Source organism: Tepidimonas sp., from assembly GCF_036825565.1.
Taxonomy (GTDB): domain Bacteria; phylum Pseudomonadota; class Gammaproteobacteria; order Burkholderiales; family Burkholderiaceae_C; genus Tepidimonas.
Genome location: NZ_DAISXZ010000004.1, coordinates 1 through 56159, shown reverse-complemented (window position 1 = coordinate 56159; position 56159 = coordinate 1). Strand labels below are relative to the sequence as shown.

Sequence of the window (56159 nt, the reverse complement as noted above, 5' to 3'; positions counted from 1 at the left end):
TGCGGCCAAGAGCGGCGTCAAGGCGGTGCACATCATCGACGGGCGCGTGCCGCACGCCATCTTGCTGGAGGTGCTGGGCGACCAGCCGTTCGGCACGATGATCCGTTCGCACTGACGCGGTCCGCGCTGGCGCCGCGAGGGCACTTGCACCATCCACCGGGTCGGCCTGCGAGTCGGTTTGGTACAGGGTTTTCCCTAGGGTTTGGGCATTGACAGCCCTCCGTTCGCCTCTAGAATAGAACGATCGTTCGTTTTATTTTGGAGGCTTGCATGACCGACATCGACGCCGCCCACCCGGCGGCTCGTGCCCGTGGTCGCAGCGCCGGCCGCGCGCCGCACAAGGGGCAGCAGACCAAGGCCGCCATCATCGATGCGGCGCTCGGGCTGGCCTCGCACGTCGGGCTGGAGGGTCTGAGCATCGGCGCCATCGCCGAGCTGATGGGCATGAGCAAGTCCGGCGTCTTCGCGCACTTCGGTTCGCGCGAGGAGCTGCAGATTGCCGTGGTGCGCGAGTACCACGCCCGTTTCGAGCGCGATGTCTTCCAACCGGCACTGGCCGCCCCGCGCGGGCTGCCGCGGCTGCGCGCGCTGTTCGACCATTGGATGCGCCAGACGTCGCTGGAGATCGACTCCGGCTGCATCTACATCAGCGGCGCGGTGGAGTTCGACGACCGCCCCGGCCCCGTGCGCGATGCGCTGGTGGACACGGTCAACACCTGGCAGTCCGCTGTGCGGCGTGCCATTCGCATCGCCATCGACGAAGGCCACCTGCGCGCCGATGCCGACCCCGCGCAGATCGCCTTCGAAATCCACGGCCTGATCCTCGCGCTGCATTACGAGGCGCGCTTTCTGCGCAGCCCGGCCGGGCTGCACCACGCCCGCACCGGTTTCGACAACATTCTGGCGCGCTACCAGCCCTGAGCGCCAGCCCCTTCAACCCCTCACCGTTCACCCGCGTCCAAGGAGACCACCATGCCCCAGTACACCCCGCCCCTGCGCGACATGCAGTTCATACTGCACGAAGTTTTTCATGTCGTCGACGAGCTCAAGGTCTGCCCGCCGCATGCCGAGGTGGATGCCGACACCATCAACGCCGTGCTGGAGGAGGGGGGGAAATTTGCCGCCGAGGTAACTTTCCCGCTCAACATCAGCGGTGACGCCGAGGGCTGCCGTCTCGACAAGACCACCCACACCGTCACCACGCCGCAGGGCTTCAAGGCCGCGTACGAGCAGTACGTGGCTGGCGGCTGGCCTGCCCTGTCGTGTGACCCGGCCTACGACGGCCAGGGGCTGCCCTTCGTGGTCAACCAGTGCTTCTACGAGATGCTCAACAGCGCCAACCAGGCGTGGACCATGTACCCCGGGTTGAGCCACGGTGCGTACGAATGCCTGCACGCCCACGGCACCGAGGCGCAGAAGGCGCTGTTCCTGCCCAAGCTGACCAGTGGCGAGTGGACCGGCACCATGTGCCTGACCGAGCCGCACTGCGGAACCGACCTGGGTCTGCTGCGCACCAAGGCCGAACCGCAGCCCGACGGCACGTACAAACTTACCGGGCAGAAGATCTTCATCTCCGCCGGCGAGCACGACCTGGCCGCCAACATCGTGCATCTGGTGCTGGCACGGCTGCCCGACGCCCCGGCGGGCAGCAAGGGGATCAGCCTGTTCCTGGTGCCCAAGTTCCTGGTCAACCCCGATGGCAGCCTGGGCGAGCGCAACGCCATCTACTGCGGCGGCCTGGAGCACAAGATGGGCATCCACGGCAACGCCACCTGCCAGATGATCCTGGACGGCGCGGTCGGCACGCTGGTCGGCCAGCCCAACAAGGGCCTGCAGGCCATGTTCGTGATGATGAACGCGGCCCGCCTGGGCGTGGGTAACCAGTCGGTGGGCCTGACCGAAGTGGCGTTCCAGAATGCGCTGGCTTATGCCAAAGACCGCATCCAGATGCGCAGCCTGTCGGGCCCGAAGGCCAAGGACAAGCCCGCCGACCCCATCATCGTGCACCCGGACGTGCGCAAGATGCTGCTGACGGCCAAGGCCTACGCCGAGGGCGGGCGGGCTCTGTTGATCTACTGCGCGCTGCTGCTGGACAAGGAACTGCACCACCCCGACGAGAAGGTGCGCAAGGACAGCGCCGACCTGCTGGCCTTGCTGACGCCGATTGCCAAAGCCTTCCTGACCGACAACGGCTTCGAGGCCACCAACCACTGCCTGCAGGTCTTCGGTGGCCACGGCTACATCAAGGAATGGGGCATGGAGCAGTATGTGCGCGATGCCCGCATCAACATGATCTACGAGGGCACCAACACTGTGCAGAGCCTGGACCTGCTGGGCCGCAAGGTGCTGGCCAACAACGGCGCCACGCTCAAGAAGTTCGGCAAGCTGGTCGCCGCGCTGGTAGAGGAAGAAGGCGTCAACGAAAAGATGGCCGAGTTCATCAACCCGCTGGCCAACTTGGGTGAGCAGATGACCAAGTTCACCACCGAGATCGGCTTCAAGGCGCTGCAAAACCCTGACGAGGCGGGCGCCGCCGCCGTGCCCTACCTGCGCGTGGCAGGCCACCTGGTGTTCGGCTACTTCTTTGCGCGCATGGCCTCGGTGGCGCTCAAGGCCATTGCTGCCGGCAGCACCGACCCCTTCTACACCGGCAAGCTGCAGACGGCGCGCTTTTACTTCGCCCGGCTGTTCCCGGAGACCGCGACGCTGATGCGTCTGGCGCGCTCCGGCAGCGCGGCGCTCATGGACACCGACGCGGCACTGGCCTGATCGCCCACGCGCAGAGGAGACGACCCATGCGGTACCGCATCGCTGCCCTGTTGCTGGCCCTGGCCGCCCCGGCCTGGGCCAACCCCACCCCCGTCGGCCGGTGGCACACCATCGACGACGACACCAAAGAAGTCAAAAGCGAGGTCGTCATCACCGAGCAGGACGGCGTGCTGACCGGGCGCGTCGAGAAGCTGTTGCGCAAGGGCGCCGACCCTAACCGCCGCTGCACCGCCTGCACCGACGACCGCAAGGACCAGCCCATCGTCGGGCTGGAGATCATCCGCGGCGTGCGGCAGGTGCCGGGCAAGGCGGTTTGGGAGGGCGGCACCATCCTCGACCCCGAAAACGGCAAGACCTACCACGTGCGCCTGACGCCGGTGGAAGGCGGCGCCAAGCTGGAGGTGCGCGGCTCCATCCTGTTCATCGGCCGCACGCAGACCTGGGTGCGCGCGAACTGACGCGCCCCGCCCATCGCAAGGATTCATCATGTCCCGATTCACCGTCAAACGCGTCGCCGTGCTCGGCGCCGGCGTCATGGGGGCGCAGATCGCTGCGCACCTGATCAACGTTAAAGTGCCGGTGGTGCTCTTCGACCTGCCCAAGGACGGCGCCGACAAGAGCGCCATCGCCCGCCAGGCGATCGCCAACCTGAAAAAAATGAAGCCCAGCCCACTGGGCGTGGCCGACGACGCCGACCTGATCCGGCCGGCCAATTACGACGAGCACCTGGCCCTGTTGGGCGAGTGCGACCTCGTCATCGAGGCCATTGCCGAGCGCATGGACTGGAAGCACCAGCTCTACGCCCGCATCGCGCCGCACCTGGCCACGCACGCCATCCTGGCCACCAACACCTCGGGCTTGCCAATCTGTCAGTTGGCCGAGCCGCTGACGACCGAGCTGCGGCCGCGCTTTTGCGGCATCCACTTCTTCAACCCGCCGCGCTACATGCCGCTGGTGGAGCTGATCGCCGCGCCCGAGACGCGCGCCGACGTGCTCGACGCGCTGGAGGGGTTCGTCACGACGACGCTGGGCAAGAACGTCGTGCGCGCCAAAGACACGCCGAACTTCGTCGCCAACCGCATCGGTATTGCCGGCATGCTCTCGACGATGATCGAGGCCGAACGGCATGGCCTGACGTTCGACGTCGTCGATGACCTGACCGGCAAGCGGCTCGGGCGCGCCTCCAGCGGCACCTGCCGCACCGCCGACGTGGTGGGGCTGGACACGCTGGCGCACGTGATCCGCACGATGCAGACCCAGCTCAGTCCCGAGACCGACCCGTTCTACCCGACGTTCGAGACGCCCAAGGTGCTGCAGGCGCTGCTCGACAAGGGCCACCTCGGGCAAAAGACCAAGGCGGGCTTTTACAAAAAGGTCGGGCGCGACGTGCTGCGCTTCGACCTCGCCACGGGCGACTACGTGCCCGCCGGCAGCAAGGCCGACGAGGTCTATGGCCGCATGTTGAAAAAACCCGCCCCCGAGCGCCTGAAGCTGCTGCGCAACGCCGAGGGGCCGCAAGGGCGCTTTTTGTGGGCGATCCTGCGCAACGGTTTTCACTACGCGGCGCTGCACCTGCAGTCGATCGCCGAGACGGCGCGCGACGTCGACCAGGCGATGCGCTGGGGCTTTGGCATGCAGCAGGGGCCGTTCGAGCTGTGGCAGCAGGCCGGCTGGCTGGAAGTGGCGCGCATGGTGCAGGAGGACATCGACGCCGGTCGCGCGCTGTGCTCGGCGCCGCTGCCCGCCTGGGTGTTCGACGGCCCGGTGGCCGAGCGCGGCGGCGTGCACCAGCCGGAAGGCTCGTGGAACCCGGCCACCGGCCGCTTCGAGCCGCCGCGCACGCTGCCGGTGCATGCGCGCCAGCTCTACCGCGAGCGCGTCGTCGGCGAAGGGGGGGCGGACTGGCGCACCGACGGCGCCACGGTGTATGAAGACGAGGCGATTCGCCTGTGGACCCTGCCGCGCCCCGGCTTGGACGACGTGCTGATCGCCAGCCTCAAGACCAAGATGCACGCCATTAGCCCAGCCGTGGTGGAGGGGCTGGACCGTGCGGTCGAGGAAGCCGAGGCGCGCTTTGCGGGCCTGGTGGTGTGGTCGGGCGATGAGCCGTTTTCGGTCGGCGCCGACCTGCAGGCGACCCTGCCGGCGTTTGCCGCCATGGGTGTGCAGGCCATCGAGTCGGTGGAGGCGGAGATGCAGCGCGTCATGCTGCGGCTGCGCTACGCCCAGGTGCCGACGGTGGCAGCGGTGCGCGGCATGGCGCTGGGCGGTGGCTGCGAGTTGGCGGTGCACTGTGCGCGCCGCGTGGCGCACATGGAAAGCTACATGGGCCTGGTGGAGGTCGGCGTCGGCCTCATCCCCGGCGCCGGCGGGCTGACCTACATCGCCCGCCGCGCCGCGGAAAACGCCCGCGCCAGCACCGGCACCGACCTGCTGCCGTTCCTGACCGAGGGCTTCAAGGCCGCGGCGATGGCCACGGTGGGCACCAGTGCGCTGGAAAGCCGCAAGCTCGGCTACCTGCTGGACAGCGACGTCATCGTGCCGCACCGTGACGAGCTGCTGTTCGTCGCCGTGCGCGAGGCACAGGCCCTGGCCACGGGCGGCTACCGGCCGCCGCTGCAGCGCCGCTTCCCCGTGGCAGGTCGCAGCGGCAAGGCCACCATCCTGGGCTCGCTGGTCAATATGCGCGACGGCGGTTTCATCACCGCGTACGACTTCCACATCGCCAGCCGCATCGCCCATGTGGTCACGGGCGGCGATGTCGAGGCCGGCACGCTGGTGTCCGAGGACTATCTGATGAAGCTGGAGCGCGAGGCCTTCTGCGCCCTCATTGTCCAACCCAAGACGCAGGCCCGCATCATGGCCTTGCTCGACAGCGGCAAGCCCCTGCGCAACTGAACCCGCGGAGACACCCGACATGAAAACCCGACAAGACGCCTACATCGTCGCGGCCACCCGCACACCGATCGGCAAGTCCCACAAGGGTTATTTCCGCCACACCCGGCCGGACGACCTGCTGGCGCACGTGTTGCGCGCCGCCGTGGCACAGGTGCCCTCGCTCGACCCGGCCGCCATCGAAGACGTGATCTGCGGCTGCGCCATCCCCGAGGCGCAGCAGGGATTGAACGTCGCGCGCATCGGCGCGGTGCTGGCCGGTCTGCCCAAGAGCGTGGGCGGCATCACCGTCAACCGTTTCTGCGCCTCCGGTCTGTCGGCGGTGCAGATGGCGGCCGATCGCATCCGCGTCGGCGAGGCGGATGTGATGATCGCCGCCGGGGTGGAGAGCATGAGCATGGTGCCGATGATGGGCAACACGCCCAGCCTTTCGCCGGCGATCTTTGCCAACACCGACGATGTGGACGACTATGGCATCGCCTACGGCATGGGGCTGACCGCCGAGAAGGTGGCGCAGCAGTGGAAGGTGTCGCGCCAGGCGCAGGACGAATTTGCGCTGCAGTCGCACCAGCGCGCCATCCGCGCACAGCAGGCCGGCGAGTTCCGCGACGAAATCACGCCGGTGGAGGTGGAAGAACGCACGCTGGATCTGGACCGGGGCGAAGTCGGCATCCAGCGCCGCACCGTCGATCTGGATGAGGGCCCGCGCGCCGATACCACCCTGGAAGCCCTGGCCAAGCTGCGCCCGGTGTTCGCCACGCCGCGCCGCGCCGACCTCACGCCCACCGGGCTGGGCAGCGTCACGGCGGGCAACAGCTCGCAAACCTCAGACGGCGCTGGCGCCCTGATCCTGGCCAGCGAGGCGGCCATCCAGCGCTTCGGCCTGCAGCCGCTGGCGCGCTTCGTCGCCTACGCCAGCCGCGGCGTGCCGCCGCACATCATGGGCATCGGCCCGGTGGAGGCCATCCCCGCAGCGTTGAAGGCCGCCGACCTCAAGCAAGACGACCTCGACTGGATCGAGCTCAACGAGGCGTTTGCTGCGCAGTCACTGGCGGTGATGAACCAACTCGGGCTCGACCCCGCCAAGGTCAACCCGATGGGCGGCGCCATCGCGCTGGGTCACCCGCTGGGTGCCACCGGCGCTATCCGCTCGGCCACCGTCGTGCACGCGCTGCGCCGCCGCCAGCTGCGCTATGGCATGGTGACGATGTGCGTCGGCATGGGGCAGGGCGCAGCGGGCATTTTCGAGCGGGTATGATGGCGCAGGAGACCACGATGGCCGACATCCTCGAACACACCGAAGGCGGCGTGCTGACGCTGACCCTCAACCGCCCCGCCCGCAAAAACTCGCTGACTAGCGCCATGTATGCCACCCTGGCGGATGCGCTGGCGCGTTCGGCGGCCGATGCGTTGGTGCGCGTCGTCGTCATTCAGGGCAACGAGGCGATGTTTTCGGCGGGCAACGACATCGAGGAGTTCCTCAATGCTCCGCCCGCCGGGACCGACAGCCCGGTATTTCGCTTTCTGCGCGGCATAGCCACGTTCCCCAAACCCCTGGTGGCGGCGGTATGCGGCCCGGCGGTGGGTATCGGCACCACGCTGCTGTTTCACTGTGATCTGGTCTATGCAGGTGACAACGCGGCGTTTTCGATGCCGTTCGTCAACCTCGGGCTATGTGCCGAAGGGGCATCGAGCCTGATCGCGCCGCAAATGTTCGGCTACCACCGCGCCGCCGAGGCCCTGCTGCTGGGTGAGCCGATCTACGCCGACGCCGCGTTGGAGGTGGGGCTGGTCAACAAGATATTGCCGCCCGCCGAGGTCAATGCATACACGCAGCAAGTGGCGCGCAAGCTGGCGGCCAAGCCTCTGACGTCGCTGGTCGAGACCAAGCGCCTGATGAAGGGCGGTCAACAGGACGCCGTGCTGCAGCGCATGGCCGAAGAGGGGGCCGTGTTTGGCCGCATGCTGCGCGAGCCCGCCGCGCGGGAAGCCTTTGCGGCGTTTCTGGAAAAGCGCACACCCGATTTCAGTCGCGTCTGACGGCGGGTCGGGCGACCGCGCCATACTCGCGGACATCGCCCGCTGTCGTTCCTGCCCACTCTGCCTGCCCAGCGTATGACACGCATCGTCCACCCTCCGACGCAACCCGTGGTCTTCGAGGCCGAATTTCTCGAAGGCGTGCGGCAGATCTTCGAGGAGAAGATCGTCTTCAACCAGGTGCTGGGCTTGCGCGTAACCGAAATCGCGCCAGAGCGCGTGCGCGGCCACATCGCCATGCGCCCGCAGCTGGTCGGCCACTTTGCCTACAACCGCATCCACGGTGGCGTCATCAGCGCGGCGCTCGACGCCATGGGCGGGCTGGCGGTGATGGCCGCCATTGGTGCGCGCCATCTCGACGAGCCGCCTCTGCAGCGCCTGCAGCGCTTCGCCAAGCTGGGTACCATCGACTTGCGCATCGACTACCTGCGCCCCGGGATTGGCGAGGCCTTTGATCTGGAAGCCGAAGTGCTGCGCTTGGGCTCGCGCGTGGCCACCACCCGCATGGCGTTTCTTGCCGTCGATGGCAAGCTGCTGGCTTCCGGGGCGGCGGCTTATATCGTTTCGTGAGCAGCGTTTGCTCTACGGCTTACCCATGCCTGAGCTGACAGAAGCGCTGTCATCAGGGTAAAGAAGTGGCTTTCGCGCGCACTCCACAACGGTGAATTGAACAGACTGTTGACAGCAAGCAGTGCGGTCAGTCCTAACAGTAAACTTTTCCACGTGGTCGATTCGCTGCGCCACACTGTCACACAAAGAGCAGCCAGGAGCCCAAGATAAGCGATGACGCCGACCAAACCGTGGTTCACGCCGAAAAAGAGATATTGATTGTGCGGATGCCAATGAAAAATATGGCAGTCCTCTGCACGATCCAGATATTCGCAAATACGCGTATGGTAAGCGCCGGTACCGTGACCGATGAGGGGTGCATCCGCGATCATAGCCAGCGTTGTTCTTTGGTTATATAGCCGGTGTCCAATGGAAGAATAGGGATCGGTGTCGGCCTGACGGGCTTCCCCTATGGCTTGAACGACGCGGTCTCTCATCAAGGAAGATGTTGCCAAAGCCAATCCCAGCGTGAGTGGTGCCAGCGCGACGGCAATGAAAGCAACCTTGCGCCGCGGCATGCTGACGGCGAAAACCAACAGTGCTGTCGCTACGAGGACCAACCCCGTGCGCCCTTGCGAAAGGTGGGTGATACTGACGATGGAAGGCAAGACCAGCGACCAGCACAACCAGCGCCGCCATCCGTACGTCTGCTGACCAGCAATGAGCAGAAGTAGAACGAAAAACGACATCATCACATTCTGCGTGATGTAGTCACCAAAGACATGGTGACTGACACCCCAGCCGGTGTGCTGGGTTTCCGACCACGGAAGGACCCACCACACATTGGCCCATGTCGAACCGAGCACGAAGGTCATCGCCAGCGCAAATCCCCATAAAGCAAGCTTGCGCACGCGTGGTTCGGTCATGAGAATGGGAAGCCAAACCCCGATGGCCCCGACTTTGAGATACTTGTTGAGACTGAGCAGCCAGTCAGACGTGGGTGCATCGGTGTAGGTGATGCCAAGGACAATCACGCCATACAGCGTTAGTGCGGCCCAAAACACGGGATGCTGCCGCAGGTTGCTCCAGCGTTCCCGCCAGCGACCGGCCAGGGGTGCCATCAGCAAGCTCAGTAGCAAGGCGAGATTGGCCAGGCCCAGCGCCACTGGGGTCGCTGTCATCCCAACCGCAAATAACCAGGCAGGCAGCGATTGGATCCGGCCCAGGCACGACGTTGCGGTCGTTTGGGGCGGCATATCGTTAGCGTTTGACATCATTGCTTAGGTGTTCTCGATCGTATTCAAGGGCAACGTAACGGAAAAAGCACTCCAGCGCTACGAAAACACTGAAAAGAAACCCGGGACCCCGGTCAAGCAAGGCCAAACGGAAGATGTAGATACGCGCAAAGATCGCCAAACCCGAACCAAGACCGCGCCAGATACCGCCACGCCGTCCTGCTTCCTTGCGTTTGGCAGCGCCCAGCATGGAATACTGGGTCAGTTTTCGGAGGCTGTCGTGAATGGTTTCACGAGAATAATGAAGAAGCGGTGACTTGAGACGGCGTCGGGGCAGGCGGGGATTGCGCAGGATGGGTCCTTCGTGGACGGCACCCTCAAATGCCACGACTTCGGCTGCTGGAAACAAGCGCGGCAGTGCGCCACGCGCAAGCATGTGGCGCAGCGGAGCTCCAAAAGCAACTTGCTGCCAAACGATTTCTCCGATGGTCTTCGGGTGTTGTTCGATGAAGCGCAGTAACTCTGTTCGCAGCTCAGGGGTTATTTCTTCATCGGCGTCCAAAAAAAAGATGTAGTCGCAGCGACAGTGTTGCAGAAGGCGCGTGCGTTGAACGCCAAAACCCTGCCAATCCGGATAATGAAAAACTTCCGCTCCCAGACTTTCGGCGAGCGCTGTCGTACGGTCGGTGCTTCCGCTGTCAATAACAATAATCTGATCGGCAAACGCAGCGCTTTGAATGCAACTCTTGATGCGCCTTTCCTCATTGAGCGTAAGAATGCCCACGCACAGCGTCGGACATGTTCCCCGAGTTGGCAATGGCATGATTCTCGAAACTCAAGAGGCGTCTGTAACAGGCACGCAAGGTTTCGCTGCACTACCCATGCTTCCATACAATGGCGGCCGTACAACGGCCCAGCCACCGCGCCACGTGTTTAGGGACGGGAAGCAGTAAACGCAAAGGCAACCCCACCAGAGCCGCCAGGAGCACACGGCGTCGCAGCGATTGTGCAGCTTGCAAGCCCGTGTGCTTCTCGAAAAAAAGCAGCTTTGAGCGTGTGTGATGATAACCACGCAACCACTCTGCACGCAGAACGCGGGGGCCTTGAACCGAGCCGCGTGACCGGTGCTTTGCGCGGATTTCAGGATCGATCAAGATCGTCTGACCGGCCTGTCGCACGCGCAGGCACAGATCATCGTCCTCGTAGTACAGAAAAAAACGCTCATCGAATCCACCTATCTGGCGGATCGCTTGGGTTCGCAATAGCATCGCCGCACCACACACAAAACCAACACAGGTCACGGCTTCGGCTCCCGGGCCACGGCTGCGCCAAGACGTCAGCGGCCAGCGATAATTGATTTCGCATTGGCCCTCCGCGTTGATCAGTTGTGGGGCAACAATGGCCGCGTCGGGGAACGTCTGCGCGCGCGCAACCAAGGCACACAGACCCTGAATGTTAAGAGAACAATCGGGATTGAGAAGCAGCGCAAATTTCGTCGCAACTTGCGCGAGCGCCAAATTGTTCGCGGCGCCAAAGCCGAGGTTACGATTCAGTGCAATTAAGGTGGCATGAGGCAAGGCCCGGCGAACCGCTTCAGGCGTCCCATCCGCACTGCCGTTGTCAACTACGATGACGTGCCGGCACGCGCGCAATAGCGGCAGCTGGGCGTCAAGGCAATGGCGGCTGTCGAATGTGACGACGACAACGGTGACGCGCTCCAGAGCCTCAGTCGATACCGTGGGGGGCGTCGGCACCGCAGCCGACGCGGTCGGACATGCGGTCTGCGACTCTTCGTTGTCAGTGGCCCCCACGTACCGCCTCGCCGATCTTGAGCCGGTACACCGTCCCGCAATAGGGGCAGTGCACCTCACCGGTTTTGGCCACGTCCAGAAAGACGCGGGGGTGGCCGTTCCAGAGCTGCATGCCGGCCTTCGGGCTGGGGCAGATCACGCCGCCGTGCGCGTTCAGGTCGCGCGCGGACAATTCGACGGCGGCAGGGGCTGAAGTCGGGCTGCTCATAGAGGGTCACACCAGGGTCAGCCAGTGGGCGTACTTCGGGTTGCGCCCGTTGACGATGTCGAAGAACGCGCTCTGGATGCGCTCGGTGATCGGGCCGCGCTGACCCGCGCCGATCTGGATGCGGTCGAGCTCGCGGATCGGCGTGACCTCGGCGGCGGTGCCGGTGAAGAAGGCCTCGTCGGCGATGTAGACCTCGTCGCGCGTGATGCGCTTCTGCACCACTTCCAGGCCCAGGTCCTTGGCGATGTGCAGCACGGTGTTGCGCGTGATCCCGTTGAGCGCGCCGGCCGACGGGTCCGGCGTGTAAACGACGCCGTTCTTGACGATGAAGAGGTTTTCGCCGGCGCCCTCGGAAACGAAGCCGGCCGGGTCGAGCAGCAGCGCCTCGTCGTAGCCGTCGTCGGTGGCCTCCATGTTGGCCAGGATAGAGTTGGTGTAGTTGGACACCGTCTTGGCCTGCGTCATCGTGATGTTGACGTGGTGGCGCGTGTAGCTGGAGGTTTTGACGCGGATGCCGCGCTTCATGCCCTCTTCGCCGAGGTAGGCACCCCAGGCCCAGGCCGCCACCATCAGGTGCACGCGGTTGCCCTTGGGGCTGACGCCGAGCTTCTCGGACCCAATCCAGGTCAGTGGGCGGATGTAGCCGCTTTCCAGCCCGTTGGCGCGGATGACGGCGCGCTGCGCCTCGTTGACCTCCTCCATGCTGAAGGGGATCTTCATGCGCAGGATCTTGGCGCTGTTGAACAGGCGCTCGGTGTGCTCCTGCAGGCGGAAGATCGCCGGGCCCCGCTCGGTCTTGTAGGCGCGCACGCCCTCGAAGGCGCCGCAGCCGTAGTGCAGTGTGTGCGTCAGCACGTGCACCTTGGCTTCGCGCCAGTCGACGAGTTCGCCGTCCATCCAGATCTTGCCGTCGCGGTCGTGCAGCGGGAGGGGTGTCGCCATCGGGGGTCCTTTGGGTTGGGGGCGCCTGTTTGGGGCCTGTGCCGGAGCGGGCGCGCCGGGGTCGTAGTCACTCTCATTTTACGTGGCTTGCGCCCCGCGGCGTCCCGCGGTGCTGGCCGAACCGCTGAGTTCGGGGGGCGTGTGCGCGCCACACCATGGCGGGGCACGGGGCGATCGTTTGAAAAACGGGCGATTTCCCCCTAAAGTCGGGCTCAAGTTGGTCGATAACACCGATGTGCGCAAGGAGTGTGGCCCTTGCGCACAGACGAGTTGGGAGTTGCGCCATGTTGACCATTTCATCGATTGCCGTGGCACCGGCGCCGCAATCGACGCCGACCGTGCGGGCCCAGCCGGTGACCCCGGCGCGGCCCATCAATGCCGTCGCCCGTGAAAATGCGACTGGCGCCGTCGTGGCGCCGCAGGGCGAGGCTGCGCGTGCGCAGGCGCAGGCGGCGCCGCCGACGCTGTCGCCCGTGACCCCGGCGCAGGAAGGCCAGCGGGCCGACGGCTTTGCCAACGGTGCCGCGCCCGAACGCTCCGGATTGCCGCTGCCGGCGGCGGGCCGCGACGATCCCCGCGCCACCGATGCGCAGGCCATGGCCGACCAGGAGGTGGCCCAGGCCCGGGCGGCCGAGCGGGACAAGCGGGCGCGGGAGGCCGAGAATGCCGACGCGCAGCGCCGTGCCGAGGCGAAGTCGCGCCCAGGGCGACCCGGCGATGCCGCCGGACGTTCGGGCCAGAAGGACTTTCCCGAGGTCAAAAACCCCGCTCAAGAGGCGATGGATGCCCAGATCAAGGATCTGTTGCCCAAAATGTGGAAGGCCAGCCGCGCGGCGGTGGACATGATGATCGGCCAGGAGGCCGTCCAGGCCGCGCAAGAGCGCGCCCAACGTCTGGAGGAGTTGCAGGCCCGGCTCAACACCCGGCCGCTGGCCAACCTACCGCCCAGCGACGCGGCGCAGAACTATGGTGCCTATGGTGTGGCCGCCGACACCGACAACCGACCGGCGCCGGGCGGGCAAATCGACCAACTGGTCTGAGCCCCGCCGGTCGAACGTCGTCTTCAGATGCGGTGCCGCACACCCGATGCGGCCACGCGCTCCATGATGGCCCGGGCGATCTGCTTGAGCGGCAGCACATCGTGTACGGCGCCCGCCTGGATGGCCATTTTGGGCATACCAAAGACGATGCAGCTCGCTTCGTCCTGGGCGATGTTGTAGGCCCCGGCGTCGCGCATTTCTTTCATCGCCCGGGCGCCATCGCCGCCCATGCCGGTCAGCATCACCCCGACGGCATTGGGCCCCAGGACCCGCGCGCAGGAGCGAAACAGCACCTCCACCGACGGTTTGTGGCGGTTGACCGGCGGTGAATCGTCCACCACCGCGATGTAGTTGGCGCCGCTGCGCGCGATAGAGAACTGGCGTCCGCCTGGGGCGATGTAGGCATGACCGGGCAGGATGCGCTCGCCGTCGCGCGCCTCGGCCGCCCGGATGCGGCACAGCGAATCCAGCCGCGCGGCAAAACTGGCGGTAAAGCCCGGCGGCATGTGCTGGGTGATGACCACCGCCGGGGCGTCGGACGGCAGCTCGACCAGAATCTCTTTGATCGCCTCGGTGCCGCCGGTGGACGCGCCGATGCAGATGACCTTCTCGGTCGACAGCCGCAGCAGCCCGGTGCCCGAGGCGACTCCCGTCGGGGTGCTGGAGGCCGTTGCCGCTGGGTTCGATGGAGCGGCAGCCCGGGCGGCGACTGGGGCGGCGGTCAGGCGCCGCACATGCGCCTTGGCAGCGATGCGGATTTTGTCAACGATGTCGTCGGCCAGCTCCTGCAGCCCGGCGCTCACACCGATGCGCGGCTTGGCGACGAAGTCCACCGCGCCCAGCTCCAGGGCCTTGAGCGTCGTCTCTGCGCCCTGTTCGGTCAGTGTCGAAACCATCACCACCGGGGTGGGGCGCAGCCTCATCAGGCGCGAGAGGAACTCCAGCCCGTCCATCTTGGGCATCTCGACGTCCAGCGTGATGACGTCCGGGTTGCGCTCGCGGATGATTTCGCGCGCCTGCTGGCGGCGCGGCGCGCGCGCCGGCGCGAGTTTCGGGCGGCCTGGCAGGCGTGGCGCGCGGCGCATGTGGGCGACGATTTGCACGCGTGGTGGCAGGGCTGGTTCGCGGAGCGCGATGCGACGCCGGCTGGCCCTGACGGCGAGCCGCTCGTGCACGGGGCGGCTGCTGCCGTGCTGTGGCGGGACAACGTGCGCCACCGGCACGACATCGAGCATGCCTACCTGCAGGCGATCGCGCTGGCGCGGCACGAACTGATCATCGCCAACGCTTACTTCATCCCCGGGCGCCGGCTGCGCCACGCACTGGCGCAGGCCGTCGCTCGCGGAGTGCGCGTGCGCCTGCTGGTGCAGGGCAAGTACGAGCGCTTTTTGCAGTACCACGCCCCGCGGCCCGTGCATGCGTGGCTGCTGCGTGCGGGGGTGGAAATCCGCGAGTACGCGCCCAGCGCCTTGCACGCCAAGGTGGCGGTGGCCGACGAGCGCTGGGCCACGGTCGGCTCCACCAATCTCGATCCGATCAGCCTGTTGCTGGCGCGCGAGGCCAATGTCGTCACCACAGACGCGCGCTTCGTGAGCCACTTGCGCGCGCGGCTCGATCACCTGATGCGCACCGCCGGGGTGGCGCTGGACATGGAGGTCCTGCAGCGTCGCCCCTGGCACGAGCGCGCGCGGGATTGGATCGCCTTTGCCGTCATGCGGGCGGTGCTGTTTTTGACCGGGCACCGGTACTGATGGTGGGGTTGTTGGCCCGGTGTTAGCATCCGCGCATGCTCATGAAGGCACCCGAGACCATGACCGACGACACCCGGCCCGACGAGGGCGTGCCCGTCTCCGTGCGGATCCGCGAGCGGATCCAGGCGGCGCGCAAGCGCTTTCACTCCAACGACAACATCGCCGAGTTCATTCGCCCCGGCGAGCTGGAGCAGCTGCTCGACGAGGTGTCGGAGAAGATGCAGGCCGTGCTGGACGCCATGGTCATCGACACCGCCAACGACCACAACACCGAGGACACTGCGCGCCGCGTGGCCAAGATGTACATCAAGGAGGTGTTTGCGGGCCGTTATGTGCCGGCGCCGTCGATCACGGAGTTTCCCAACGCCGAGCACCTCAACGAACTGATGATCGTCGGCCCGATCACGGTGCGCAGCGCCTGCAGCCACCACTTCTGCCCCGTGATCGGCAAGGTGTGGATCGGCGTCATGCCCAACGAGCACACCAACGTCATCGGGCTGAGCAAATACGCCCGCCTGGCCGAGTGGGTGATGGGCCGCCCGCAGATCCAGGAGGAGGCCGTGGTGCAGCTGGCCGATCTGATCCAGGAAAAGACCCAGCCTGACGGACTGGCCATCGTCATGGAAGCCACCCATTACTGCATGGCGTGGCGCGGCGTCAAGGACATGGACAGCCGCATGATCAATTCGGTGATGCGCGGCGTCTTTTTGAAAGACCCGAACCTGCGGCGCGAATTTTTGTCCCTGATTCCGCGGAGTTGAGGTCATGCTGGTGCGTTTGCTCTATGTCAGCCGGGCCGTGGATCCGGACACCTCGCACGCCATCGAGTCGATCCTGGCCTCGGCGCGGCGCCACAATCTGCACAACGGCATCACGGGCATCCTGTGCTATGGGGGCGGCATCTTTTTGCAGGCCATCGAGGGGGGGCGCAGTGCGGTCAACCGTCTGTACAAGCAGATCGTCGACGATCCGCGCCATCAGGATGTCGAGCTGCTGCTCTACGAAGAAATCACCGAGCGCCGCTTTGGCGGCTGGACCATGGGGCAGGTCAATCTCACCAAGCTCAACACGTCCATCGTGTTGAAGTATTCCGAGCGGCCGGAGTTCGACCCCTACACCGTCTCGGGCAAGGTATCGCTGGCGCTGTTGGAAGAACTGATGGCCACGGCCAGCATCATCGGCCGCGTCTGAGTGCCCGAGAGGCCGGCGTTGGCGACCCCGGCAAAGCGCCCGCGGCTGCTTGGGTGCGACTTCACCAGCGCCCCGTCGGCGCGCAAGCCCATCGTGCATGCCGTGGGGCGCGTGGTGGGGCAGGGCGATCGCGGCCGACGCGTGGTGCTGGACGGGCTGGAGCGCTTTGCGTCGCTGTCCGCATGGTCCGCTGCGCTGGAGCGTCCGGGTCCGTGGGTGGGCGGTTTCGATTTGCCGTTTGGGCTGCCGCGGGCCTTGGTGCAGGCCCTGGGCTGGCCGACGTCGTGGCTCGCCTGCATGGCCCACTATGCGGGGCGGTCGCGGTCGCAGATCCGCGAGGCTTTTGCCGCTTATTGTGCGGCGCGGCCGGTGGGGGCCAAGATGGCGCATCGGGCCACCGATGGCCCGGCCGGCTCCAGCCCCAGCATGAAGTGGGTCAACCCGCCGGTGGCTTACATGATGCACGCGGGCGTGCCGCGCTTGCTGGCAGCCGGGGTGGCTTTACCCGGATTGCACGAGCCGCCGGGCGGCGCGGACCGCGTGGCGCTGGAGGCCTATCCCGGTCTGCTGGCCCGCAGCGTGCTGGGCCGACGGTCGTACAAAAGCGATGAGCGGGTCCGGCAGACCCCAGAGCGCCTGATCGCCCGCAAGGACTTGCTCCATGCTTTGGAGGCTGGTACCGCACCGCTGTTGGGCGCAACGGGCCTGCGCCTGCATCTGAGCCCGGCGCAGCACGAGGCGCTGGTGGATGATCCCCGTGGCGATGCCCTGGACGCCGTGCTGTGTTTGGTGCAAGCGGCTTGGGGTTGCCTTCAGCACGAAGCCGGCCACCCTTGCTGGGGTCTGCCACCGTTCGATCCCCTGGAAGGATGGATCGTCACCGCGGGGGTGTCGGCGCCCGTCAGGCCGGCCGATGGCGTGACCCGCACACCGGACAGTCGGGGTGGCGGGCGAGCTGCACCTCGGTAAACGCCAGGCCACGGCCGTCCAGCATCAGCAGTCGACCGATCAGGCGCGAGCCCAATCCCACGATCAGCTTGAGCGCCTCGGCCGCCTGCATCGTCCCGATGATGCCGACCAACGGCGCGAAGACGCCCATGGTCGCACAGCGGGTTTCTTCCAGCCCTTCGGTTTCGGGGAACAGGCAGGCGTAGCAGGGCGAGTGCGGATCGCGTGGGTCGTACACCGACAACTGTCCGTCGAAACGGATGGCCGCCCCCGACACCAGCGGAACCCCGTGCCGCACGCTGGCTCGGTTGATCAGGTGGCGAGTGCGGAAGTTGTCGGTGCAGTCCAGCAGCACGTCGGCGTCGGGCAACACACCGTCGAGCACGGCGTCGTCGGCGCGCTGCAGCAACGGCTGGATACGCACCTCCGGATTGATGGCGCGCATGGCCACCTGCGCCGACAGGGCCTTGGGCAGACCCACACGCGACAGGTCGTGCGCGATCTGGCGCTGCAGGTTGGTGGCGTCCACCGTGTCGTGGTCGATCACGGTGATGCGGCCTACCCCGGCGCTGGCCAGGTACAGCGCCACCGGCGAGCCGAGCCCGCCCGCGCCGACGATCACCGCATGGGCGGCCAGCAGCCGCTCCTGGCCCTCGACGCCGATGTCGTCGAGCAGGATGTGACGCGAATAGCGCAGCAGTTGCTCGTCGGTCATGCGGGCGTCAGTTGTCGGCCTTGGCAGGGCGCTCGGCGGCTGTCTTGCTGGCCACCACCGGCAGGCCCTTGAGGCGGTTGAGCGCCTGCTGGAGCTGGAAGTCCTTGTCCGACCCAAACTCCGGCAGCAGCCGCGCGCCCGGATTCTTGCGCTGTTCTTCTTCCAGACGCTGGCGGGCCTGTTCCCGCTCACGCTCGCGTTGGCGCTCGGCCTCGCGCTCGGCGTCGGTCAGGGGGCGATTCTGTCCGTTGGCCAGGTGTTTTTCCAGATCGGCCTCGCGCGTGCGCAGCGCCGCGAACAGGTTCCCATCGGGCGTTTCGTCCACCCACACGTCGGGCACGATGCCCTTGGCCTGGATGGAGCGGCCGCTGGGCGTGTAGTAGCGCGCGGTGGTGAGCTTGAGCGCCGTGTCGGGGCCGAGCGGGCGCACCGTCTGCACCGAGCCCTTGCCGAAGGTCTGGCTGCCCATGATGACGGCGCGCTTGTGGTCTTGCAGGGCACCGGCGACGATCTCGCTGGCGGAGGCCGACCCCTCGTTGACCAGCACCACGATCGGGATGCGCTTGAGCAGCCCCTGCGTTTGCGCCGTCAGCCGCGCGATCGGGTCGTTGCCGGAACGGCGCAGGTAGTCGCGCGGTGTGGCGCGGTAGGTGGCCTTGCTTTCCTCCAACTGGCCGTTGGTCGTGACCACCACGGCGTCGTCGGGCAGGAACGCCGCCGACAGGCCGACCGCCGCATCCAGCAGGCCGCCCGGATCGTTGCGCAGGTCCAGCACCAGGCCCTTGAGCGCCGGCTCCGAGCGCGCGATCTCTTCGATCTTGCGGGCAAAGTCCTCCAGCGTGCGTTCCTGGAATTGCGATACGCGCACCCAGGCGTAGCCAGGCTCCACCACCTTGGCGCGCACGCTGACGGTCTTGATCTCTTGCCGCGTGATGGTCACCGGGAAGGTGCGGTTTTCGTCCCGGCGGAAGACGGTCAGGGTCACCTGGGTGTTGGGCTCGCCGCGCATGCGTTTGACGGCATCGTTGATGGTCAGGCCCTTGACGGCGGTGTCGTCGATCTTGGTGATGAGGTCGCCGGCCTTGAGGCCCGCACGGAAGGCGGGCGAGTCCTCGATCGGCGTGACGACCTTGACGAGGCCGTCTTCCATCGTGATCTCGATGCCCACACCGACGAAGCGCCCCGAGGTGCCTTCGCGGAATTCCTTGAAGCTCTTGCGGTCGAAATACTGCGAGTGGGGATCGAGCGACGACACCATGCCGGCGATGGCGTCGGTGATGAGCTTTTTGTCGTCGACGGGCTCGACGTAGTCGCTCTTGATCATCCCAAAGACGGCGGCCAGTTGCTGCAGTTCCTCCAGCGGCAGCGGCGCGAGCGTCGCCCGCGCGGTAGCCTGCAACTGCACCGTCGTCAGCGCGCCGGCCAGTGCCCCAAGGGCTACCCAGCCGGCAGTCTTCAGTTTCTGCCCCATCGCAATCCCTGTCGTCGCGTCTCGCGCCACTATACACGTTGGACCGGCGGCGCGCCGGCGCGGTTCCCGTCAGGCGGGGCCTGGGCTCAGGCTTTGCCTTGGCGGGCGACGGCGGCCGCGGCCGCTTCCGCCGCGGCGGCGTCACCCAGGTAGAAGCGGCGCAGCGGCTTCATGTCGTCGTCCAACTCATACACCAGCGGGATGCCGTTGGGGATGTTCAGCCCGACGATGTCCGTGTCCGAGATGCCGTCCAGGTGCTTGATGAGCGCGCGGATGGAGTTGCCATGCGCGGCGATCAGCACGCGCTGGCCGCTGCGGATGGCGGGCACGATGGTGTCGTTCCAGCACGGCACCACGCGCGCCACGGTGTCCTTCAGGCACTCGGTCAGGGGAATCTGCTCCGGCGCCAGAGCGGCGTAGCGCCTGTCCTGGCGCTGGCCGCGCGGGTCGTTGGGGTCCAGCGGCGGCGGCGGTGTGTCGTAACTGCGGCGCCAAACCAGCACCTGCTCGTCGCCGTACTGCTTGGCCATGTCCGCCTTGTTCAGGCCTTGCAAGGCGCCGTAGTGGCGTTCGTTGAGCCGCCAGTCCTTGATCACCGGCAGCCAGACGCGGTCCATCTCGTCCAGCACGTACCACAACGTGTGGATGGCGCGCTTGAGTACGCTGGTGAAGCACAGGTCGAAGTCCCAGCCTTCGGCCTTGAGCAGTCGCCCCGCCGACATGGCCTGCGACACCCCCGTGGGTGTGAGGTCGACATCGGTCCAGCCAGTGAAGCGGTTTTCGAGGTTCCAGGTGGACTCTCCGTGGCGGATCAGGACGAGTTTGTGCATGGCAACAAGGGGGGATTCCTGGATAGGGCGACAAAGGGAAAATCCACATTCTAGAATACCCGCCTGCCGGGACGAGGTCGTCCCGATCGATTCCAAACCAAGGCGTACCGTGGATTTTTTGATCGAAAACTGGATGTTGGTGGCGGTGGCAGTCGGCTCGGCCGTGATGCTCATGTGGCCGGCGTTGGGCGGCGCGGCGGGCGGAGCGGGTGTGTCGCCGACCGAGGCGGTGCAGCTCATCAACCGCGAGAAGGCGGCCGTGATCGACGTGTGCTCGCCCGCCGAGTTTGCCGCCGGGCATGTGACGGGGGCGCGCAACATTCCGCTGGACACGCTGGAGCAGCAGTTGCCCCAGGCCGTCAAAAACAAGGCGACGCCGCTGGTGATGGTGTGCGCCTCGGGCATGCGCTCGCGCCGCGCCGTGGCCATCGCCAAGAAGCTGGGTTACGACAAGGCGGTCTCGCTGTCGGGCGGCATGGCCGCCTGGCGCGGCGCCAACTTGCCGGTCCAAAAGGCCTGATCGCGCACCGTAGAGGGCAATCGCATGGCACACGTCAAGATTTTCAGCAGTGACTACTGTCCTTACTGCCACCGGGCCAAGGCGCTGTTGCGCGCGCGCGGCGTGATCGAGTGGGAGGAGATCAACGTCGACGGCCAGCCGGAGGTCCGCCAGCAGATGGCGCGACTGGTCGGGCGTACCGGCGTTCCGCAGATCTTCATCGACGGGCGCCACATCGGGGGGTGCGATGACCTGCACGCCCTCGATGCCCGCGGCGGCCTGGTGCCGTTGCTGCAGGGGCAGGGCGGCTGAGGCCGGCCGCTTCCGACCGGCTCGGCTGCCGCTGTCATAATCCACCCGTCTCGCCGACCCCCGTGCGGCGCGTTTCGCGCGCCTGGGGGTGGCTCCACCCGGGCATCCGCCGCCGGCGGGCGCCGCTCAACCGACTTCGACCATGTCCGACGATCAAACCCCCGTTTTCCAGATCCAGCGCATCTACCTGAAAGAGGCCTCGCTGGAGCAGCCGAACTCCCCCGCCATCTTTCTGGAGCAGCAGCAGCCCAGCGTGGACGTCCAGTTGGGTGTCGAGGCCAAGGGCGTGGCCGACGGCGTGTACGAGGTGGCGGTCGCGGCCACCGTGCACACCAAGATCGGTGAGCGCACCGTGTTTCTGGTCGAGTGCAAGCAGGCGGGGATTTTCGAGATCCGCAACCTTTCGCAGGAGCAAATGGGCCCGATCATGGGCATCGCCTGCCCGCAGATCATCTACCCCTACCTGCGCGCCAACGTGGCCGATTTGATCACGCGCGCCGGCTTCCCGCCCGTACATTTGGCCGAGATCAACTTCCAGGCCATGTACGAGCAGCAGCAGGCCCAGCAGCAGGACGACGCGCCGCGCATCGTCACCGCCTGATGGACGCTGGGGCGGGTGATTGGCCCGCCCCGTTGCCGACCGCTTTTCTGCCGCTGCCATGCACCTGACCGTGATCGGCGCCGGCGCCTGGGGGACAGCCCTCGCCATCGCGGCGGCCGGTACCCACCGGGTGCGCCTGTGGGCCCGCGACCGCGCGCTGGCGGAGCGTCTGCAAAGCGCGCGCGTCAATGCCCGCTACCTGCCGGGGGCGATGTTGCCGCCGGCGCTCGAGTGCGGCGGGGGCGACCCGGCATCGCTGGCGCCGTGGCTGGTGGCCACCGACTTGGTCGTCATCGCCACCCCGATGGCGGGGTTGCGGCAGTGGTTGCAATGGCTGTCTGGCGCATTGCCCGCCGCGGGCCGCGCCGACATCCCCGTTACCTGGCTGTGCAAGGGCTTCGAGCGCGCGTGCGAGCCCAGCGCCGACGGCTTGTTGGGGCACGAAATCGCCGCCCGGGTGGCCCCGGACCTGCGCGTCGGGGTCCTGAGCGGCCCCAGCTTTGCGCAGGAAGTGGCGGCCGGCCTGCCGACGGCGTTGGTGGCGGCCGGTGCCCAGGCCCCGGTGCGCGACGCCTTGGTGGCCGCTTTCCACGGTCCGACGCTGCGCGTCTATGCCAACGACGACATCGTTGGCGTCGAAGTCGGCGGTGCGGTCAAAAACGTCATGGCCATCGCCACCGGGTTGTGCGATGGCCTGCGTCTGGGGCACAACGCCCGGGCGGCCTTGATCACCCGCGGCCTGGCCGAGATGACGCGCCTGGGGCTGGCGCTCGGGGCGCGGGCGGAGACCTTCATGGGCCTGTCCGGCTTGGGCGATCTGGTGTTGACCGCCACCGGCGACCTGAGTCGCAACCGCCAGGTTGGGCTGCTGCTGGCCCAGGGCCTGACGCTGACCCAGGCGGTGGATTCGCTCGGGCACGTGGCCGAGGGGGTGTACAGCGCGCGCACCGTGGCGCAGCGCGCCCGTTCGCTGGGGGTGCGCATGCCGATCACCGATGCCGTGGTGGCGCTGCTGGACGGCGCGCTTCAACCGCGCGATGCGGTCGCGCGCCTGATGGCGCGCGATCCGGTGGCGGAGTGATTCCCGCCGGGGGCGTCAAAACTCCCAGTTGTCGATCAGGCGGGTGCGGCCCAGGCGGGCCGCGCCGAGCGCCACCAGGCGGCCCGGCTGCAGGTCTGCCACCGTAGGGGGCAGCAGGTCCTCGCGCCGACGCACGGTCAGGTAGTCGGGCTGCCAGCCACGGGCCGCCAGCGCCTGCTCGGCGTGGCGCTCCAGCGCGGCCAGGTTGCGCTCGCCGCCCAGCACGTCGGCGGCCAGCAGGCGCAGCGCCTGCACCAGTTGGGGCGCCTCCGCGCGTTCGGGGGGCGATAAATAGCTGTTGCGCGAGCTCAGCGCCAGCCCGTCCGGCGCGCGTGCGATGTCGCCGCCGTGGATGGTGACCGGCAGGGCAAACTGCCGCACCATCTGGCGAATCACCATAAGCTGCTGATAGTCCTTCTTGCCGAACACCGCGTGGCGCTCGCCCTTGGCCTGGGCAAAGACGCACTGGAACAGCTTCATCACCACCGTGCAGACCCCGGTGAAAAAGCCGGGACGAAAATGCCCCTCCAGCATGTCGGCCAGCGCCGGGTGCGGCTGCACCTTGAAGGTTTGCGGCTCCGGGTACAGCTCGCTTTCGGCCGGCGCGAAGACGATGTCGCAGCCGACCTGGGCCAGGCGCTCGCAGTCGGCCTGCAGCGTGCGCGGGTAGGTGTCGAAGTCCTCGTGCGGCAGAAATTGCAGCCGGTTGACGAAGATGCTGGTGACGGTGACGTCGCCCAGGGTGCGCGCATGGCGCACCAGGCTCAGATGGCCGTCGTGCAGATTGCCCATCGTGGGCACGAAGGCGGGGCGGTCGAACGGGGCGAGCGCTTGGCGCAGCTCGGCGATGGAATGGATGACTTGCATCGGTATGGCGGGGAGATAAACAGGGACGTGGGGCGCGGCAGGCTGCGGTTTACCACGCGTGCGCGGCATTGTCGGGGAAGGTTCCGGCCTTGACGGCGGCGACATAGGCGGCCATGGCGTCGCGCACGCTGGCCGCACCGTCCATGAAGTTGCGCACGAACTTCGGCGTCTTGCCCAGGTGGATGCCCAGCATGTCGTGCATCACCAGCACCTGGCCGGCGGTCCCGTTGCCACTGCCGATGCCGATGGTGTGGCAGCGCGGCAGCTGCTGGGTGATTTCGGCCGCCAGCGCGGCGGGCACCATCTCCAGCACCAGCATCGTGGCGCCAGCATCCTGCAGCGCCAGTGCGTCGCGGCGCAGTTGCTGCGCCTCTGCGTCGTTGCGGCCCTGCACGCGGTAGCCGCCGATGGCGTGTACCGTTTGCGGCGTCAGGCCCAGGTGGGCGCAGACGGGGATGCCGCGCTCCACCAAAAACCGCACGGTTTCCACTGTCCAGCCACCGCCTTCGAGCTTGACCATGTGCGCGCCGGCCTGCATCAGCGCGGTGGCACTGCGCACGGCCTGCTCGCGCGACTCCTGATAGCTCCCAAAGGGCAGGTCGCCGATCACCCACACGGTGCCTTGCACGCGGCGCAGGCCGCGCACCACGCTTTCGGTGTGGTAACACATCTCTTGCAACGACACACCGACCGTGCTGGGGCGCCCCTGGCACACCATGCCCAGCGAGTCGCCCACCAGCAGGCAGTCTACGCCAGCGGCGTCGGCCACCGCGGCAAACGTCGCGTCGTAGGCGGTAAGCATGGCGATCTTCTCGCCGCGCTCGCGCATCTCCTGCAAGCGCGGCAGGCTGATGGGCTTGCGCGGCGGCAGGGGCGCGGCGGCCGGCAAGGTGCCGTACGGGGTGCGCGGTGTGGTGTCGGTCATGGCGTCCTGTCCTCCAAGACGCGCAAGTCTAGTCGATGCGTCTGCCCTTGCGGCGAGAGGCGGGCGCAGGGCGGTGGATGCCGCTATGCTTGCGATTTCCGGAGTTTTTGGCATGCCGATGAGCGACCCCGCACGCCCCGACCCCCTGTCGTTGCAGCCACCGCTGCCGGACATCGCCGCGCAGGCGGCGGCCGACGTCGCCCGTGCGCTGGCCGAGGACGTGGGCAGCGGCGACCTGACCGCCGCGCTGGTGGATCCCGGCCTGCGCATGCGGGCGCGGGTGATCGCGCGTGAGCCTGCCGTGGTGTGCGGCGAGCCCTGGGTGCGCGCGGCCGTGCATGCGCTGGACCCCGCCGCGCAATGGCACTGGCGGGTGCCGGATGGCCAGCGGGTCGAGCGCGATGGGGTCGTGTTCGAGGTCGAGGCCCATGCCCGCGCCCTGCTGTCGGCCGAGCGCACCGCATTGAATTTTTTGCAGACGCTGTCGGCCGTGGCCACGCAGACCGCGCGCTACGTGGCGGCGGTGGCGGGCACGCGTGCGCGCGTCTGTGACACGCGCAAGACGCTGCCTGGCCTGCGCGTGGCGCAGAAGTACGCCGTGCGCACGGGCGGCGGGCTGAACCACCGCATGGGCCTGCACGACGCGGTGCTGATCAAAGAAAATCACATCGTCGCTGCCGGCGGCGTGCGGGCGGCGCTTGCGCGGGTGCAGGCCCTGGCGCCGCAGGCGCTGTTCGTGCAGATCGAGGTCGAGACGCTGGCGCAGTTGCGCGATGCGCTGGATGGCGGCGCGCGCGTGGTTTTGCTCGACAACATGGATTTGCCGACCCTGCGCGAGGCGGTTGCCCTGAACGACGCCCACCCGGGCGGCGGCGCCGTGCTGGAGATCTCCGGCGGTGTCAACCTGCAGACCGTGCGCGCGCTGGCCGAAACCGGCGTGGACCGCATCTCGGTCGGGGCGCTGACCAAGGATGTCCAGGCCATCGACCTGTCCATGCGGCTGCACCCCCTTTGAGTATCTCCACCATGGCATCCCTCATCGAAGTCGACGTCGAGCAGCCGGCCTGCACCACCCGCCACGCCTGGGCGCGCGTGCCCGAGGAGCCTTCGCCCGCCGAGCGCGAGGCCCTCAAGGCCCGCATCCGGACGCTGTTGCGCGAGCGCGGCGCGGTCATGGTCTCGCACTACTATGTGCACCCGGACCTGCAGGACCTGGCCGAGGAGACCGGCGGCATCGTCAGCGACTCGCTGGAAATGGCGCGCTTTGGGCGCGACCACCCGGCGCGCACCCTGATCGTCTCGGGCGTGCGCTTCATGGGGGAGACGGCCAAGATCCTCTCGCCCGAAAAAACCGTGCTGATGCCCGATCTGGATGCGACCTGCTCGCTGGACCTGGGTTGCCCGGAAGGGGACTTTGCCGCCTTTCGCGCCCAGCATCCGGACCGCACGGTGGTCGTCTATGCCAACACCAGTGCGGCCGTCAAGGCGCAGGCCGACTGGCTGGTGACGTCCAGCTGCGCGCTGGACATCGTGCGGGCGTTGCGCGACAAGGGCCACAAGATCTTGTGGGCACCGGACAAGCACTTGGGGACCTACATCCAGCGCGAGACGGGGGCCGACATGGTGCTGTGGCGGGGTTCGTGCGTGGTGCACGACGAATTCAAGGCCTTCGAGCTGGAGCAACTGCGCCGCGATCACCCCGGCGCCAAGGTGCTGGTGCACCCCGAAAGCCCGGCCGAGGTGGTGGCGCAAGCGGATGTGGTGGGCTCCACCTCCCAAATCCTGAAGGCCGCAGCGGAGTTGGACGCCACAGCGTTCATCGTCGCCACCGACAACGGCATGATGCACAAGCTGCGCACGCTCAACCCGGGCAAGCGCTTCATCGAAGCGCCCACGGCCGGCAACAGCGCTACATGCAAGAGCTGTGCCCACTGCCCGTGGATGGCGATGAACGGCTTGCGCGGCGTGCTGGAGGTGCTGGAGACAGGGCTCAACGAAATCCACGTCGATCCCGCCCTGATCCCCCGCGCCCGGCAGCCCATCGATCGCATGCTGGCCTTCACCGCCGACCTCAAACGGGGCGAGCCGGCGGGGGCCTTGGTCCCCGGCATCGGCGCGGCCTGATCCCCCGCGCGCACGCGCGGCGCGGCATCCGGGCACAATGGAGCATCGATTACCCGGAGGTGTGCCCATGGCCGTCTTGCGCATTGTCTGGGGGGCGCTCGGCGCCCTCGCCATCGCCGCTGGGGCGCAGGCCCGTCCGCTCGAGTTCGACGACATTGCGCGCGAGGGCGAACTCCGGCTGCTGGCCGAGCGGCCCGATCCCCACGCCTATGGGTACGAGTCGCGCGTGCGCATCGACGACGACAGCCTGCGCACGGGCGTCGTGCGCGTGGAGACCTGCCACCTGCGGCTGGACCCCAACGCCCGCGTGGTGGTGCTGTTCAACCGCGATCGGGTCGAGTCCATCCGCATCACCCAGGCGCAGGGGGTGGAGCGCGCCTGGGTCGAGAACCACCGCGTCGAACTGGCGGGGGTGGAGCGCGGCGCGACGGTGTGCATCGAACTGCGCTCGCGCGCGCTCGACCCGATGGGCGACGGTCGCTGGCGGCTGCACGCCGGGCCGTTGATGCGCCGCTACCTGGATGGCTTTTTGCCGATGGAGGCCGAGCTCAAGGTGGTATGGCCGCCGGGCTTGCTGCAGGTGGCGGCCACCGATCCGCCGCCCCAGCCCGGCGTCAAGCTGTCGGCCGGCATCGGCGGGGCCATCCTGCACGTGACCTTTGCCGGCCGACTGACGGCGACCTGGGAGCTGCAGCGACCCGCCGTCGCTCGCTAGCCGGCAGAGGCCTTTCCATCATCGCCTTCGGCCTGCGTGGCGGTCGACATCGCGGCGCGGGCGCCGTGTCCCTGGGCAGAAGCCTGGCTGGGGGGCGGCGGGGACGATCGTGGTCCTCATGGAAGATCGCCACGATGCCGGTGAACGAGCCGATGCCCGGCAGGGCTGGTGCGCGCTAGCGCACGGGCGCGGCGTCTGCGAGCTGGATCGCCCCGTTGTGCGCGCGCAGCTCCTGCGTGATGCGCATCGAGCAAAACTTCGGCCCGCACATCGAGCAGAACGGGGCCGTCTTGGCGGCGTCTTTGGGCAACGTGGCGTCGTGGTAGCGGCGCGCAGTGTCGGGGTCCAGCGCCAGGTTGAACTGATCCTGCCAACGGAATTCGAAGCGGGCCTTGGACATCGCGTTGTCGCGGATCTGCACGCCCGGGTGGCCCTTGGCCAGATCGGCGGCGTGGGCGGCGATCTTGTAGGCGATCAACCCCTGTTTGACATCGTCGCGGTCGGGCAGACCGAGGTGCTCCTTGGGCGTGACGTAGCACAGCATCGCCGTGCCGTACCAGCCGATTTGCGCCGCGCCGATCGCGCTGGCCAGGTGGTCGTAGCCCGGCGCAATGTCGGTGACCAGCGGCCCCAGCGTGTAAAAAGGGGCCTCGTGGCAGTGGCGCAGCTGCTCGTCCATGTTGGCCTGGATCAACTGCATCGGCACGTGGCCGGGGCCTTCGACCATCACCTGCACGTCGTGGCGCCAGGCGATCTGCGTCAGCTCTCCCAGCGTGCGTAGCTCGGCCAGCTGCGCCTCGTCGTTGGCGTCGTGGATCGAACCAGGGCGCAGCCCATCGCCGAGGCTGAAGGCGACGTCGTACGCCTTCATGATCTCGCAGATCTCCTCGAAGTGGGTGTAGAGGAAGTTTTCCTGGCCGTGGGCCTGGCACCAGCGCGCCATGATCGAGCCGCCGCGCGAGACGATGCCGGTGAGCCGTCGCTCGGTCAGCGCGATGAAGTCGCGGCGCACGCCGGCGTGAATGGTGAAGTAATCGACCCCCTGCTCGGCCTGCTCGATCAGCGTGTCGCGAAACACCTCCCAGCTCAGGGCCTGCGGGTCGCCGCCGACTTTTTCCAGCGCCTGGTAGATCGGCACCGTGCCGACCGGCACCGGGCTGTTGCGCAGGATCCATTCGCGCGTTTCGTGAATGTGGCGTCCGGTGGACAGATCCATCACCGTGTCGGCACCCCAGCGCACCGCCCACACCATCTTGTCCACCTCGGCGGTGATGTCCGACGCCAGCGCCGAGTTGCCCAGGTTGGCGTTGACCTTGACCAAGAAGTGGCGGCCGATGATCATCGGCTCGCTTTCGGGGTGATTGACATTGGCCGGGATGATGGCGCGCCCGGCGGCCACCTCCTGGCGCACGAACTCTGGGGTGATCTCGCCGGGTATGCGCGCGCCAAAGGCCTGCCCGGGGTGTTGCTGCAGCAGCCGCCCGGCCATCGCCCGGCCGCGCGGGCCACAGGCGCGCAGCGCTTCGAGATAAGCCTGACAATTTTGGTTTTCGCGGATGGCGACGAACTCCATCTCCGGCGTGACGATGCCGCGGCGCGCGTAGTGCATCTGCGTCACGTTGGCCCCGGCGCGTGCGCGGCGGATCGGACGCGGCGCAGCCGGCATGCGCAGGTGCGCGGTGGCGGGATCGTGTCGCCGTGCTTGCCCCCAGCCGCTGCTGGGTCCGGGCAGCACCTCGGTGTCGCCGCGTTCCTCGATCCAGCGCAGCCGCAACGGCGGCAAGCCGCGGCGGATGTCGATATCGGCGTCGTGCGCGGTGTACGGGCCGGAGGTGTCGTACACCCATACCGGCGGGTTGAGCTCGCCGCCCAGCGCCGCAGGCGTGGCCGACTGGGCGATCTCGCGCATCGGTACGCGCAGGTCGGGGCGGCTGCCGGTGACGTAAATCTTGCGCGAGCCGCAGATGGGGCCGACCGTGACGGCATGGGGGCTGGACGGCTGCGGCGTCGGGTTCGCAGGGGCGGCAAGGGTGGCAACGATAGCCATGGGCGGGCTCCTCGGAAACGCAGTGAATCCACGCTCCGGCGACCCGTGCCGCGGCCAAGCGGGCCTGGCCTTGGGGGAGAGGCTCGTCCTTTCGCCGGTATGACCCGGATCAAGTTCGACGGGTTCGGCGCGCCAATGCTTACGCGCCATCTCAGCCCACCTTTTGGCGGGGGCACCCCGGAGCGCCGACCATTGTAGGTGATCTGTGCCGTGACCATGGCTGGTCACGATTTCATTAAGTGAAAAACGGTCCGCGATTATGAAACCAGTGAGAGGGGCGCGGCAGTGCCGCCTGCGTTTCGGGTGGACAACTGTTCCGCAATGCGGAAGTGTGCGCTAAGTCTTTGATCGACAAGATCGAAAAATACTCTTGTATAAGACACAAGACTGGTGTTGTGTCTTATAGAAGACTTATACTGTGGGCAACGGGACGGGGTATCGCCACCCGGCTGCACCGGTTCCCGCCAGGGTTTCCCATCACCACAGGAGTGTTGTCATGACGCAAAACCTCACCCGCGATCAGCAAATCGCCGCCCTTGAAAAAGACTGGGCCGAAAACCCGCGCTGGAAAGGCATCAAGCGCGGCTACAGCGCCGCCGACGTGGTGCGCCTGCGCGGCTCGCTGCAGATCGAGTACACGCTGGCCAAGCGCGGTGCCGAAAAGCTGTGGCGCCTGATCAACGGCGAGGCCAAGAAGGGCTACGTCAACGCCTTCGGCGCCATCACCGCCGGGCAGGCCATGCAGCAGGCCAAGGCGGGTCTGGAGGCCGTCTACCTGTCTGGTTGGCAAGTCGCCGCCGACGGCAACACCAGCGAAACGATGTACCCCGACCAGTCGTTGTACGCGTACGACTCGGTGCCGACGATGGTGCGTCGCATCAACAACACCTTCAAGCGCGCCGACGAGATCCAGTGGAGCCGCGGCATCGGCCCCGGTGACGCCGGCTACATCGACTACTTCCTGCCGATCGTGGCGGACGCCGAGGCTGGCTTCGGCGGCGTGCTCAACGCCTTCGAGCTAATGAAGAACATGATCGCCGCGGGTGCCGCCGGCGTGCACTTCGAGGACCAACTGGCCGCGGTGAAGAAGTGCGGCCACATGGGCGGCAAGGTGCTGGTGCCGACGCAAGAGGCGATCGAGAAGCTGATCGCCGCGCGCTTTGCGGCCGACGTGATGGGCGTGCCCACCATCGTGCTGGCGCGCACCGACGCCGAGGCGGCCAACCTGCTCACCAGCGACCACGACGCCAACGACAAGCCCTTCCTGACCGGCGAACGCACGCAAGAGGGCTTCTTCCGCGTCAAGAACGGCCTGGAGCAGGCGATCAGCCGCGGCGTGGCTTACGCGCCGTATGCCGACCTGGTGTGGTGCGAGACCGGCACGCCGGACCTGGGCTTCGCCCGCGAGTTCGCGCAGGCCATCCACGCCAAGTACCCAGGCAAGCTGCTGTCCTACAACTGCTCGCCGTCCTTCAACTGGAAAAAGAACCTGGACGACAAGACCATCGCCAAGTTTCAGGACGAACTGTCGGCGCTGGGCTACAAGTACCAGTTCATCACGCTGGCGGGCATCCACATCAACTGGTTCAACACCTTCCAGTTCGCCCATGCGTACGCCCGCGGCGAAGGCATGAAGCACTACGTCAACATGGTGCAGGAGCCCGAGTTCAAGGCGCGCGAGCTGGGCTACACCTTCGTGTCGCACCAGCAAGAAGTCGGTGCCGGCTACTTCGATGACGTGACCACCGTCATCCAGGGCGGTTCCTCCAGCGTCAAGGCGCTGGCCGGCTCGACCGAAGAAGAGCAGTTCCACTGATCCCAGACCGCCCCAGGGCGGCGGAGGAGACCGCGGCCCGGCAGGCGAAGGCTTGCCGGGCCTTTTTGTTTCCGCGGCGAGGTCCGTGGCCAGTGCCGAGGGGGCGGAGGTGCTGCCGTCAGACGATGCGGCACGCCTCGTCGAATGCCAGCCGGGGGCCGCGCGGGTGAAGGCCCGCCGGGTCGCCGTAGCCCAGGTTGCACAAAAAGTTGGTGCGCACCGTGGTGCCAGCCCAGAAGGCGGCATCCACCGCAGGACCGTCGAAGCCGCTCATCGGGCCACAGTCCAGCCCCAGCGCCCGCGCGGCCAGGATGAAATAGCCGCCCTGCAGGCTGGAGTTGCGAAAGGCCGTGGCCTGGATCGCCTCGGGCTGGCCCTCGAACCAGCTTCGCGCATCGGGGTTGTGGGGAAAGAGCTGCGGCAGCTTTTCGTAGAACGCCAGATCCATGCCGATGATGGCGGTCACGGGCGCGACGGCCGTCTTGGCACGGTTGCCCTCGCTCAGGCACGGCAGCAGCCGGGCCTTGGCCTGCGGCGACTTGACGAACAGGATGCGCGCCGGGCCGCAGTTGGCCGACGTGGGGCCCCATTTCATCAGGTCGTACAGGCTGTGCAGTGTCTCGTCGGCCACAGCCTTGTCCTGCCAGGCGTTGTGCGTGCGGGCGTCGTCGAACAGTTGCTCGGTGGTGATCTGCATGGTGTCGATGTGGGGGTTGGAGCGAAAGCGCCCATTGTGCAGTGGGTTCGTGCTGCGGAGCCGCATGCGACGCGCGGCGAGTGCGCTTGGCGGATCTGTGCGAAAATGCAGCGAAGTCGAAAGTATCCAGCCCGCAGGCGATACGGTTATGACACCGCGAACTCCCCCGGAGGTCACCCCGGCCTGAACAGGCCGGCGGCAGTTCGCGCCTGCTCGATCAACACCCTCTTGCGCGGCCCCGAGCCGCGTTTTTTGTTTTTCAGGACCCTCACCCATGATCCAGATCACGCTCCCCGACGGTTCGCAGCGCGCCTTCGATGCACCGGTCACCGTCGCCGAGATAGCGGCGGCCATCGGTGCCGGGCTGGCCAAGGCGGCTGTCGCGGGCAAGGTGCAGACCGCCGGTGACGATGCGCCGCGCCTGGTGGACACGGCCTACCGCGTCGAGCGCGATGCGCGGGTGTGGATCGTCACGCCCAAGGATCCGGAGGGGCTGGAAATCATCCGCCACTCGACCGCGCACCTGCTGGCCTACGCGGTCAAAGAGCTGTATCCGGATGCGCAGGTCACCATCGGCCCCGTCATCGACAACGGCTTCTATTACGACTTTTCGTACAAGCGGCCCTTTACGCCGGAGGACTTGGTCGCCATCGAGAAAAAGATGGCCGAACTGGCCGCCAAAGACGAGCCGGTGGTCCGCCGCGTTCTGCCCCGCGACGAGGCCGTGGCCTACTTCAAGGGGCTGGGCGAGCACTACAAGGCCGAGATCATCGGCAGCATCCCGGCGGGGGAGGAGGTCAGCCTCTACCGCGAAGGCGCCTTCGAGGACCTGTGCCGTGGCCCGCACGTGCCCTCCACCGGCAAGCTCAAGCATTTCAAGCTGATGAAGGTGGCCGGGGCCTATTGGCGCGGCGATCACCGCAACGAGATGCTGCAGCGCGTCTATGGCACCGCCTGGGCCAGCAAGGAGGACCTGCAGCAATACCTGACCCTGCTGGAAGAGGCCGAGCGGCGCGACCACCGCAAGCTGGGCAAGGAGCTCGATCTGTTCCACATCGACGACCATGCGCCGGGGCTGGTGTTCTGGCACCCCAAGGGCTGGACGCTGTGGCAGCAGGTCGAGCAGTACATGCGGCAGGTCTACCGCGACAACGGCTACCTGGAGGTCAAGGGCCCGCAGATCCTGGACAAGGCGCTGTGGGAGAAAACCGGCCACTGGGACAAGTACCGGGACAACATGTTCATCACCGAGAGCGAGAAGCGCGACTACGCGATCAAGCCGATGAACTGCCCCGGGCACATCCTGATCTTCAAGCAGGGTGTCAAGAGCTATCGCGACCTGCCGCTGCGCTACGGCGAGTTCGGCCAGTGCCACCGCAACGAGCCCAGCGGCGGCCTGCACGGCATCATGCGCGTGCGCGGTTTCACGCAGGACGACGGCCACATCTTCTGCACCGAGGACCAGATCCTGCCGGAGTGCGACGCTTTCACGCGGTTGCTGAAAAAGGTGTATGCGGACTTTGGCTTTACCGAGATCCTCTACAAGGTCTCGACGCGGCCGGCGGCGCGCATCGGCTCCGATGAACTCTGGGACAAGGCCGAGGCGGCGCTGATGCAAAGCCTGCGCAACTCCGGCTGTGATTTCGTCATCTCCGAAGGGGATGGCGCGTTCTACGGCCCCAAGATCGAATACACGCTCAAGGACGCCATCAGCCGCGAGTGGCAGTGCGGCACCATCCAGGTGGACTTCAACCTGAGCGAGCGGCTGGATGCCGAGTATGTGGCCGAGGACGGCAGCCGCCGGCGCCCAGTCATCCTGCACCGCGCCATCGTCGGCAGCCTGGAGCGCTTCATTGGCATCCTCATCGAGCAGCACGCGGGTGCCGTGCCGGCGTGGCTGGCGCCGACCCAGGTGGCGGTGCTCAACATCACCGATGCGCAAGCCGACTACTGTGGCGAAATTGCCAAAACGCTTCAGGATCAAGGGTTTAGGGTGGCGCTGGATCTTGGCAACGAGAAGATCACCTATAAAATCCGCCAGCAGGCTTTGCAAAAGGTGCCCTACATCCTGGTCGTCGGTGACAAGGAGAAGGCCGCCGGGACGGTCGCCGTGCGCGCGCGCGGCAACCAAGACCTCGGCGTCATGCCCTTGGCGGACTTCGCCCAGCGCCTGCGTTCGGACATCGCGTCCAAGCATTGACAAAGGAATCACACCATCGCTACCGCCCGCCCCAGCAACTTTCGTGACCGTCGCCAGCGCGAGGAGCGCCAGCACCGTTTGAACCGCGAGATCACCGCCCCCGAGGTCCGCCTCACCGGTCCCGATGGGCAGCAAATCGGCGTCGTGTCCATCCAAGAGGCGCTGCGCATGGCGGGCGACCTCGACGTCGATCTGGTCGAAATCGCGCCGATGGCCACCCCGCCGGTGTGCCGCCTGATCGACTACGGCAAGTTCAAATACGCCGAACAGAAGAAGGCGGCCGAGGCCAAGGCCAAGCAAAAGGTCATCGAGGTCAAGGAAATCAAGTTCCGGCCCGGGACCGACGAGGGCGACTACCAGGTCAAGATGCGCAACATCCGACGCTTCCTGGAAGATGGCGACAAGTGCAAGGTGACCCTGCGCTTCCGTGGCCGGGAGATCACCCACCAGGAACTGGGCTTGGCGTTGCTGGAGCGCATCCGCACCGAGCTGGGCGACAGTATCGTGGTCGAGCAGTTCCCCAAGCTGGAAGGGCGGCAGATGATCATGATGATTGCGCCATCGCGCAAAAAGGGGGCTGGCGCCGGCAAGGCGCAAGCCGCCGCCGCCCCAGCGGCCTGATCGCCGCACTGCGCTGCGTGGGGCGGCTGCGCACCGCGTGGCTCCGTCGTTGCTATAATCGCGGGCTTCGTACGCAGAACAGAAGGGCGTGCGCTTCGATGCGTCGCGGCGTTTCGCGGTGTGTCTGGCGCATGACAGCGTGCGAAGCCGGTCCGGTCATCCCAAGGCTGGAACGACAAGTGGCTCGGGGCCGACAAGTCCCTGGCGGCAAAGCCGGGGCGCCTCGCGAGCACAATTCAACAGGAAGCAGTCATCATGCCCAAGATGAAGACCAAGAGCAGCGCGAAGAAGCGTTTTCGCGTTCGTCCCGGTGGCACCGTCAAGCGCGGTCAGGCGTTCAAGCGCCACATCCTGACCAAGAAGACGACCAAGAACAAGCGCCAACTGCGTGGCGCGGCCAACGTCCATGAGACGAACATGGGCCACATCGCGCAGATGATGCCCTTTGCCGGCCTGTGATGGGCGGCGGTACCCCCGTAACGAACAAGGAGTAAACCATGCCTCGCGTCAAACGTGGTGTCACCGCGCGCGCCCGCCACAAAAAGGTGCTCGCCCTGGCCAAGGGTTTCCGTGGCCGCCGCAAGAATGTGTTCCGCGTCGCCAAGCAGGCGGTTATGAAGGCCGGCCAGTACGCCTACCGCGACCGCCGTGCCCGCAAGCGTGTCTTCCGTCAGCTCTGGATCGCCCGCATCAACGCTGGCGTGCGCGAGCTGGGTCTGACCTACAGCCAGTTTGCCAACGGTCTGCGCAAGGCGGCGATCGAGATCGACCGCAAGGTGCTGGCCGATCTGGCCGTCAACGACAAGGCGGCCTTCGGCGCCATCGTCGAGCGCGTCAAGGCCCACCTGCAGGCCCCGGGCGCAGCGACGGCCGCCTGACGTCCCAGGCCGCCCACCCCGGCGGCCGTCCGTCTTTCCACGGGCCAGTCGCCTTGCGCGCTGGCCCGTTCGTTTTTGGGGCCGAGCGCGCCCCGCAACGGATCACCGCATGAACGACCTCGAATCTCTGGTGCAGTCGGCGCGCGAGCAGTTCGCGCAGGCCCAAACCCCCAACGATCTGGAAAACGCCAAGGCGCGCTTTCTGGGCAAGAGCGGAGCGATCACCGAGCGCATGAAGGGGCTGGCGGCGCTGAGCCCCGAGGACAAGAAGGCGGCGGGCGCGGCCATCAACCAGGCCAAGCAGGCCATCGAAGCGGCGCTGCAGGCGCGACGTGCCGAGCTGGCCAAGGCCGAGCTGCAGCGCCAACTGGCCGCCGAGGCGCTGGACGTGACGCTGCCGGGGCGCCAACGCGGCCAGGGCGGTCTGCACCCGGTGAGCCTGACGCTGGAGCGCATCGAGGCCATCTTCGGCTCGATGGGCTTCGAGGTCGCCGACGGGCCAGAGATCGAGACCGACTGGTTCAACTTCACCGCGCTCAACACCCCGGCGGATCACCCGGCGCGCTCGATGCACGACACCTTCTACGTCGAGGGTGGCACGCCCGAGGCGCCGTTGTTGCTGCGCACGCACACCAGCCCGATGCAGATCCGCCACGCGGTGCAGCACGTCAAGCGCGCGCGCGCCGCAGCCGGCGACGACGGGGTGGGCCTGTTCGCCGGTGACATGCCGGAGATCCGCGTCATCGCCCCGGGGCGCACCTACCGCGTGGACAGCGACGCCACGCACTCGCCGATGTTTCACCAGTGCGAGGGGCTGTGGATCGGCCGCAACGTCAGCTTCAAGGACCTGAAGGTGGTCTTCACGGCGTTTTGCCGCACCTTTTTCGAGACCGACGACCTGGTGCTGCGCTTCCGGCCGAGCTTCTTCCCGTTCACCGAGCCGAGCGCCGAGATCGACATCCAGTTTGCCAGCGGCCCGCTGGCCGGGCGCTGGCTGGAGGTGGCCGGCTCCGGCCAGGTGCACCCCAACGTGGTGCGCAACATGGGGCTGGACCCGGAGCACTACATTGGCTTTGCATTTGGCATGGGGCCGGACCGGCTGACCATGCTGCGCTACGGTGTCAACGACTTGCGCCTGTTCTTCGATGGTGACCTGCGCTTTCTGTCGCAGTTCCGTTGAGGTTGAGAGAAAGAGCCCCCGATGCAATTCCCCGAATCCTGGCTGCGTGCCTTTTGCAACCCTCCCCTCGACAGCCGCGCGCTGGCCGATCTGCTGACCATGGCGGGTCTAGAGGTGGAGGAATGGGAGCCGGTGGCTCCCCCCTTCACCCGTGTGGTCGTGGCGCAGATCCTGAGCGCCGAGCCGCACCCCAACGCCGACCGGCTGCGCGTCTGCCGCGTCGACGCGGGGCAGGGCGAGCCGCTGCAGATCGTCTGCGGCGCACCGAACGCGCGCGCCGGCATCCGTGTGCCGTGCGCACTGGTGGGTGCGGTGCTGCCGCCCGGGGAGGACGGCCAGCCGTTCGAGATCCGCGTCGGCAAGCTGCGCGGGGTGGAAAGCCACGGCATGCTGTGCTCGGCGCGCGAGCTGGGCCTGTCGGACGACCATGGCGGGCTCATGGAGCTGGCGGCCGATGCGCCACTCGGGCGCGATCTGCGCGAGGCGCTGGCGCTGGACGACCGCATCTTCACGCTCAAGCTCACGCCCAACCTCGCGCACTGCCTGAGCGTCTACGGCGTGGCGCGCGAGGTGGCGGCGCTGACCGGCGCGCCGTTGCAGACCCCGATGTTGGCGCCGGTGCCGCCGCGCCACGGTGACGTGCTGCCGGTGCGCATCGACGCGCCGGACCTGTGCGGCCGCTTCACCGGTCGCATCATCCGCAGCATCGACCCCACGGCCAAGACGCCCGAGTGGATGGTGCAGCGCCTGGCGCGCTGCGGCCAGCGCAGCATTTCGGCGCTGGTGGACATCTCCAACTACGTGATGTTCGAGCTGGGCCGCCCGTCGCATATCTTCGACTTGGATCGCATCCACGGCGGCCTGCAAGTGCGCTGGGGCCGCGCGGGCGAGACGCTGGAGCTGCTCAACGGCCAGACCGTGACGCTCGATGAGACGGTGGGCGTGATCGCCGACGACCGCGGCGTGGAGTCGCTGGCCGGCATCATGGGCGGACAGGCCACGGCGGTATCGGACGCCACGCGCAACGTCTATGTGGAGGCGGCGTTCTGGTGGCCGCGCGCGATCGCGGGCCGCTCGCGCCGCTTTAACTTCAGCACGGACGCGAGCCACCGCTTCGAGCGCGGGGTCGACCCGAGCACCACGCGCCAGCACGTCGAGCGCATCACGCAGCTGATCCTGGAGATCTGCGGCGGCGCGGCCGGCCCGATCGACGACCACGTCGTCAACCTGCCGCAGCCGCAGCCGGTGACGCTGCGCGTGGCGCGCGCGGCCAAGGTGATCGGCATGCCGCTGACGCAGGCGCAGTGCGCCGAGCCGCTGCGCCGGCTGGGGCTGGAGGTGGCCGAGGGCGATGGCGTGCTGACGGTGACGCCGCCGCCGTACCGCTTCGACCTGCAGATCGAGGAGGATCTGATCGAGGAGGTGGCTCGCGTCATCGGCTACGACCGCCTGCCGGATACGCCGCCGCTGGCCCCTGTGGTGCCGCGCGTGCGGCCGGAGGCCCAGCGCAGCGCCCACGCGGTGCGGCGCCAGCTCGCGGATCTGGGGTATCAGGAGACGATCAACTTCAGCTTCGTCGAAGAACGCTGGGAGCGCGACTACGCGGGCAACGAGGCGCCGATTCGGCTGCTCAACCCAATTGCCAGCCACCTGAGCGTGATGCGCTCGAGCCTGATCGGAAGCTTGCTGGCGGTGCTCAAATACAACACCGACCGCAAGGTGCCGCGCGTCCGTCTGTTCGAGGTCGGGCGCGTATTCCGCCGTGATCCGGCGGTGCCGGACAGCGACACGACCGTAGCGGGCTTGGATCAGCCGCGCCGGCTGGCCGGGCTGGCGTGGGGCGACGAGTCTGCCCTGCAGTGGGGCGTGCCCGCCCGACCGGTGGATTTTTACGACGTCAAAGGCGATGTGGAGGTCCTGCTGGCGCCGCGTCGCCCGGTGTTCGAGCCGGCGCAGCACCCCGCGCTGCACCCGGGGCGCTGCGCCCGTGTGCTGCTCGACGGCCGTCCCGTGGGCATCGTCGGCGAGCTGCATCCGCGCTGGCGCCAGGCCGAAGGCTGGACCCAGGCACCTGTGCTGTTCGAGCTGGACTGGGATGCGGTCGTGGGGCGCCCGGTGCCCCAGGCCCAGTCGCTGGGCCGGCACCAGCCCGTGCAGCGGGACGTGGCCGTGGTCGTGCGCGAGGCCGTCATCCACGCCGAGGTGATGGCGGCGATTGGGGCGGTGGAGCAGCCGTGGCTGCGCGAGGCGGTGCTGTTCGACGTCTATCGGCCCAAGGCGGGGACGGCGGGCGCCGCCCTGGCCGAGGGCGAAAAGAGCCTCGCCGTGCGCCTGACCCTGGAGCGCCACGACGCCAACCTGACCGACGAGGAGATCGACGCCGTCGTGCAGGCCGTGTTGGCATCGCTGCAACAGCGCGTCGGGGCCCGCCTGCGGGCGTGACGCCGGGGGTGTCGAAGGCCGTGGCGGTCCTGCTACGATTGCCGCCATGGCCACGCGCATACACCGAACGGAACCCGAAGACGCCGGCGACGGCGCGACCCTGACCAAGGCCGAGTTGGCCGAGCGACTGTTCGACCGCATCGGCTTCAACAAGCGCGAATCCAAGGACATCGTCGATGCGTTCTTCGCGCTGATCGCCGAGTGCCTGATTGCCGGCGAGGATGTGCGCATCGCCGGGTTCGGGCAATTTCAGGTGCGCATGAAGGCCCCGCGCCCGGGGCGCAATCCGCGCACCGGCGAGCTGGTGCCGATCGAGGCGCGGCGCGTGGTGACCTTCCACGCCTCGCCCAAGCTCAAGGAAGCGATGCAGGGTGGGGGCGCGTCTGTCGCCAGCTCCCCGGATCGATGAGGCCGGTGGCCAGCGCCACCCCGGCCAGTATCACGATGCCACACCCCACCATCCAGGGGGTGATGGTCTCGCCCAGCAGCAGCGCGCCGTAGCCGACGGCAAACACCGGGATCAGAAAGGTCACGGTGAGCGTTTTTGCGGGACCGGCGGCCTCGATCAAGCGAAAGTACAGCAGGTAGGCCAGCGCGGTGCAAAGCACGCCGGCTACTGCGACTGCGCCCCAGGCCCCGGCGCTGGCGGGCTGCGCGGGCCAGGTCCACAGGGTGGGTAGCAGCAGGCCCAGGGTGGCGCCGAACTGGCTGCCGGCGGCCGTTGCCATGGGGGGGATGCCCATCAGGTACTTTTTGGTGTAGCTGGCGGCCACGGCATAGAGGATGGTGGCGCCCAGACAGGCCAGCACGGCCCAGCCCGTGCCGCCGGGGGTAAAGCTGGCCTTGTTCCACGACAGCAGCGCCACCCCCAAAAAACCCAGCGCCAGCCCCACGGCGCGCCAGCGCCCCGGGCGATCGCCCAGCCACAGACAGGCCACCAGCGCACCGAACAGCGGCACGGTGGCGTTCAGGATGGCCGTCAGGCCGGTGCTGATCGACAGCACCGCGTAGGCGAACAGCCCGAAGGGGATGCCCGAATTGATCAGCCCGACGAACAGGATGCGCCCCGCGCGGGCGCGAAACGCGCGCCAGTGGCCGCTGAGCACCAGAATCGGCAGCAGCATCGCGCCCGCGACGGCCACGCGCAGGCCGGCGGTGGCCACCGGCCCAAACTCCAGCGCCGCCTGGCGCATGAACAGAAAGGACGACCCCCACAGGGCTGCCAGAAACAAAAACTCGGCCGCAAGCTTGGGCGACATGGCGCGGAATGGAATAGGGTGACGGCGCCCGGGCCGTCGCCGGCCGGGCCAGGACAGGGGGAGCGACAACGGAGGGCGATCATAAGCCCGCCTACAATCGGCGCACTGTCACACACCCGTCTCGACCGTCCACAGACCCATGACCGATGCGACCGTTCCTCCCCGTCCGCTGCCTGTCCACGCCTTCAAGGCGTACGACATTCGTGGTGTGGTGCCGGACGTGATCGACGAGGCGTTTGCCCGCGCGCTGGGGCACGCCTTTGGGGCCCGGGCTCGTGCGGCCGGCGAGCAGACCGTGGCCGTGGGGCGCGATGGGCGGCTGAGCAGCCCGGCCCTGGCCGCCGCGCTGATCGAGGGGTTGCTCGACGCCGGCGTGGATGTGCTCGACGTCGGCATGGTCACGACGCCGATGCTGTACTTCGCTGCCAGCACCCACTGCACCAGCGGCATCCAGGTCACCGGCAGCCACAACCCCAAGCACCACAACGGCTTCAAGATGGTGCTGGCCGGGCGCGCCATTCACGGCGAGGAGATCCAGGCGCTGCGCGCGGCGATGGAAAGCGGTGCTGCGGCGGTACCGGCGCGCGGGCGGGTGCGCCGGCTGGACATCCAGTCGCAGTACATCGCGCGCATCGTCGAGGACGTGCGGCTGGCGCGGCCGCTCAAGCTCGTGATCGACTGCGGCAACGGCGTCACCGGCGCCAGCGCCCCGGCGCTGTTCCGCGCGCTGGGCTGCGACGTCACGGTGCTGTACGGCGAGGTCGATGGCGAATTCCCCAACCACCATCCCGACCCGTCCAAGCCGGAGAATCTGCGCGACCTCATCGCCACCCTGCAGCGCACGGGCGCCGATCTGGGTTTTGCCTTCGACGGCGATGGCGACCGGCTGGGCGTCGTCACCCCCAGCGGCCAGAACATCTTTCCCGACCGGCAGATGATGCTGTTTGCCGCCGACGTGCTGTCGCGCGTGCCCGGGGGGACCATCGTGTTCGACGTCAAGTGCAGCCAGCGGCTGGCGCCGGCGATCCGCGCCGCCGGCGGTGTGCCGCTGATGCACCGCACCGGCCACTCGCTGATCAAGGCCAAGATGCGCGAGGTTGGCGCGCCGCTGGGCGGCGAGATGAGCGGCCACATCTTCTTTCAGGAGCGCTGGTACGGCTTCGACGACGGCAGCTACGCCGGCGCGCGGCTGCTGGAAATCCTGAGCCGCCATCCCGATCCTGGCGCGGTGCTGGAGGCGTTGCCGACCAGCTGCGCCACGCCGGAGCTCAACGTCGCCTGCGCTGAAGGCGAGCCGCAGCGCGTGGTGGCGGATTTGCAGCGCGTGGCCCGCTTCGACCCGCCGGCCGAAGTCAGCACCGTCGACGGCCTGCGGGTGGACTGGCCGGATGGCTTTGGGCTGATTCGCGCCTCCAACACCACGCCGGTGCTGGTGCTGCGCTTCGAGGGGCAGACGCCCGAGGCACTGGCGCGCATCGAGGCCGAAATGCTGGGCTGGCTGCGCCGCGTCAAGCCCGATGCGGTGGTAGGAGGGGTGGCGCATTGAATCGCTGCCCGTGCTGGAAGCCCCCGTGTCCGACGACGTTGCCGCCGCCCTGACCCCGGACCCCGATCCGGAGGTCATCGTCTTCAACCTCAAGCGCCGCTACACCGGGGTGTCGGCCACCGTCAACGCGCTGGTGCCGATCCAAGCGCGCCAGTGGCGGCTGGCCTACTGCGGCACACCGCTGCCGCACGGCATGCCGGGCTTGACTCTGCGGCAGGCGATCGCGCTGTCGCGCCGGCCGCCGGCGGGCCGGCCTTTCCGCATCTGGCACGTCCGGCGGGACCACGAGATGGCCGCAGGCCTGTGGGCGCGCGACGTGCTGCGGCTGCCGGTGCGGCTGGTGTTTACCTCGGCGGCGCAGCACCGGCACGGCTGGTTTCCGCGCTGGCTGATCAGCCGCATGGACGCCGTGATCGCCACCACGCCGAAGGCCGCCAGCTTCGTGCCGAACACCACGGCGGTGGTGCCGCATGGCATCGACTTGGCCCGCTTCGCGCCGCCTTCGGACAAGCTGGCGGCCTGGGCCGACAGCGGCCTGCCGGGGCGCTACGGCGTCGGCGTGTTCGGGCGCGTGCGGCCGGACAAAGGCACCGACGTGTTCGTGGACGCCATGATCGTCGCGCTGCCGCATCTGCCGGACGTGACGGCGGTCATTGCCGGCCGCGCGATGCCGCAGCACGAGGCCTACCAGCGCGCGCTGCAGGCGCGCATCGACGCCGCGGGGCTGTCGGATCGCATCCGCTTCCTGGGTGAGGTGCCAGCGGCCGAGGTGCACCGCTGGTACCAGCGCTGCCTGGTGTGCGTGGCCTGCCCGCGCTACGAGCCGTTTGGCCTGACGCCGTTCGAGGCGGCGGCGTGCGGCTGCGCCGTGGTGTGCTCGCGCACCGGCGCGTTCGAGGAGCTGGTGCGGCCCGGCGTCAACGGTGCGCTGGTGGACACGGGCGATGCCGCAGGGCTGGCCGCGGCGCTGCGGCAGGTGTTGGCCGACCCTTGGGCCGCGGTGGGCATGGGGCAGGCTGCGCGTGCGCGGGTGGCCGAGCACTTTTCGCTGGAGCGCGAGGCGGCCGGCATCGGGGCGGTGTATGCACGGCTCTGGCGCACGGGCTGACGCGGCCAAGCCCCTTCGGTGGACTGAGCGGTTGGCCCTCGGTCTGTACGGGGGTGTGATGACTGCGCTGCAGTCCCTGTTGCGCCGCAAGCTGGCGCGCCGTGGCCGGCAGGAGCCCGGCTATCTGGAAGCCATCGAGGAGCGATTCGGGCGCTATGCCGGCGAGCCGTCCGAAGGCTGGTTGTGGGTGCACGCCGTTTCTTTAGGCGAAACCCGGGCCGCAGCCTTGTGGGTCGACCTCTTGCGCGAGCGCCGTCCTGACATCCGCATCCTCTGGACCCATGGCACGGCGACTGGTCGCGCCGAGGGGCGGCGCCACCTGCGCCCGGGGGATGTACAGGTCTGGCTGCCCTGGGATGCACCGGGGCCCGTGCAGCGGTTTCTGGCGCATTTCCGCCCCCGGCTGGGGGTTCTGATGGAAACCGAAGTCTGGCCAGCCGTGGTGCGTGGCTGCCGCATGGCAGGGGTGCCGCTGCTGCTGGCCAATGCACGGCTGAACGCACGCTCGTGGCAGCGCGCGCAGCGTCTGCGTTGGCTGGCGGGGCCGGCCTATGCGGGCTTGTCCGGCGTGCTGGCCCAGACAGCCGGCGATGCGGATCGGCTGCGGACGCTGGGGGCGCCGGTCGATCCGCCGGCCGGTGACACGATGGGCAACGTCAAATTCGACGTGCCGTGGCACCCCGGAGCATGGGGGTTGGGGCGGACGTGGCGGTTGGCGTGGCAGGCCGCGACCACCGCCTCGGACGCGCCCGGCGGGCGGCCGATCCTGATGCTGGCGAGCAGCCGGGAAGGGGAGGAGGCGGCCTGGTGCGAGGCATGGCGAGCCCAAGCGACCCATGGGGCGGGCATCTGCCAGATTCGCCCGTTGTGGCTGATCGTGCCGCGCCATCCCCAGCGCTTCGACGCGGTGGAGGCGCTGCTGCGCCAGGCCGGACTGCGCGTCGTGCGGCGCAGCACGCTGGGTCCGTTGGACGCTGCCAAACCCGTCTGGCCCCCGGTAGCGCGGGAGGTCGACGTCCTGCTGGGCGACAGCCTGGGCGAAATGCCCTGGTACTACGGGCTGGCCCAAGTGGCGCTGCTCGGGGGCAGCTTTGCACCCTTGGGGGGGCAGAACCTGATCGAGGCGGCCGCTTGCGAATGCCCCGTGGTCATGGGGCCGAACACCTTCAATTTCGCCGAGGCGTCGGAGGCGGCCATCGCAGCCGGTGCCGCCGAGCGCGTGCCCGACATCGCCACCGCGGTGGGCCGGGCGTTGGATTGGCTGGCCGATCCCCCCGCCCTGGCCCGCGCCCAGGCGGGTTGCCAAACCCTGCTGCAAGCACATGCCGGCGCCGCCGCCCGCTGCGTGGACGCCGTGCTGCGCTGGTGGGACCTCAGCGCGCCTGCAACAGCGCGTTGATGGGTTGCAGATCCTCGGACTTTAGTACCCCGGCCGCCTGACGCAGGCGCAGCGTGCCCACCAGCACGTCGTAACGCGCCTTGGCCAGCTGGGCCTTGGTCTGGTAGAGCTGGCTCTGCGCGTTGAGCACGTCGATGTTGATGCGTACGCCCACCTGGTAGCCGAGCTGGTTGGCCTCCAGCGCGCTTTGGCTGGATGCCTCGGCCGCTTCCAGGGCCCGCACCTGACCCAAGCCCGACTGCACACCAAAGAAGGCGGCGCGGGTGGCCTGGCTCACACCGCGAACGGCGCCCTCGACGTCGTTGCGCGCCTTGTCTTCCAGCGCCATGGTTTCCTTCACGCGGTTGTCCAGGGCGCCGCCCGAGTACAGCGGCAGGTTGAACTGCACGCCGATGCTGGCGGTCTGGCTGCGCAGATACCCGGGGATGGTCGCAACCGATGACGGCGCGCGCGCGAACTGGTACTGCGCCACAGCGTCCAGCGTTGGGCCCTTGGCCGCTTCGGCCTTGCGGACCTCCAGCCGGGCCACATCGAGCGCCGCCTGTGCAGCGCGCACGCTCGGGTGCTCGGCTGCCGCACGCTGCACCCACGCGTTCACGTCGTTGGGGGCCAGCGCGGGCAGGGTGACGGGGGTGGGCAGCCGCCACGGCTGCGTGCCGCTGCGGCCCACGAGCTGATCCAGCGCCAGCTTCTTGACGCGCAGGTCGTTCTCGGCGGCGATCTCCTGCGCGACGACCAGGTCGAAGCGGGCCTGCGCCTCGCGCGTATCGGTGATGGTGGCGGTGCCGACCTCGAAGTTGCGCTGGGCGGCGGCGAGCTGCTGCTCGACGGCCGCCTTTTGCGCCCGCACGAAGGTCAGCGTGTCCTCCGCGCCCAGGACGTCGAAGTACGCCTGGGAGAGACGAACGATCAGATCCTGCTCGACCGATTGCAACTGGGCTTCGGCGGCTTGCAGCGAGCGCTGGGCCTGCTCCACCTCCAACTGGTTGCCGGGGCGGTACAGCGGCTGGATGGTCGCCAGACGCACGGCCTGATTGTTGAAAGTGTCGTCCAGTACCGAGGCGGAGCTGTCGCGGCGGTTGACGAAGGCTTCGGCCGACAGGCCGACCGAGGGCAGAACCCGGGCGCGCGCCTGCTCCGCCTTAGCGCGGTTGGCCTCGAACTGCGCCTTGGCGGCCAGGTAGGCCGCGTCGTAGCTCTGGGCCGCTTCCAGCAGCGATTGCAGGCTTTGGGCGTGGGCCACACCAGCCACCCCGGCCAGTGTACCGAGCAGCAAAGCCGCTGGCAGGCGCAGGATCCGGGCGGCGGGCCGATGGGGCACCAAGGATGGGGCGAGTTTCGGCATGGCGTGCAGTCCCTGGAGAGGTTTATACAGGCGGGAGTATATGACGAATGGCCGAATCCTGCAGCCCCGTCGGGTCAGTACTGCGGGATCAAGGGGTCGATCTCGGTCGCCCAGGCGTGGATGCCGCCGGCGATGTTGACGACGTGTTCATACCCCTGCCGGTGCAAAAAGAACGCCACCTGAGCGCTGCGTCCCCCATGGTGGCACAGGCAGGCGATGGGTCGTTCGCGCGGCAGCTCGCTCAGCCGCATGGGGATGCTGGCCATGGGCATGTGCCGCAGCTCGAAGCCATCCGGGCGCACGCTGGCGGTCTGGAATTCCCAGGGCTCGCGCACGTCCAGCACGATAGGCTCGGCGTCCGGGGTTTGCGCACGGCACTGCCGCAGCCAGTCGGCTAGTTGCGCGGGGCGGATGTGGGGCACCATGGCGGCGGTCTCAGAAGCGGAAGCGGGTGGACTCCGGAAAGTTGCGCAGGCGCGGGATCACGATGTCCCAGGGCTGCTCGCTGTGGTAGCTGGCTTCGCCGGTGCGCTGCACCAGGGTGGCACGCATGATGGGCTCGTCGCCCACCACAGCGAACAGGCGACCGCCCACGCGCAGCAGTTCCAGCAGGTCGGCGGGCACTTCGGCGACCGAACCGCTCAAGACGATGACGTCGTACGGCGCTTCGCTCACGCACGGCGCAAAGCGGCCGGCGGCTGCGTCCGCGGTCTTGACCTGCACGTTGCCGACGCCCGCGCGCGCGAGGTTGGCGCGCGCCGTCTCGGCCAGCGCGGGGTTGATTTCCAGCGTGAGCACTTGGCGCGACAGGCGGCCGAGCAGTGCCGCCATGTAGCCGGAGCCGGTGCCGATTTCCAGTACGTTGTCGGTAGGCTTGAGGGCCAGGTCTTGGAGGGTGCGGGCCTCGACCTTGGGCGCGAGCATGCATTCGCCCTCGACGGCCGGCTGTGACAGCGGGATTTCCAGGTCGGACAGGGCGAGGGCTTGGTAGGCGGGCGGCACGAAGGTCTCGCGCTTGATCTGGCCCAGCAGCGCCAGCACCTTGGCGTCGAGCACCTCCCAGGGCCGGATCTGCTGCTCGATCATGTTGAAGCGGGCTCTCTCGAAGTCGAACGCGGTGGCGCTCATGCCGTACTCCTGTGGGTATATCTGGCGGGCAATTCGATCAATTCTACCGAAGCATGGGTTGGGGCCGGGGGCCAAGGTGGCCATGCTCAGCCCCCCGCTCCAGCAGCGCCCGCAGGCGGTAGAGGGCGTCCAGCGCATCGCGCGGACTCAGGGTGTCCGGGTCCAGCTCGGCCAGTCGTTGCAGCACCGGGTGTTCGCTGGCCACGGTGGGTTCGGGCTGGGGCGCGGTGGCAAAGAGGTCGATCTGCTGCTGCGCGCGCGCGCTTGCGGCCTCCAGTTGCGCGAGGGTGTGCCGGGCCTGTTGCACGACGGCGGCCGGCACGCCGGCCAGGCGTGCCACCTGCACGCCGTAGCTGCGGCTGGCCGGGCCTGGCTCGATCTGGTGCAGAAAAACGATCTCCCGGCCTTTGCCTTCCACCGCGCTGACGTTCACGTTGACGGCCCCGGGGTGGCGCGCGGGGAACTCGGTCAGTTCGAAGTAGTGCGTGGCAAACAGCGTGAAGGCGCGCACGCGGTCGTGCAGATGGGTGGCGATGGCGCTGGCCAGCGCCAGCCCGTCGTAGGTGGAGGTGCCGCGGCCGATCTCGTCCATCAGCACCAGGCTGTGCTCGGTGGCGCTGTGCAGGATCTGTGCCGCCTCGGTCATCTCCAGCATGAAGGTGGACTGGGCGTTGGCCAAGTCGTCGGCGGCGCCGATGCGGGTGTGGATGGCATCGATCGGCCCTAGGTGGCAGCTTTGGGCCGGCACGTGGCTGCCGATGCTGGCCAGCAGCACGATCAGCGCCACCTGGCGCATGTAGGTGGACTTGCCGCCCATGTTGGGGCCGGTGATGATCTGCAGCCGCGTGCGCGCGTCCAGCACGGTGTCGTTGGGGATGAAGGGGCCGGCACCGGTTTCCTGCAGCCGCGCCTCCACCACGGGATGGCGGCCCTGGCGGATTTCGATGCGCGGTTCGGGCACGAAGGTGGGGGCCTGCCAGTCCAGGGTCAGCGACCGCTCTGCCAGCGCCGCGAGCACATCCAGCGTGGCCAGCGCACGCGCCAGGGTGCCCAGCGCGGGCACGAAGGGTTGCAGCTCGTCCAACAGCCGCTCGTACAGCCATTTCTCGCGCGCCAGCGCACGCTCCTGGGCGCTGAGCGCTTTGTCCTCGAAGGCTTTGAGTTCTGGCGTGATGAAGCGCTCGGCGTTTTTCAGCGTCTGGCGGCGGCGGTAGTCGTCCGGTACCTTGTCGAGCTGTCCCTGCGTGACCTCGATGTAGAAGCCGTGCACCTTGTTGTACTGCACGCGCAGATTGGCAATCCCGGTGCGTGCGCGCTCGCGCGCTTCCAGGTCGAGCAAAAAGGCGTCGGCGTTGGCCTGGATGGCGCGCAGCTCGTCCAGCTCGGCGTCGTAGCCCGGCGCGATCACACCGCCGTCGCGGATCAGGGCCGCGGGTTCGGGCAGCAGCGCACGCGCCAGCAGCGCCGCCACCTCCAGCGGCGGGCGCAGGTCGGCGGCCACGCGCTCCAGCAGCGGGGCGGGGTGGGCGCCGGCCAGCATCGCCACCGCCTGGGCCAGGTAGTCGGCCCGCTGCAGGGTCTGGGTCAGGCCGGCCAGCTCGCGCGGGCGCGCCTGCCGCAGCGCGATACGCGCGGCCAACCGCTCGACGTCGCTCAGGCCGCGCAGGCCGCGGCCCAGGTCATCGGGGCCGTGGCTGCGCAGCACGGCGATGGCGGCCAGCCGCTCGCGCGCGACGGAGCGGTCGCGCGGCGGCTCCAGCAGCCAGCGCCGCAGCAGGCGGCTGCCCATGCCGGTGGCGCAGGTGTCCAGCAGGGAAAGCAGGGTCGGCGCGGACTCGCCGCGCAGGGTTTGCGTCAGCTCCAAGTTGCGCCGTGTGGTCGCGGGCAGCTCGATCCACTCTTGCGGTCGCACCACGCGCAGTGCGCGCACATGCCCCAGTTGCCGGCCCTGGGTGTGTTCGGCGTAGTCCAGTAGCGCCGATGCCGCGGCGTGCGCTTCGGGCAGGTCTTGCGCCCCCCAACCCGCCAGCGTGGCCGCTTGCAGCTGGTCGCACAGCTTGCGCTGGCCCAGGGCCGCGTCGAAGGCCCAGGCGGGCCGCACCGTCAGGGCCGGGCGGACGGCGGCGGCCGCGGCGTCTAGCCAGCTGCGCAACTCTGCTTCGGCCGCTGGCGCTAGGTCGCCGCCATGCAGCACCTCGTGCGGGGCCAGGCGCTGCAGCCAGCCGCGCAACTCGGCCCAGTCGCATTCAGCCAAGTGGACGGTGCCCTCGGTCACCGCCAGCCAGGCCAGCCCGCAGCGCCGGCGTGCGCCCACGTGCAGGGCCAGCAGCAGCGCATCGGTTTTGTCGGCCAGCAGTTCGCTGTCGGTTAGGGTGCCGGGTGTCACCACGCGCACCACTTGCCGCTCCACCGGCCCCTTGGCGGTGGCCACGTCGCCCACCTGCTCGCAGATGGCCACCGACTCGCCCAGCCGGATCAGCCGGGCCAAGTAGGTCTCCACCGAATGGACCGGCACGCCGGCCATCACCACCGGGGCGCCGGCCGACTGCCCGCGCGTGGTCAGCGTGATGTCCAGCAGCCGCGCGGCCTTGTGGGCGTCGTCGTAGAACAGCTCGTAAAAATCCCCCATGCGGTAAAAGACCAGCGTGTGGGGATAATCCGCCTTGATGCGCAGCCACTGCGCCATCATGGGCGTGTGCGCCTCCATCGGTGCGGGGGGCGCACCGCCGATGGCACCGGGGGGCGACGCGGAGGCCGTCACCATCGTCAGCAGCGGGGACCAGTCACGCAGCGATCACCACGGGGCATCGCCGGCGCCCGGCACTTCGCCGGCGGGCGCATCATCCTTCGCGCGCTCGCCCGTGCGCTCGTCCGCAGCGCGTTCGCGCGACATGCCTTCGATGCTTTCGCCGTCCAGTGCCATCTTGTCGCGCACCGGGGCAAACTTGCTGTACTTGCCCAGCACCCCCACCAGTTGCCCGTAGATGCGCGGGTTGGCCGCCAGGCATTCCTTTTGTTCCAGGAAGTCGGCTTCGCCCGTGAAGTTGCCGATCAGGCCGCCCGCCTCGGTGACCAGCAACGCGCCGGCCGCCACGTCCCATGGGCTCAGACCCGTCTCGAAAAAACCGTCGCTGAAGCCCGCAGCCACATAGGCCAGATCCAGCGCCGCGGCACCGGGCCGGCGCACGCCCGCCACGCGCGGCATCACGTCGCCCAGCATGCGCAAATAGGTCTGGAACGCATCGCCGGGGCGGAAGGGGAAACCCGTGCTCAACAGGCAGTCGCGCAGTTGGGTGCGCTTGGCCACGCGGATGCGGCGGTCGTTGAGGTAGGCGCCGCGGCCCTTGCTGGCGGTGAACAGGTCGTTGCGCGACGGGTCGTAGATGACCGCCTGGTCCAGCCGCCCGTCCACCATCAGCGCGATGCTCACGCAATAGACCGGAAAGCCGTGGATGAAGTTGGTGGTGCCGTCCAGCGGATCGATGATCCAAGTGAAGGCGCGGCCTTTGCCCTTGCCCTCCCGGCGGCCGGATTCCTCGGCCCAGATGCCGTGGTCGGGGTAAGCGCCCAGCAGCGTCTCGATGATGGCGGCTTCGGCGGCGTGGTCGACCTCGGTGACGAAATCGTTGGTCTGCTTGGCGCCGACGCGCAGGGTGTCGAGGTCCAGCGAGGCCCGGTTGATGAGGGCGCCGGCGGCGCGCGCGGCCTTGATGGCCACGTTGAGCATGGGATGGAGGTGGGAGGACATGGATTGTGGGCAAGAGCGACGGGGGCTGCGCGATGGCAGCGACAATACGCGGGATTCTACCGATGCCCCACCGTTTCGCCAAACCGTGCGCCCGGATACGCCCACCCGCTTCGTCCTCATCGAGCCCAGCCACGCCGGCAACGTCGGCGCGGCGGCGCGCGCGCTCAAGGTCATGGGCTTTGACGATCTGGTGCTGGTGCGGCCGCGCTGGCCGGACGTGCTGCAGCGCCCCGAGGCCATCGAGCGGGCCAGCGGCGCGACGGATGTGCTGGCCCGCGCCCGCGTGGTGGATACGCTGGACGAAGCCCTGGGGGGCATGGATCATGTGTGCGCCACCGCGATGACCCAGCGCGACTTTGGCCCCCCGACGGCCGCGCCGCGGGAACATCTGGCCGCGCTGGCGCCGCGCGCCCGTGCCGGTGAGGTGGGCGGGGTGGCGTTTTTGTTCGGCCCCGAACGCTACGGCATGGCCAACGAGGATGTCTACCGCTGCCACGTGTGTCTGCGCATCCCCACGGCGCCGGACTACGGCTCGCTCAACCTGGCGGCGGCGGTGCAGTTGATCGCGTACGAGTGGCGGCAGGCGCTGGGTGGCTTCGACGCCGAGTCGGCGCCGGCGCGGGCCCGCGGCCCCGCGGCCGAGCCGCCGGCGGACGCGCCGACCGTCTCGGCCATGCTGGCGCATTGGGAGGAGGCGCTGGTCGCCGTGGGTTATCTGGACCCCGCCGCGCCCAAGAAGCTGATGCCGCGGCTGCGCCTGCTGTTCCAGCGCGCCGCGCCGACCGAGTCCGAAGTCCACATCCTGCGCGGGGTGGCGCGCGCGATGATCGCCGCCGCCCGCGGCGGCAGGCGCTAGACTCTGCATCCCTCCGCCGCCCGCCTGCCATGTTTCGACGCCTCAAAGCCGACATCGACGCCATCCTGGAGCGCGACCCCGCAGCGCGCTCGCGCTGGGAGGTGGTGACGTGCTACCCGGGCTTTCACGCCATCGTGCTGCACCGGCTGGCGCACGCGTGCTGGAACGCGGGCTGGAAGTGGCTGGGGCGCTGGATTTCGCACTGGAACCGCTGGCTCACGGGCATCGAGATCCACCCCGGCGCGCGCATCGGCGAGCGCGTCTTCATCGACCACGGCATGGGGGTGGTGATCGGCGAGACCGCCGAGGTCGGCGATGGCTGCACCATCTATCACGGGGTCACGCTGGGCGGCACGTCGCTCTACAAGGGCGCCAAGCGCCACCCCACGCTGGGCTGCAATGTGATCGTGGGCGCGGGCGCCAAGGTTCTGGGGGGCTTTGCCGTCGGTGACGGGGCCAAGATCGGCAGCAATGCGGTCGTGACCAAGCCGGTGCCGGCCGGCGCCACGGCAGTGGGCAATCCGGCGCGCATCATCGTGGCCGATACGGACGAAAAGCGCGAAGCCGCCGCAGCCAAGATGGGCTTTTCGGCGTACGGCGTGACGCAAAACGACGACCCGCTGAGTCAGGCGCTGCGCGGCCTGATCGACAACGCCGCCGGCCATGAGCACCAGATCGCGCTGCTGTGGCAGGCCATCGAGAAGCTGGCGTGCGCGCAGCGCGGCGATTGCGTGCCGTCGGATGCCGCCAAGACCGAGCACTTCGAGGCCGAGCGGCTCAATCAGCTGGTGGGCAAATGAGGTCGCTGCCGTTGGCCCAGCGAACCCGGTCGCGTCCAGCCGCCTTGGCGGCGTAGAGGGCGGCGTCGGCCTGGGCCAGCAGGCTGGCAGCGGTGCTGGCCGGATCCGCGCTGGTGGCGCCGCCCACGCTGAGCGTCACATGCAGCGTCGGGCCGTCCGGATGCTGCAGCGGGGCTTGGGCGACCGCCTCGCGCAGTTTCCACGCGACTTTCTGGGCCGCTTCGAAGCCGGTATCCGGCAGCAGTACGGCGAATTCCTCGCCCCCGATGCGGCCGAAATGGTCGGTCGCCCGCAGTTGCTGTTGCACCTTGTGCACGACGTGCTGCAGCACCGCGTCACCGATGGCGTGACCGTAGGTGTCGTTCACTTGCTTGAAGTGATCGAGATCGAGCGACAGCACGGTCAGCGGCCGGCCCTGGCGGCGCATGCGCCGCAGTTCGTCGTCCAGCAGCTCCAGCAGCCGCCGCCGGTTGGCGATGCCGGTGAGTGCGTCGGTGATGACCAGTCGCTGCAGCTCGCGGTTCATGGCGGCGAGCGCGATGCGGTGTCGCCGGGCCTGCCACAGCGCGGTCACCAGCAGCACCATCACGGTCAGCACGGCAATCGCCAGTGCCGCCCCCAGCCCGAACAGCAGGCGCCGCTGGTGTTCCACTTTCTCCATCCATCTGGCCGGTTGCAGCACATGCACATGCAGCAGCCCGTCGAAAACGTCGCTGCGCGTCTCCAGCACCGGTGTGCCCTCGTTGGCAGGTCCCAGCCACCAGATGTCGGGCTGTGGGCCCGGTTGCCAGGCCCACAGCCGTGGCGGCTGGACGCCATAGATGGGCCAGCCTTCCGCTGGCGGCGGGGGCCAGGTGGGCACATGCACCAGCCGCCGGAACAACCAGCGCTGCTCACGGCTCAGCACCACGACGCCGTGCGCGTCGCTGACGATGGCGTTGTTCGCTTCGGCGGGCGGCACGCCTTCGTCCAGCGTGATCGACGCCCCCACATATCCCACGAAGCGGCCGTCCACCATCACGGGTTCGGCAAAGACGACGCTGCGCCGGCCCGTCGTTTCGCCGACCATGAACATGCGGGCCGACCGTCCCTCGCGGGCAGCGGCATACAGTGGCCCGTCGCGGTAGCGATTGCCCACGAAGGAGCGGACGCCCGGAGGCTCGCCTGCGGCCACCACCACCCCCTCGTGGTCGGCGACGGCGATCAGGCCCAGCCCCAGCTCGCGCACGCCGATGTCCAGCCGCGCATCCAACTGCCGCAGCCGCTCCGCGGTCGCGGGTGGTGGCGGGGTAGGGCGTTGCGCCAGCGCATGCAGCAGAGCGCGCACCTCACCGCCTTGGGAAAAACTCACCGCCACGCCATGCGCCAGCGCCAGCCGCTGGGTCAGAACGGTCGCGGTGGCCGACGCCAGCGTCTGGGAGCGGGCGCGCTCGGTGTCGAATTCGCGCGTCAGGGCGGTCAAAGCCCACCAGCGAGTGGCCCGATCGACACCCCACAGCGCCAGGACCCCCAGCGTAAACGCCACTGCCACGCCCGCTGCCCAGACGCGCCACAGCGGCTGCACGGGGGGCGGCGCGTGGGGGGCGGGGTTGTCCACGGCAGGCGATCAGGGGGCGCGCGGCGGGCGCACGGCCGACTTGGGCCGAAAGGCCGCGCACACGGCGTCGTCCGTTTCCAGATACGGTCCGCCGATCAGGTCGATGCAATAGGGCACGGCGGCAAAGATACCATGCACCACGGGTTTGCCGTCGCCGTCGCGCAGGCCTTCCAGCGTTTCGGCGATCGACTTGGGCTGCCCCGGCAGGTTGATGATCAGACTGCGTCCGCGGATCACCGCCACCTGGCGCGACAAAATCGCCGTGGGCACGAAGCGCAGGCTGATCTGGCGCATCTGCTCGCCAAAGCCCGGCATCTCCTTGTCGGCCACGGCCAGCGTCGCCTCGGGCGTCACATCGCGCGGGGCCGGGCCGGTGCCCCCCGTGGTCAGGATCAGGCTGCAGCCGGCCTGGTCGGCCAGCTCGATCAATGTGTCGCTGATGCGCTCGCGCTCGTCGGGGATGAGCCGCTCGACGAAGGTGATGGGGTTTTTCAGCGCGCGGCCCAGCCAGTCGCGCAGCGCGGGCAGGCCCTTGTCCTCGTACACGCCCTGGCTGGCGCGGTCGCTGATGGAGACGATGCCGATGGTGACGGGATCGAAGGCGCTCATGGTCGGGGTCATTCGGGGGTGGAATCGGCGCGGGCGTCGAGCGCGGCGCGCACATGTTGGAACAGCTCGCGATAGGCGCGGCCCTGGCGCTGCGCCTGGCCGGGGGCCGTGTCGGGGCGGGCCTCCGCGTCCTTGCGCGCTTGGCGGACCAGGGCGCGCAGCCGCTGCCAGTCGGCCTGCGGCTCCACGTCGCGCCATGCGTCCAGGGCAGCGTCGTCGGCGATCAGCCGCTCGCGCCAGCGCTCGGCCTCGTGCAGGCGCTGCGTCTCGGCGGCGCTGCCCTGGTGCTGCTCGGCGATCGCGGCTTCGATGGCGGCGACCTGGTCCTCGTCCAGCCGGCGCATCAGCTTGCCGACGTACTGCAACTGGCGGCGCCGGCCCTCGAAGTCGCTGATGCGTTTGGCCTCGGCGACGGCGTCCAGCAGCGCATCGGGCAGGGTCAGGCGCTGCAACAGCGAGGCCTTGAGCGTCAACAACTGCTCCCCCACGGTCTGCAGGTGGGCGCTGTGCTTTTTCAGGTCGGTCTTGCTGTGCTCGGCGTCCCACTTCGCGGCACGCTTGAGTTCGGCGTCCTCTTCGCTGCCGTAGGCGACGAAGTGACCCTTGACGAAATACCCTTTGGGTGGCTTGCGTGGCATGGCCGGTATCATAGCCAGCCACATGAAAGCCACCCGTTCCAAAAAGCCCCCCCGCGCCAACGACGGCGCGCTCCCGGGTTTTCAGTTTTCGCAAGAACAGTTTCGCGCCCTGGCCGACCTGGCGCTGCAGCACGCCCGCCAACTGGGGGTGGCCGACGCCGGTGTCGAGGTGTCCGAGGGCAGCGGCCTGAGTGTGTCGGTGCGCTGCGGCGCGCTTGAGAACGTCGAGCGCAACCGCGACAAGTCGCTGGGCGTCACGGTCTATCTGGGGCAGCGGCGGGGCAATGCATCGACGTCGGATTTCTCGGCCGAGGCGATCCGCCGCACGGTTCAGGCGGCGTACGACATCGCGCGCTTCACCGCCGAGGACCCGGCCGCGGGCCTGCCGGACGAGATCGACGTCGCCAACGACTACCCCGATCTGGAGCTGTTCCACCCGTGGCCGATCACGGCCGAGCAGGCGGTGGAGCTGGCGCTGCGCTGTGAGGCCGCGGCCTTTGCCGTCAGCCCGCGCATCACCAACAGCGAGGGCGCGGCGGTTTCGGCGCAGCAATCGCACTTCTGGGCCGAGCACATGCGCGGCGGGGCGCGCGGGCGGCAGGGCATTTTTGCCGGCGGCTACGCCAGCTCGCGCCACAGCCTGTCGGTGTCGCCCATCGCCGGCAAGGGCGATGGCATGCAGCGCGACTACTGGTACAGCTCGCAGCGCAACCCGGCCGAGCTGGCCAG

54 protein-coding genes, 2 pseudogenes and 1 riboswitch (1 of these 57 running past the window's edge) are annotated in these 56159 nt (G+C 68.3%); of the genes and pseudogenes, 34 read left to right on the top strand and 22 right to left on the bottom strand.

What is annotated here, in order from left to right:
• From argB to V7026_RS01610, 8 genes are all read left to right on the top strand, one after another.
• A protein-coding gene (gene argB / locus V7026_RS01645; protein ID WP_334153505.1) for an acetylglutamate kinase crosses the window boundary here: on the top strand, positions 1–115 show its end. Its footprint begins 788 nt before the window's first position; the window shows 115 of its 903 coding nt (coding positions 789–903); its start codon lies beyond the left edge, outside the window; it ends in the stop codon at positions 113–115.
• A 155-nt stretch (positions 116–270) separates the two neighbouring features.
• Positions 271–921 carry a TetR/AcrR family transcriptional regulator gene (locus V7026_RS01640; RefSeq protein WP_334153504.1) on the top strand — a complete coding sequence of 217 codons (651 nt, stop codon included), beginning with the start codon at positions 271–273 and terminating at the stop codon, positions 919–921.
• Between the two features lie 51 nt (positions 922–972).
• The gene (locus V7026_RS01635; RefSeq protein WP_334153503.1) at positions 973–2769 is read left to right on the top strand and encodes an acyl-CoA dehydrogenase C-terminal domain-containing protein; all 1797 of its coding nucleotides are present in this window, start codon (positions 973–975) and stop codon (positions 2767–2769) included.
• Positions 2770–2795: 26 nt separating this feature from the next.
• Positions 2796–3227 carry a DUF2147 domain-containing protein gene (locus V7026_RS01630; protein WP_334153502.1) on the top strand — a complete coding sequence of 144 codons (432 nt, stop codon included), beginning with the start codon at positions 2796–2798 and terminating at the stop codon, positions 3225–3227.
• 28 nt (positions 3228–3255) lie between these two features.
• Entirely contained in the window at positions 3256–5667 is a 2412-nt protein-coding gene (locus V7026_RS01625) for a 3-hydroxyacyl-CoA dehydrogenase/enoyl-CoA hydratase family protein (protein ID WP_334153501.1), read from the top strand.
• 19 nt (positions 5668–5686) lie between these two features.
• Positions 5687–6922: an acetyl-CoA C-acyltransferase gene (locus V7026_RS01620; protein WP_334153500.1), complete on the top strand. Its 1236-nt coding sequence runs from the start codon at positions 5687–5689 to the stop codon at positions 6920–6922.
• Positions 6923–6939: 17 nt separating this feature from the next.
• Positions 6940–7704 carry an enoyl-CoA hydratase gene (locus V7026_RS01615; protein ID WP_334153499.1) on the top strand — a complete coding sequence of 255 codons (765 nt, stop codon included), beginning with the start codon at positions 6940–6942 and terminating at the stop codon, positions 7702–7704.
• 75 nt (positions 7705–7779) lie between these two features.
• Entirely contained in the window at positions 7780–8271 is a 492-nt protein-coding gene (locus V7026_RS01610) for a thioesterase family protein (RefSeq protein ID WP_334153498.1), read from the top strand.
• Here the strand turns inward: V7026_RS01610 and V7026_RS01605 are convergent.
• The 5 genes from V7026_RS01605 to V7026_RS01585 form a co-directional block, all read right to left on the bottom strand.
• Positions 8256–9371 carry an O-antigen ligase family protein gene (locus V7026_RS01605; RefSeq protein WP_334153497.1) on the bottom strand — a complete coding sequence of 372 codons (1116 nt, stop codon included), beginning with the start codon at positions 9369–9371 and terminating at the stop codon, positions 8256–8258. The two genes, V7026_RS01610 and V7026_RS01605, sit on opposite strands and share 16 nt — an antisense overlap.
• Before the next feature lie 139 nt (positions 9372–9510).
• Positions 9511–10269 (bottom strand): glycosyltransferase family 2 protein, encoded by a 759-nt coding sequence (locus tag V7026_RS01600; protein ID WP_334153496.1) that lies wholly within the window; start codon positions 10267–10269, stop codon positions 9511–9513.
• A 91-nt stretch (positions 10270–10360) separates the two neighbouring features.
• Entirely contained in the window at positions 10361–11296 is a 936-nt protein-coding gene (locus tag V7026_RS01595; protein ID WP_334153495.1) for a glycosyltransferase family 2 protein, read from the bottom strand.
• Entirely contained in the window at positions 11283–11504 is a 222-nt protein-coding gene (locus V7026_RS01590; protein WP_334153494.1) for a zinc-finger domain-containing protein, read from the bottom strand. Before V7026_RS01590 ends, V7026_RS01595 begins: the two co-directional genes overlap by 14 nt.
• Before the next feature lie 6 nt (positions 11505–11510).
• Positions 11511–12446 (bottom strand): branched-chain amino acid transaminase, encoded by a 936-nt coding sequence (locus tag V7026_RS01585; protein ID WP_334153493.1) that lies wholly within the window; start codon positions 12444–12446, stop codon positions 11511–11513.
• Positions 12447–12730: 284 nt separating this feature from the next.
• Between V7026_RS01585 and V7026_RS01580 the strand changes: the two genes are divergently transcribed.
• Complete coding sequence (locus tag V7026_RS01580; RefSeq protein WP_334153492.1) at positions 12731–13486, top strand: hypothetical protein; 756 nt, start codon at positions 12731–12733, stop codon at positions 13484–13486.
• A gap of 23 nt (positions 13487–13509) precedes the next feature.
• Here V7026_RS01580 and V7026_RS01575 read toward each other — a convergent pair whose 3' ends face one another.
• Positions 13510–14589 (bottom strand): protein-glutamate methylesterase/protein-glutamine glutaminase, encoded by a 1080-nt coding sequence (locus tag V7026_RS01575; RefSeq protein ID WP_334153491.1) that lies wholly within the window; start codon positions 14587–14589, stop codon positions 13510–13512.
• Here V7026_RS01575 and V7026_RS01570 point away from each other — a divergent pair.
• From V7026_RS01570 to V7026_RS01555, 4 genes are read left to right on the top strand one after another with little or no spacing between them, the layout of a single operon-like run.
• Positions 14572–15237, top strand: coding sequence for a phospholipase D-like domain-containing protein (locus V7026_RS01570; protein ID WP_334153490.1), 666 nt, complete (start codon positions 14572–14574; stop codon positions 15235–15237). The genes V7026_RS01575 and V7026_RS01570 overlap by 18 nt on opposite strands.
• A 41-nt stretch (positions 15238–15278) precedes the next feature.
• The gene (gene folE / locus V7026_RS01565; protein ID WP_443082299.1) at positions 15279–15998 is read left to right on the top strand and encodes a GTP cyclohydrolase I; all 720 of its coding nucleotides are present in this window, start codon (positions 15279–15281) and stop codon (positions 15996–15998) included.
• A gap of 4 nt (positions 15999–16002) precedes the next feature.
• The gene (locus V7026_RS01560) at positions 16003–16428 is read left to right on the top strand and encodes a BLUF domain-containing protein (RefSeq protein WP_334153487.1); all 426 of its coding nucleotides are present in this window, start codon (positions 16003–16005) and stop codon (positions 16426–16428) included.
• Between the two features lie 18 nt (positions 16429–16446).
• On the top strand, positions 16447–17397 hold the full coding sequence (locus V7026_RS01555; protein ID WP_334153486.1) for a DUF429 domain-containing protein: 951 nt from the start codon (positions 16447–16449) through the stop codon (positions 17395–17397).
• Here V7026_RS01555 and V7026_RS01550 read toward each other — a convergent pair.
• The 3 genes from V7026_RS01550 to gpmA form a co-directional block, all read right to left on the bottom strand.
• Positions 17330–18091, bottom strand: a complete 762-nt coding sequence (locus V7026_RS01550; RefSeq protein ID WP_334153485.1) for a HesA/MoeB/ThiF family protein — start codon at positions 18089–18091, stop codon at positions 17330–17332. The two genes, V7026_RS01555 and V7026_RS01550, sit on opposite strands and share 68 nt — an antisense overlap.
• A 7-nt stretch (positions 18092–18098) precedes the next feature.
• The gene (locus V7026_RS01545) at positions 18099–19562 is read right to left on the bottom strand and encodes a S41 family peptidase (RefSeq protein ID WP_334153484.1); all 1464 of its coding nucleotides are present in this window, start codon (positions 19560–19562) and stop codon (positions 18099–18101) included.
• 86 nt (positions 19563–19648) lie between these two features.
• On the bottom strand, positions 19649–20392 hold the full coding sequence (gpmA, locus tag V7026_RS01540; protein ID WP_334153483.1) for a 2,3-diphosphoglycerate-dependent phosphoglycerate mutase: 744 nt from the start codon (positions 20390–20392) through the stop codon (positions 19649–19651).
• Positions 20393–20501: 109 nt separating this feature from the next.
• On the opposite strand from gpmA, the gene V7026_RS01535 reads away from it, so the two are divergent.
• The 4 genes from V7026_RS01535 to V7026_RS01520 all read left to right on the top strand — a co-directional run bounded on the left by V7026_RS01535 (position 20502) and on the right by V7026_RS01520 (position 22885).
• Entirely contained in the window at positions 20502–20912 is a 411-nt protein-coding gene (locus V7026_RS01535; protein ID WP_334153482.1) for a rhodanese-like domain-containing protein, read from the top strand.
• 24 nt (positions 20913–20936) lie between these two features.
• Positions 20937–21203 carry a glutaredoxin 3 gene (gene grxC / locus V7026_RS01530; RefSeq protein ID WP_334153481.1) on the top strand — a complete coding sequence of 89 codons (267 nt, stop codon included), beginning with the start codon at positions 20937–20939 and terminating at the stop codon, positions 21201–21203.
• A 142-nt stretch (positions 21204–21345) separates the two neighbouring features.
• A complete protein-coding gene (secB, locus tag V7026_RS01525) occupies positions 21346–21804 on the top strand; it encodes a protein-export chaperone SecB (protein WP_334153480.1) in 459 nt (152 codons plus the stop codon).
• 58 nt (positions 21805–21862) lie between these two features.
• Entirely contained in the window at positions 21863–22885 is a 1023-nt protein-coding gene (locus tag V7026_RS01520; RefSeq protein WP_334153479.1) for an NAD(P)H-dependent glycerol-3-phosphate dehydrogenase, read from the top strand.
• Positions 22886–22900: 15 nt separating this feature from the next.
• Here V7026_RS01520 and panC read toward each other — a convergent pair whose 3' ends face one another.
• Positions 22901–23752 (bottom strand): pantoate--beta-alanine ligase, encoded by an 852-nt coding sequence (gene panC, locus V7026_RS01515; protein ID WP_334153478.1) that lies wholly within the window; start codon positions 23750–23752, stop codon positions 22901–22903.
• A 49-nt stretch (positions 23753–23801) separates the two neighbouring features.
• Entirely contained in the window at positions 23802–24677 is an 876-nt protein-coding gene (gene panB / locus V7026_RS01510) for a 3-methyl-2-oxobutanoate hydroxymethyltransferase (RefSeq protein WP_334153477.1), read from the bottom strand.
• Positions 24678–24795: 118 nt separating this feature from the next.
• Here panB and nadC point away from each other — a divergent pair, with 118 nt between their 5' ends.
• The 3 genes from nadC (at position 24796) to V7026_RS01495 (ending at position 27516) form a co-directional block, all read left to right on the top strand.
• Positions 24796–25692, top strand: coding sequence for a carboxylating nicotinate-nucleotide diphosphorylase (gene nadC / locus V7026_RS01505; protein WP_334153516.1), 897 nt, complete (start codon positions 24796–24798; stop codon positions 25690–25692).
• An 11-nt stretch (positions 25693–25703) separates the two neighbouring features.
• Positions 25704–26801: a quinolinate synthase NadA gene (nadA, locus tag V7026_RS01500; RefSeq protein WP_334153476.1), complete on the top strand. Its 1098-nt coding sequence runs from the start codon at positions 25704–25706 to the stop codon at positions 26799–26801.
• A 67-nt stretch (positions 26802–26868) separates the two neighbouring features.
• On the top strand, positions 26869–27516 hold the full coding sequence (locus V7026_RS01495) for a hypothetical protein (protein ID WP_334153475.1): 648 nt from the start codon (positions 26869–26871) through the stop codon (positions 27514–27516).
• 223 nt (positions 27517–27739) lie between these two features.
• Here V7026_RS01495 and thiC read toward each other — a convergent pair.
• A pseudogene (gene thiC, locus V7026_RS01490) lies at positions 27740–29563 on the bottom strand (phosphomethylpyrimidine synthase ThiC); the annotation flags it as partial.
• Between the two features lie 68 nt (positions 29564–29631).
• A riboswitch (TPP riboswitch) is annotated at positions 29632–29753 on the bottom strand.
• Between the two features lie 306 nt (positions 29754–30059).
• On the opposite strand from thiC, the gene aceA reads away from it, so the two are divergent.
• Positions 30060–31379 carry an isocitrate lyase gene (aceA, locus tag V7026_RS01485; protein WP_334153474.1) on the top strand — a complete coding sequence of 440 codons (1320 nt, stop codon included), beginning with the start codon at positions 30060–30062 and terminating at the stop codon, positions 31377–31379.
• Positions 31380–31497: 118 nt separating this feature from the next.
• Here the strand turns inward: aceA and V7026_RS01480 are convergent, their stop codons facing one another.
• Positions 31498–32076 (bottom strand): malonic semialdehyde reductase, encoded by a 579-nt coding sequence (locus tag V7026_RS01480; RefSeq protein ID WP_334153473.1) that lies wholly within the window; start codon positions 32074–32076, stop codon positions 31498–31500.
• 274 nt (positions 32077–32350) lie between these two features.
• Here V7026_RS01480 and thrS point away from each other — a divergent pair, with 274 nt between their 5' ends.
• The 7 genes from thrS to V7026_RS01445 all read left to right on the top strand — a co-directional run bounded on the left by thrS (position 32351) and on the right by V7026_RS01445 (position 39806).
• Positions 32351–34276: a threonine--tRNA ligase gene (thrS, locus tag V7026_RS01475; protein ID WP_334153472.1), complete on the top strand. Its 1926-nt coding sequence runs from the start codon at positions 32351–32353 to the stop codon at positions 34274–34276.
• 15 nt (positions 34277–34291) lie between these two features.
• Positions 34292–34897 carry a translation initiation factor IF-3 gene (gene infC / locus V7026_RS01470; RefSeq protein WP_334153515.1) on the top strand — a complete coding sequence of 202 codons (606 nt, stop codon included), beginning with the start codon at positions 34292–34294 and terminating at the stop codon, positions 34895–34897.
• A gap of 255 nt (positions 34898–35152) precedes the next feature.
• Positions 35153–35356, top strand: coding sequence for a 50S ribosomal protein L35 (rpmI, locus tag V7026_RS01465; protein ID WP_068608969.1), 204 nt, complete (start codon positions 35153–35155; stop codon positions 35354–35356).
• Between the two features lie 38 nt (positions 35357–35394).
• Positions 35395–35775: a 50S ribosomal protein L20 gene (gene rplT / locus V7026_RS01460; protein ID WP_068608971.1), complete on the top strand. Its 381-nt coding sequence runs from the start codon at positions 35395–35397 to the stop codon at positions 35773–35775.
• A gap of 109 nt (positions 35776–35884) precedes the next feature.
• Positions 35885–36955: a phenylalanine--tRNA ligase subunit alpha gene (gene pheS / locus V7026_RS01455; protein WP_334153471.1), complete on the top strand. Its 1071-nt coding sequence runs from the start codon at positions 35885–35887 to the stop codon at positions 36953–36955.
• A 21-nt stretch (positions 36956–36976) separates the two neighbouring features.
• Positions 36977–39397 carry a phenylalanine--tRNA ligase subunit beta gene (gene pheT, locus V7026_RS01450; protein WP_334153470.1) on the top strand — a complete coding sequence of 807 codons (2421 nt, stop codon included), beginning with the start codon at positions 36977–36979 and terminating at the stop codon, positions 39395–39397.
• Between the two features lie 46 nt (positions 39398–39443).
• A complete protein-coding gene (locus V7026_RS01445) occupies positions 39444–39806 on the top strand; it encodes an integration host factor subunit alpha (protein ID WP_334153469.1) in 363 nt (120 codons plus the stop codon).
• Here the strand turns inward: V7026_RS01445 and V7026_RS01440 are convergent.
• Positions 39751–40656: a DMT family transporter gene (locus V7026_RS01440; RefSeq protein ID WP_334153468.1), complete on the bottom strand. Its 906-nt coding sequence runs from the start codon at positions 40654–40656 to the stop codon at positions 39751–39753. The two genes, V7026_RS01445 and V7026_RS01440, sit on opposite strands and share 56 nt — an antisense overlap.
• Before the next feature lie 139 nt (positions 40657–40795).
• Between V7026_RS01440 and V7026_RS01435 the strand changes: the two genes are divergently transcribed.
• The 3 genes from V7026_RS01435 to V7026_RS01425 are packed head-to-tail and all read left to right on the top strand — an operon-like array spanning position 40796 to position 44709.
• Positions 40796–42202: a phosphomannomutase/phosphoglucomutase gene (locus V7026_RS01435; RefSeq protein WP_334153467.1), complete on the top strand. Its 1407-nt coding sequence runs from the start codon at positions 40796–40798 to the stop codon at positions 42200–42202.
• A gap of 25 nt (positions 42203–42227) precedes the next feature.
• The gene (locus V7026_RS01430) at positions 42228–43310 is read left to right on the top strand and encodes a glycosyltransferase family 4 protein (RefSeq protein WP_334153466.1); all 1083 of its coding nucleotides are present in this window, start codon (positions 42228–42230) and stop codon (positions 43308–43310) included.
• Between the two features lie 58 nt (positions 43311–43368).
• Positions 43369–44709: a 3-deoxy-D-manno-octulosonic acid transferase gene (locus V7026_RS01425; protein WP_334153465.1), complete on the top strand. Its 1341-nt coding sequence runs from the start codon at positions 43369–43371 to the stop codon at positions 44707–44709.
• Here the strand turns inward: V7026_RS01425 and V7026_RS01420 are convergent.
• The 5 genes from V7026_RS01420 to V7026_RS01400 all read right to left on the bottom strand — a co-directional run bounded on the left by V7026_RS01420 (position 44684) and on the right by V7026_RS01400 (position 50930).
• Complete coding sequence (locus tag V7026_RS01420; RefSeq protein ID WP_334153464.1) at positions 44684–46054, bottom strand: TolC family outer membrane protein; 1371 nt, start codon at positions 46052–46054, stop codon at positions 44684–44686. The two genes, V7026_RS01425 and V7026_RS01420, sit on opposite strands and share 26 nt — an antisense overlap.
• Positions 46055–46128: 74 nt before the next feature.
• Complete coding sequence (locus tag V7026_RS01415) at positions 46129–46479, bottom strand: rhodanese-like domain-containing protein (RefSeq protein WP_334153463.1); 351 nt, start codon at positions 46477–46479, stop codon at positions 46129–46131.
• 10 nt (positions 46480–46489) lie between these two features.
• Positions 46490–47182, bottom strand: a complete 693-nt coding sequence (locus V7026_RS01410) for a protein-L-isoaspartate O-methyltransferase family protein (RefSeq protein WP_334153462.1) — start codon at positions 47180–47182, stop codon at positions 46490–46492.
• Positions 47183–47225: 43 nt separating this feature from the next.
• Positions 47226–49946, bottom strand: a complete 2721-nt coding sequence (mutS, locus tag V7026_RS01405; RefSeq protein WP_443082298.1) for a DNA mismatch repair protein MutS — start codon at positions 49944–49946, stop codon at positions 47226–47228.
• A gap of 30 nt (positions 49947–49976) precedes the next feature.
• Entirely contained in the window at positions 49977–50930 is a 954-nt protein-coding gene (locus tag V7026_RS01400; protein ID WP_334153461.1) for an inositol monophosphatase family protein, read from the bottom strand.
• On the opposite strand from V7026_RS01400, the pseudogene V7026_RS01395 reads away from it, so the two are divergent.
• Both V7026_RS01395 and cysE read left to right on the top strand, forming a co-directional pair.
• Positions 50863–51693 (top strand): annotated as a pseudogene (locus tag V7026_RS01395) (RNA methyltransferase); the annotation flags it as partial. The gene V7026_RS01400 and the pseudogene V7026_RS01395 sit on opposite strands and share 68 nt — an antisense overlap.
• Positions 51615–52586 carry a serine O-acetyltransferase gene (gene cysE / locus V7026_RS01390; protein WP_443082297.1) on the top strand — a complete coding sequence of 324 codons (972 nt, stop codon included), beginning with the start codon at positions 51615–51617 and terminating at the stop codon, positions 52584–52586. The pseudogene V7026_RS01395 and the gene cysE, both read left to right, overlap by 79 nt.
• Here the strand turns inward: cysE and V7026_RS01385 are convergent.
• The 3 genes from V7026_RS01385 to yjgA are packed head-to-tail and all read right to left on the bottom strand — an operon-like array spanning position 52564 to position 55430.
• Positions 52564–54183, bottom strand: coding sequence for a sensor domain-containing diguanylate cyclase (locus V7026_RS01385; protein ID WP_334153458.1), 1620 nt, complete (start codon positions 54181–54183; stop codon positions 52564–52566). The genes cysE and V7026_RS01385 overlap by 23 nt on opposite strands.
• A gap of 9 nt (positions 54184–54192) precedes the next feature.
• Positions 54193–54792, bottom strand: coding sequence for a molybdopterin adenylyltransferase (gene mog / locus V7026_RS01380; protein WP_143968744.1), 600 nt, complete (start codon positions 54790–54792; stop codon positions 54193–54195).
• Positions 54793–54800: 8 nt separating this feature from the next.
• Entirely contained in the window at positions 54801–55430 is a 630-nt protein-coding gene (yjgA, locus tag V7026_RS01375; protein ID WP_334153457.1) for a ribosome biogenesis factor YjgA, read from the bottom strand.
• A gap of 22 nt (positions 55431–55452) precedes the next feature.
• Between yjgA and V7026_RS01370 the strand changes: the two genes are divergently transcribed.
• Positions 55453–56159, top strand: a 707-nt coding sequence (locus V7026_RS01370; RefSeq protein WP_334153456.1) for a PmbA/TldA family metallopeptidase, incomplete at its 3' end; no start/stop codon positions are given.

Coding starts and splice junctions, on each gene's coding strand:
- V7026_RS01640 (WP_334153504.1), top strand. CDS start 271: ATGACCGACATCGACGCCGCCCACCCGGCGGCTCGTGCCCGTGGTCGC.
- V7026_RS01635 (WP_334153503.1), top strand. CDS start 973: ATGCCCCAGTACACCCCGCCCCTGCGCGACATGCAGTTCATACTGCAC.
- V7026_RS01630 (WP_334153502.1), top strand. CDS start 2,796: ATGCGGTACCGCATCGCTGCCCTGTTGCTGGCCCTGGCCGCCCCGGCC.
- V7026_RS01625 (WP_334153501.1), top strand. CDS start 3,256: ATGTCCCGATTCACCGTCAAACGCGTCGCCGTGCTCGGCGCCGGCGTC.
- V7026_RS01620 (WP_334153500.1), top strand. CDS start 5,687: ATGAAAACCCGACAAGACGCCTACATCGTCGCGGCCACCCGCACACCG.
- V7026_RS01615 (WP_334153499.1), top strand. CDS start 6,940: ATGGCCGACATCCTCGAACACACCGAAGGCGGCGTGCTGACGCTGACC.
- V7026_RS01610 (WP_334153498.1), top strand. CDS start 7,780: ATGACACGCATCGTCCACCCTCCGACGCAACCCGTGGTCTTCGAGGCC.
- V7026_RS01605 (WP_334153497.1), bottom strand. CDS start 9,371: ATGGCACCCCTGGCCGGTCGCTGGCGGGAACGCTGGAGCAACCTGCGG.
- V7026_RS01590 (WP_334153494.1), bottom strand. CDS start 11,504: ATGAGCAGCCCGACTTCAGCCCCTGCCGCCGTCGAATTGTCCGCGCGC.
- V7026_RS01585 (WP_334153493.1), bottom strand. CDS start 12,446: ATGGCGACACCCCTCCCGCTGCACGACCGCGACGGCAAGATCTGGATG.
- V7026_RS01580 (WP_334153492.1), top strand. CDS start 12,731: ATGTTGACCATTTCATCGATTGCCGTGGCACCGGCGCCGCAATCGACG.
- folE (WP_443082299.1), top strand. CDS start 15,279: ATGAAGGCACCCGAGACCATGACCGACGACACCCGGCCCGACGAGGGC.
- V7026_RS01560 (WP_334153487.1), top strand. CDS start 16,003: ATGCTGGTGCGTTTGCTCTATGTCAGCCGGGCCGTGGATCCGGACACC.
- V7026_RS01550 (WP_334153485.1), bottom strand. CDS start 18,091: ATGACCGACGAGCAACTGCTGCGCTATTCGCGTCACATCCTGCTCGAC.
- V7026_RS01545 (WP_334153484.1), bottom strand. CDS start 19,562: ATGGGGCAGAAACTGAAGACTGCCGGCTGGGTAGCCCTTGGGGCACTG.
- gpmA (WP_334153483.1), bottom strand. CDS start 20,392: ATGCACAAACTCGTCCTGATCCGCCACGGAGAGTCCACCTGGAACCTC.
- grxC (WP_334153481.1), top strand. CDS start 20,937: ATGGCACACGTCAAGATTTTCAGCAGTGACTACTGTCCTTACTGCCAC.
- secB (WP_334153480.1), top strand. CDS start 21,346: ATGTCCGACGATCAAACCCCCGTTTTCCAGATCCAGCGCATCTACCTG.
- V7026_RS01520 (WP_334153479.1), top strand. CDS start 21,863: ATGCACCTGACCGTGATCGGCGCCGGCGCCTGGGGGACAGCCCTCGCC.
- panC (WP_334153478.1), bottom strand. CDS start 23,752: ATGCAAGTCATCCATTCCATCGCCGAGCTGCGCCAAGCGCTCGCCCCG.
- panB (WP_334153477.1), bottom strand. CDS start 24,677: ATGACCGACACCACACCGCGCACCCCGTACGGCACCTTGCCGGCCGCC.
- nadC (WP_334153516.1), top strand. CDS start 24,796: ATGAGCGACCCCGCACGCCCCGACCCCCTGTCGTTGCAGCCACCGCTG.
- nadA (WP_334153476.1), top strand. CDS start 25,704: ATGGCATCCCTCATCGAAGTCGACGTCGAGCAGCCGGCCTGCACCACC.
- V7026_RS01495 (WP_334153475.1), top strand. CDS start 26,869: ATGGCCGTCTTGCGCATTGTCTGGGGGGCGCTCGGCGCCCTCGCCATC.
- aceA (WP_334153474.1), top strand. CDS start 30,060: ATGACGCAAAACCTCACCCGCGATCAGCAAATCGCCGCCCTTGAAAAA.
- V7026_RS01480 (WP_334153473.1), bottom strand. CDS start 32,076: ATGCAGATCACCACCGAGCAACTGTTCGACGACGCCCGCACGCACAAC.
- thrS (WP_334153472.1), top strand. CDS start 32,351: ATGATCCAGATCACGCTCCCCGACGGTTCGCAGCGCGCCTTCGATGCA.
- rpmI (WP_068608969.1), top strand. CDS start 35,153: ATGCCCAAGATGAAGACCAAGAGCAGCGCGAAGAAGCGTTTTCGCGTT.
- rplT (WP_068608971.1), top strand. CDS start 35,395: ATGCCTCGCGTCAAACGTGGTGTCACCGCGCGCGCCCGCCACAAAAAG.
- pheS (WP_334153471.1), top strand. CDS start 35,885: ATGAACGACCTCGAATCTCTGGTGCAGTCGGCGCGCGAGCAGTTCGCG.
- pheT (WP_334153470.1), top strand. CDS start 36,977: ATGCAATTCCCCGAATCCTGGCTGCGTGCCTTTTGCAACCCTCCCCTC.
- V7026_RS01445 (WP_334153469.1), top strand. CDS start 39,444: ATGGCCACGCGCATACACCGAACGGAACCCGAAGACGCCGGCGACGGC.
- V7026_RS01440 (WP_334153468.1), bottom strand. CDS start 40,656: ATGTCGCCCAAGCTTGCGGCCGAGTTTTTGTTTCTGGCAGCCCTGTGG.
- V7026_RS01435 (WP_334153467.1), top strand. CDS start 40,796: ATGACCGATGCGACCGTTCCTCCCCGTCCGCTGCCTGTCCACGCCTTC.
- V7026_RS01425 (WP_334153465.1), top strand. CDS start 43,369: ATGACTGCGCTGCAGTCCCTGTTGCGCCGCAAGCTGGCGCGCCGTGGC.
- V7026_RS01420 (WP_334153464.1), bottom strand. CDS start 46,054: ATGCCGAAACTCGCCCCATCCTTGGTGCCCCATCGGCCCGCCGCCCGG.
- V7026_RS01415 (WP_334153463.1), bottom strand. CDS start 46,479: ATGGTGCCCCACATCCGCCCCGCGCAACTAGCCGACTGGCTGCGGCAG.
- V7026_RS01410 (WP_334153462.1), bottom strand. CDS start 47,182: ATGAGCGCCACCGCGTTCGACTTCGAGAGAGCCCGCTTCAACATGATC.
- mutS (WP_443082298.1), bottom strand. CDS start 49,946: ATGGTGACGGCCTCCGCGTCGCCCCCCGGTGCCATCGGCGGTGCGCCC.
- V7026_RS01400 (WP_334153461.1), bottom strand. CDS start 50,930: ATGTCCTCCCACCTCCATCCCATGCTCAACGTGGCCATCAAGGCCGCG.
- mog (WP_143968744.1), bottom strand. CDS start 54,792: ATGAGCGCCTTCGATCCCGTCACCATCGGCATCGTCTCCATCAGCGAC.
- yjgA (WP_334153457.1), bottom strand. CDS start 55,430: ATGCCACGCAAGCCACCCAAAGGGTATTTCGTCAAGGGTCACTTCGTC.